The sequence below is a fragment of the Flavobacterium sp. C3NV genome (assembly GCF_046825355.2).
Classification (GTDB): domain Bacteria; phylum Bacteroidota; class Bacteroidia; order Flavobacteriales; family Flavobacteriaceae; genus Flavobacterium.
The window spans coordinates 57,672-115,342 of record NZ_JBKQBJ020000005.1 but is presented as its reverse complement, the minus strand read 5'-3'; the positions used below and the strand labels follow the sequence as shown (position 1 = coordinate 115,342).

General features: G+C 33.7%; 58 protein-coding genes (2 of these 58 cut by a window edge). 38 read left to right on the top strand and 20 right to left on the bottom strand.

Features of this window, described 5'->3' with window-relative positions; translation table 11 throughout:
- Positions 1-528, bottom strand: the 5' portion of a protein-coding gene (locus tag ACIDC4_RS09165) for an NAD(P)/FAD-dependent oxidoreductase (protein ID WP_412042781.1). 723 nt of this gene lie to the left of the window's left edge; the window shows 528 of its 1,251 coding nt (coding positions 1-528); the start codon lies at positions 526-528; its stop codon lies off the left edge, out of view.
- Between the two features lie 101 nt (positions 529-629).
- Here ACIDC4_RS09165 and flxA point away from each other — a divergent pair, with 101 nt between their 5' ends.
- From flxA to dusB, 37 genes are all read left to right on the top strand, one after another.
- Entirely contained in the window at positions 630-2,150 is a 1,521-nt protein-coding gene (flxA, locus tag ACIDC4_RS09160) for a flexirubin biosynthesis tyrosine ammonia-lyase FlxA (protein ID WP_065451712.1), read from the top strand.
- Positions 2,151-2,188: 38 nt separating this feature from the next.
- The gene (locus ACIDC4_RS09155) at positions 2,189-3,400 is read left to right on the top strand and encodes a WG repeat-containing protein (RefSeq protein WP_412042782.1); all 1,212 of its coding nucleotides are present in this window, start codon (positions 2,189-2,191) and stop codon (positions 3,398-3,400) included.
- 85 nt (positions 3,401-3,485) lie between these two features.
- On the top strand, positions 3,486-4,217 hold the full coding sequence (gene flxB, locus ACIDC4_RS09150; RefSeq protein WP_412042783.1) for a flexirubin biosynthesis SDR family reductase FlxB: 732 nt from the start codon (positions 3,486-3,488) through the stop codon (positions 4,215-4,217).
- A gap of 158 nt (positions 4,218-4,375) precedes the next feature.
- Positions 4,376-5,611, top strand: a complete 1,236-nt coding sequence (locus ACIDC4_RS09145) for a beta-ketoacyl-[acyl-carrier-protein] synthase family protein (protein ID WP_412042784.1) — start codon at positions 4,376-4,378, stop codon at positions 5,609-5,611.
- Positions 5,604-5,858, top strand: a complete 255-nt coding sequence (locus ACIDC4_RS09140; protein ID WP_065451716.1) for an acyl carrier protein — start codon at positions 5,604-5,606, stop codon at positions 5,856-5,858. The genes ACIDC4_RS09145 and ACIDC4_RS09140 overlap by 8 nt, the downstream gene beginning before the upstream one ends.
- Positions 5,858-6,742 (top strand): lysophospholipid acyltransferase family protein, encoded by an 885-nt coding sequence (locus ACIDC4_RS09135; RefSeq protein ID WP_412042785.1) that lies wholly within the window; start codon positions 5,858-5,860, stop codon positions 6,740-6,742. Before ACIDC4_RS09140 ends, ACIDC4_RS09135 begins: the two co-directional genes overlap by 1 nt.
- A 261-nt stretch (positions 6,743-7,003) precedes the next feature.
- Complete coding sequence (locus ACIDC4_RS09130; RefSeq protein WP_412042786.1) at positions 7,004-8,644, top strand: phytoene desaturase family protein; 1,641 nt, start codon at positions 7,004-7,006, stop codon at positions 8,642-8,644.
- Positions 8,645-8,688: 44 nt separating this feature from the next.
- The gene (locus ACIDC4_RS09125) at positions 8,689-9,591 is read left to right on the top strand and encodes an NADPH-dependent FMN reductase family protein (protein WP_412042787.1); all 903 of its coding nucleotides are present in this window, start codon (positions 8,689-8,691) and stop codon (positions 9,589-9,591) included.
- A gap of 16 nt (positions 9,592-9,607) precedes the next feature.
- The gene (darB, locus tag ACIDC4_RS09120) at positions 9,608-10,741 is read left to right on the top strand and encodes a dialkylresorcinol biosynthesis protein DarB (RefSeq protein ID WP_412042788.1); all 1,134 of its coding nucleotides are present in this window, start codon (positions 9,608-9,610) and stop codon (positions 10,739-10,741) included.
- On the top strand, positions 10,741-11,172 hold the full coding sequence (locus tag ACIDC4_RS09115) for a hotdog family protein (RefSeq protein WP_412042789.1): 432 nt from the start codon (positions 10,741-10,743) through the stop codon (positions 11,170-11,172). The genes darB and ACIDC4_RS09115 overlap by 1 nt, the downstream gene beginning before the upstream one ends.
- A gap of 8 nt (positions 11,173-11,180) precedes the next feature.
- Entirely contained in the window at positions 11,181-11,639 is a 459-nt protein-coding gene (locus ACIDC4_RS09110; RefSeq protein WP_065452011.1) for a hotdog family protein, read from the top strand.
- A 324-nt stretch (positions 11,640-11,963) separates the two neighbouring features.
- The gene (gene DarG / locus ACIDC4_RS09105) at positions 11,964-12,368 is read left to right on the top strand and encodes a flexirubin biosynthesis protein DarG (protein ID WP_412042790.1); all 405 of its coding nucleotides are present in this window, start codon (positions 11,964-11,966) and stop codon (positions 12,366-12,368) included.
- A complete protein-coding gene (darH, locus tag ACIDC4_RS09100) occupies positions 12,368-13,366 on the top strand; it encodes a BtrH-related acyltransferase DarH (protein WP_230034196.1) in 999 nt (332 codons plus the stop codon). The genes DarG and darH overlap by 1 nt, the downstream gene beginning before the upstream one ends.
- A 6-nt stretch (positions 13,367-13,372) precedes the next feature.
- Positions 13,373-14,125, top strand: a complete 753-nt coding sequence (locus ACIDC4_RS09095; protein WP_412042791.1) for an ABC transporter ATP-binding protein — start codon at positions 13,373-13,375, stop codon at positions 14,123-14,125.
- On the top strand, positions 14,115-15,404 hold the full coding sequence (locus ACIDC4_RS09090) for an ABC transporter permease (RefSeq protein ID WP_412042792.1): 1,290 nt from the start codon (positions 14,115-14,117) through the stop codon (positions 15,402-15,404). Before ACIDC4_RS09095 ends, ACIDC4_RS09090 begins: the two co-directional genes overlap by 11 nt.
- Complete coding sequence (locus ACIDC4_RS09085) at positions 15,379-15,828, top strand: acyl-CoA thioesterase (RefSeq protein WP_065451727.1); 450 nt, start codon at positions 15,379-15,381, stop codon at positions 15,826-15,828. Before ACIDC4_RS09090 ends, ACIDC4_RS09085 begins: the two co-directional genes overlap by 26 nt.
- A gap of 114 nt (positions 15,829-15,942) precedes the next feature.
- On the top strand, positions 15,943-17,082 hold the full coding sequence (locus ACIDC4_RS09080; RefSeq protein ID WP_412042793.1) for a beta-ketoacyl synthase N-terminal-like domain-containing protein: 1,140 nt from the start codon (positions 15,943-15,945) through the stop codon (positions 17,080-17,082).
- Between the two features lies 1 nt (position 17,083).
- The gene (locus ACIDC4_RS09075; RefSeq protein ID WP_412042794.1) at positions 17,084-18,088 is read left to right on the top strand and encodes a virulence RhuM family protein; all 1,005 of its coding nucleotides are present in this window, start codon (positions 17,084-17,086) and stop codon (positions 18,086-18,088) included.
- An 89-nt stretch (positions 18,089-18,177) separates the two neighbouring features.
- A complete protein-coding gene (locus ACIDC4_RS09070) occupies positions 18,178-18,759 on the top strand; it encodes a Fic/DOC family protein (RefSeq protein WP_412042795.1) in 582 nt (193 codons plus the stop codon).
- A gap of 180 nt (positions 18,760-18,939) precedes the next feature.
- Complete coding sequence (locus ACIDC4_RS09065; protein WP_412042796.1) at positions 18,940-19,554, top strand: beta-ketoacyl-[acyl-carrier-protein] synthase family protein; 615 nt, start codon at positions 18,940-18,942, stop codon at positions 19,552-19,554.
- A gap of 2 nt (positions 19,555-19,556) precedes the next feature.
- The gene (locus ACIDC4_RS09060) at positions 19,557-19,814 is read left to right on the top strand and encodes a phosphopantetheine-binding protein (protein WP_017496902.1); all 258 of its coding nucleotides are present in this window, start codon (positions 19,557-19,559) and stop codon (positions 19,812-19,814) included.
- Positions 19,815-19,943: 129 nt separating this feature from the next.
- Positions 19,944-21,140, top strand: a complete 1,197-nt coding sequence (locus tag ACIDC4_RS09055; protein WP_412042797.1) for a beta-ketoacyl-[acyl-carrier-protein] synthase family protein — start codon at positions 19,944-19,946, stop codon at positions 21,138-21,140.
- Entirely contained in the window at positions 21,140-22,201 is a 1,062-nt protein-coding gene (locus ACIDC4_RS09050; RefSeq protein ID WP_412042798.1) for a beta-ketoacyl synthase N-terminal-like domain-containing protein, read from the top strand. The genes ACIDC4_RS09055 and ACIDC4_RS09050 overlap by 1 nt, the downstream gene beginning before the upstream one ends.
- A 95-nt stretch (positions 22,202-22,296) precedes the next feature.
- Positions 22,297-22,983 carry a polysaccharide deacetylase family protein gene (locus tag ACIDC4_RS09045; protein ID WP_488381135.1) on the top strand — a complete coding sequence of 229 codons (687 nt, stop codon included), beginning with the start codon at positions 22,297-22,299 and terminating at the stop codon, positions 22,981-22,983.
- Between the two features lie 75 nt (positions 22,984-23,058).
- Positions 23,059-23,685: a flexirubin biosynthesis/transport protein LolA2 gene (lolA2, locus tag ACIDC4_RS09040; protein WP_412042800.1), complete on the top strand. Its 627-nt coding sequence runs from the start codon at positions 23,059-23,061 to the stop codon at positions 23,683-23,685.
- Positions 23,651-24,286: a flexirubin biosynthesis protein LolB2 gene (lolB2, locus tag ACIDC4_RS09035; RefSeq protein ID WP_412042801.1), complete on the top strand. Its 636-nt coding sequence runs from the start codon at positions 23,651-23,653 to the stop codon at positions 24,284-24,286. Before lolA2 ends, lolB2 begins: the two co-directional genes overlap by 35 nt.
- Before the next feature lie 38 nt (positions 24,287-24,324).
- Entirely contained in the window at positions 24,325-24,930 is a 606-nt protein-coding gene (locus ACIDC4_RS09030) for a porin family protein (RefSeq protein ID WP_230034172.1), read from the top strand.
- A complete protein-coding gene (locus ACIDC4_RS09025) occupies positions 24,931-25,545 on the top strand; it encodes an outer membrane beta-barrel protein (protein ID WP_412042802.1) in 615 nt (204 codons plus the stop codon).
- A gap of 12 nt (positions 25,546-25,557) precedes the next feature.
- Positions 25,558-25,929, top strand: a complete 372-nt coding sequence (locus ACIDC4_RS09020) for an ApeI family dehydratase (RefSeq protein WP_194615057.1) — start codon at positions 25,558-25,560, stop codon at positions 25,927-25,929.
- Positions 25,930-25,931: 2 nt separating this feature from the next.
- Positions 25,932-26,417, top strand: a complete 486-nt coding sequence (locus ACIDC4_RS09015; RefSeq protein ID WP_412042803.1) for a hypothetical protein — start codon at positions 25,932-25,934, stop codon at positions 26,415-26,417.
- 19 nt (positions 26,418-26,436) lie between these two features.
- Positions 26,437-27,624, top strand: coding sequence for a DUF2062 domain-containing protein (locus tag ACIDC4_RS09010; RefSeq protein ID WP_412042804.1), 1,188 nt, complete (start codon positions 26,437-26,439; stop codon positions 27,622-27,624).
- Between the two features lie 169 nt (positions 27,625-27,793).
- Entirely contained in the window at positions 27,794-31,474 is a 3,681-nt protein-coding gene (locus ACIDC4_RS09005) for an MMPL family transporter (RefSeq protein ID WP_412042805.1), read from the top strand.
- Between the two features lies 1 nt (position 31,475).
- Positions 31,476-32,996, top strand: coding sequence for a phytoene desaturase family protein (locus ACIDC4_RS09000; protein ID WP_412042806.1), 1,521 nt, complete (start codon positions 31,476-31,478; stop codon positions 32,994-32,996).
- Positions 32,997-33,094: 98 nt separating this feature from the next.
- The gene (gene fic / locus ACIDC4_RS08995; RefSeq protein WP_412042807.1) at positions 33,095-33,649 is read left to right on the top strand and encodes a protein adenylyltransferase Fic; all 555 of its coding nucleotides are present in this window, start codon (positions 33,095-33,097) and stop codon (positions 33,647-33,649) included.
- Between the two features lie 27 nt (positions 33,650-33,676).
- A complete protein-coding gene (locus ACIDC4_RS08990) occupies positions 33,677-35,347 on the top strand; it encodes a C45 family autoproteolytic acyltransferase/hydrolase (protein ID WP_412042808.1) in 1,671 nt (556 codons plus the stop codon).
- Positions 35,344-36,642, top strand: coding sequence for a flexirubin biosynthesis putative acyl-CoA ligase FlxY (gene flxY, locus ACIDC4_RS08985; protein ID WP_412042809.1), 1,299 nt, complete (start codon positions 35,344-35,346; stop codon positions 36,640-36,642). The genes ACIDC4_RS08990 and flxY overlap by 4 nt, the downstream gene beginning before the upstream one ends.
- A 267-nt stretch (positions 36,643-36,909) precedes the next feature.
- Complete coding sequence (dusB, locus tag ACIDC4_RS08980; protein WP_412042810.1) at positions 36,910-37,902, top strand: tRNA dihydrouridine synthase DusB; 993 nt, start codon at positions 36,910-36,912, stop codon at positions 37,900-37,902.
- Between the two features lie 87 nt (positions 37,903-37,989).
- Here the strand turns inward: dusB and ACIDC4_RS08975 are convergent, their stop codons facing one another.
- The 6 genes from ACIDC4_RS08975 to rbfA form a co-directional block, all read right to left on the bottom strand.
- Positions 37,990-38,268, bottom strand: a complete 279-nt coding sequence (locus ACIDC4_RS08975) for a Txe/YoeB family addiction module toxin (protein ID WP_230034159.1) — start codon at positions 38,266-38,268, stop codon at positions 37,990-37,992.
- An 8-nt stretch (positions 38,269-38,276) separates the two neighbouring features.
- A complete protein-coding gene (locus ACIDC4_RS08970; RefSeq protein ID WP_230034158.1) occupies positions 38,277-38,534 on the bottom strand; it encodes a type II toxin-antitoxin system Phd/YefM family antitoxin in 258 nt (85 codons plus the stop codon).
- A gap of 134 nt (positions 38,535-38,668) precedes the next feature.
- Entirely contained in the window at positions 38,669-39,277 is a 609-nt protein-coding gene (locus ACIDC4_RS08965; RefSeq protein WP_412042811.1) for an N-acetylmuramoyl-L-alanine amidase family protein, read from the bottom strand.
- A 62-nt stretch (positions 39,278-39,339) separates the two neighbouring features.
- The gene (locus ACIDC4_RS08960) at positions 39,340-40,767 is read right to left on the bottom strand and encodes an MATE family efflux transporter (protein ID WP_412042812.1); all 1,428 of its coding nucleotides are present in this window, start codon (positions 40,765-40,767) and stop codon (positions 39,340-39,342) included.
- 172 nt (positions 40,768-40,939) lie between these two features.
- Complete coding sequence (locus ACIDC4_RS08955; RefSeq protein WP_412042813.1) at positions 40,940-42,139, bottom strand: ABC transporter permease; 1,200 nt, start codon at positions 42,137-42,139, stop codon at positions 40,940-40,942.
- 1 nt (position 42,140) lies between these two features.
- Positions 42,141-42,533 carry a 30S ribosome-binding factor RbfA gene (gene rbfA, locus ACIDC4_RS08950; RefSeq protein WP_055097718.1) on the bottom strand — a complete coding sequence of 131 codons (393 nt, stop codon included), beginning with the start codon at positions 42,531-42,533 and terminating at the stop codon, positions 42,141-42,143.
- 239 nt (positions 42,534-42,772) lie between these two features.
- On the opposite strand from rbfA, the gene ACIDC4_RS08945 reads away from it, so the two are divergent.
- Positions 42,773-43,192, top strand: a complete 420-nt coding sequence (locus ACIDC4_RS08945; RefSeq protein WP_412042814.1) for a CBS domain-containing protein — start codon at positions 42,773-42,775, stop codon at positions 43,190-43,192.
- A 48-nt stretch (positions 43,193-43,240) separates the two neighbouring features.
- Here ACIDC4_RS08945 and ACIDC4_RS08940 read toward each other — a convergent pair whose 3' ends face one another.
- The 13 genes from ACIDC4_RS08940 to ACIDC4_RS08880 form a co-directional block, all read right to left on the bottom strand.
- The gene (locus tag ACIDC4_RS08940) at positions 43,241-44,524 is read right to left on the bottom strand and encodes a murein hydrolase activator EnvC family protein (protein ID WP_412042815.1); all 1,284 of its coding nucleotides are present in this window, start codon (positions 44,522-44,524) and stop codon (positions 43,241-43,243) included.
- 23 nt (positions 44,525-44,547) lie between these two features.
- Positions 44,548-45,330 carry a lipoprotein insertase outer membrane protein LolB1 gene (lolB1, locus tag ACIDC4_RS08935; protein WP_412042816.1) on the bottom strand — a complete coding sequence of 261 codons (783 nt, stop codon included), beginning with the start codon at positions 45,328-45,330 and terminating at the stop codon, positions 44,548-44,550.
- Positions 45,331-45,344: 14 nt separating this feature from the next.
- Complete coding sequence (locus ACIDC4_RS08930; protein WP_412042817.1) at positions 45,345-46,697, bottom strand: tetratricopeptide repeat protein; 1,353 nt, start codon at positions 46,695-46,697, stop codon at positions 45,345-45,347.
- Positions 46,698-46,913: 216 nt separating this feature from the next.
- Positions 46,914-47,930 carry a sugar phosphate nucleotidyltransferase gene (locus ACIDC4_RS08925; protein ID WP_412042818.1) on the bottom strand — a complete coding sequence of 339 codons (1,017 nt, stop codon included), beginning with the start codon at positions 47,928-47,930 and terminating at the stop codon, positions 46,914-46,916.
- Positions 47,931-48,362: 432 nt separating this feature from the next.
- On the bottom strand, positions 48,363-48,797 hold the full coding sequence (gene dut, locus ACIDC4_RS08920; protein ID WP_412042819.1) for a dUTP diphosphatase: 435 nt from the start codon (positions 48,795-48,797) through the stop codon (positions 48,363-48,365).
- Positions 48,798-48,847: 50 nt separating this feature from the next.
- Positions 48,848-50,308, bottom strand: coding sequence for a lipopolysaccharide biosynthesis protein (locus tag ACIDC4_RS08915; protein ID WP_412042820.1), 1,461 nt, complete (start codon positions 50,306-50,308; stop codon positions 48,848-48,850).
- A 94-nt stretch (positions 50,309-50,402) separates the two neighbouring features.
- Positions 50,403-50,849, bottom strand: a complete 447-nt coding sequence (locus tag ACIDC4_RS08910) for a GNAT family N-acetyltransferase (protein ID WP_412042821.1) — start codon at positions 50,847-50,849, stop codon at positions 50,403-50,405.
- Positions 50,850-51,501: 652 nt separating this feature from the next.
- Complete coding sequence (locus ACIDC4_RS08905; protein ID WP_412042822.1) at positions 51,502-53,022, bottom strand: AAA family ATPase; 1,521 nt, start codon at positions 53,020-53,022, stop codon at positions 51,502-51,504.
- An 11-nt stretch (positions 53,023-53,033) separates the two neighbouring features.
- Positions 53,034-53,864, bottom strand: coding sequence for an ATP-binding cassette domain-containing protein (locus ACIDC4_RS08900; RefSeq protein WP_412042823.1), 831 nt, complete (start codon positions 53,862-53,864; stop codon positions 53,034-53,036).
- A 2-nt stretch (positions 53,865-53,866) separates the two neighbouring features.
- Positions 53,867-54,637: an ABC transporter permease gene (locus tag ACIDC4_RS08895; protein ID WP_412042824.1), complete on the bottom strand. Its 771-nt coding sequence runs from the start codon at positions 54,635-54,637 to the stop codon at positions 53,867-53,869.
- A gap of 47 nt (positions 54,638-54,684) precedes the next feature.
- Positions 54,685-56,499, bottom strand: a complete 1,815-nt coding sequence (locus ACIDC4_RS08890) for an OmpA family protein (RefSeq protein WP_412042825.1) — start codon at positions 56,497-56,499, stop codon at positions 54,685-54,687.
- Positions 56,500-56,524: 25 nt separating this feature from the next.
- Positions 56,525-57,646, bottom strand: a complete 1,122-nt coding sequence (locus ACIDC4_RS08885) for a hypothetical protein (RefSeq protein ID WP_412042826.1) — start codon at positions 57,644-57,646, stop codon at positions 56,525-56,527.
- A 4-nt stretch (positions 57,647-57,650) separates the two neighbouring features.
- A protein-coding gene (locus tag ACIDC4_RS08880) for a hypothetical protein (RefSeq protein ID WP_412042827.1) crosses the window boundary here: on the bottom strand, positions 57,651-57,671 show its 3' portion. 651 nt of this gene lie beyond the right edge of the window; the window shows 21 of its 672 coding nt (coding positions 652-672); its start codon lies beyond the right edge, outside the window; it ends in the stop codon at positions 57,651-57,653.

The window sequence follows — 57,671 nt, the reverse complement described above, 5'->3', positions numbered from 1 at the left end:
CGTATCAAGATCTAAAAGTCTTGGTAAAACGCGTCCGTATCCGCTGGAATCGATAATAAAATTGGCATGAATTTCTTTTAGATTTCCATCCTTATCTTTTACGATGGTTTTAGATTTTTTTCCTTCAAAAGAAACCTCCAAAACTTCTGTTTCAAATTCCAGATCAATCCCTTTTCTAATCACTTCCTGCGCCATTGTATTGTCAAAATCAGCTCTTGGCACTTGCCAGGTCCAGTCCCAGCCTTCACCAAATTTTTTACTGAAATCAAAAACGCAAATTTCTTCTCCTCTTATAAAACGGGCACCTAATTTTTTCTCAAAATTCATTGCATCGAGACTTTCAAAAAGTTCAGCCTCTGCAAAATGATCCATTACTCTAGGTATAAGGCTTTCGCCAACGACCAGTCTTGGAAACTTTGTTTTTTCAACAACTTTTATCTTAACATTGTTTTTATGAAGATAAGATGCTGACACACATCCAGAAGGTCCCGCACCAATCACCAAAACATCTACAAACTCCTTTATCATATTAAAAATATTATCAATTATTAGCCTACATTTGCCATCATCAAAATAACTACATTTATTTTGATAAATAAAATTAAATTAGCACAATCAAAACCAGTTTAATGAATACAATTAATGAATATTTAAGTTTAGCAGAATTCGAATCCATTATTTTTGGAAATAATAAAGTTTCGATAAGCGATGCTGTTTTAAACCGAGTAAACGAAAGCTTCAATTTCCTGAAAGAATTTTCAGGGAACAAAGTAATATATGGCGTAAATACTGGTTTTGGACCAATGGCTCAATACCGTATTAAAGAGTCTGACCAAATTCAGTTACAATACAATTTAATCAGAAGCCACTCTTCAGGAACAGGAAAACCTTTGAGCCCGGTTTGTGCAAAAGCAGCAATTTTAGCCCGTTTAAATACTTTATCCTTAGGTAACTCCGGAGTTCATCCGTCAGTAATTCACTTAATGGCAGAATTGATCAACAGAGATATTACTCCTCTTATTTTTGAGCACGGTGGTGTTGGTGCGAGTGGAGATTTAGTACAATTATCACACTTGGCTTTAGTTTTAATAGGCGAAGGCGAAGTTTTTTATAAAGGAGACAGAAGACCAACTCCGGAAGTTTTCGAAATTGAAGGATTAAAACCTATTCAGGTAGAAATTAGAGAAGGTCTGGCTTTAATCAACGGAACATCTGTAATGACCGGAATTGGAGTTGTAAACGTTCACCACGCCAATAAATTATTAGACTGGTCATTAAAAGCTTCTTGCGCGATCAACGAATTGGTTCAGGCGTATGATGATCATTTTTCTGAAGAATTAAACCAAACAAAACGTCATAAAGGACAACAGGAAGTGGCGGCAAGAATGAGACAAAATCTTTCTGACAGTACTTTGATCCGTAAAAGAGAAGACCATTTATACTCAGGAGAAAATACCGAGGAAATTTTCAAGGAAAAAGTTCAGGAATATTATTCTTTAAGATGTGTTCCTCAAATTCTTGGACCGGTTTTAGAAACAATAAATAATGTTGCTTCTATTTTAGAAGACGAATTTAACTCGGCAAACGACAATCCTATTATAGATGTAAAAAACAAACACGTTTATCACGGAGGAAATTTCCACGGAGATTATATTTCGCTTGAAATGGATAAACTGAAAATTGTAATTACCAAATTAACGATGTTGGCAGAACGTCAGTTGAATTATTTATTGAATTCAAAAATCAACGAAATTCTTCCTCCATTCGTAAACTTAGGAACGTTAGGATTCAATTTCGGAATGCAGGGCGTTCAGTTTACTGCAACCTCAACAACTGCCGAAAGCCAAATGTTGTCTAACCCAATGTATGTGCACAGTATCCCGAACAATAACGACAATCAGGATATTGTAAGTATGGGAACGAATGCAGCGGTTATTACCTCAAAAGTAATCGAAAATTCATTCGAAGTTTTAGCGATCGAATTGATTACAATCGTTCAGGCAATTGATTATTTGGTACAAAAAGATCAAATTTCATCGGTAACCAAAAAATGGTATGATGATATTCGAAATATAATTCCTACATTTAAAGAAGATCAGGTCATGTACCCTTTTGTTCAGAAAGTAAAAGATTACCTGATCAACAGTTAAAACTTTATTTTACATTATTAATTGAACCTTAAAAAATCATGAAAAAACCACTTATTTTTTTATTCGTATTATTTATTCAATTTGTTAATAGTCAGGAATTGGCTTTAGTTAAAAAGAACGGTAAAATTGGATACATTTCTAAAGATGGAAACTTTAAAATTGAGCCTCAATACAAATCGGCAAAAAGCTTTTCTGAAGGTTTAGCTGCTGTTGAAGATAACGGAAAATGGGGATTCATCGATGCTAAAGGAACATGGGTAATTCCGGCAACTTTTAAAGACACTAAAGAATTTAACAGCGGAATTGCAGTAGTACAAAAAGATAAGGATTGGGTTTATATTAATACAAAAGGAGAAGTTCAGACCCCTCCGCCTACTGAAAAATTATTTGATTTTAGTGACGGCGTTGCTTTTATAAGACAAGGCAAAAAAGTTGGATTAATCAATTCAAAAATGACCGTTGTTCTGGAACCAAAATACGATCAGATCAAATCTTTCGAAAATGGTTATGCAAGAGTAGAGAACAATAAAAAATGGGGAATTATTAATACGTCTGGTAAAGAAGTGGTAGAACCCCTTTATGATGAAGTAGGGAATTATTTTAAAAACACAACCTGGGCAAGAAAAGATAAAACTTTTGGACTTGTAAGTTCCGGAAACTTTATTGCGGTAGATGGCGCTGACAAAATCTGGGATTTTGAAATTCAGGATTTAACGTATGCACGAAAAGGCGGTAAAATTGGTTTTATAGACATCAAAGGAAACTGGACTATTTTGCCTATTTACGACAAAGCAAAAGCGTTCTCTAAAAATTTGGCTCCGGTTTGTATCGGTTCTAAATGGGGATACATCAACCCAAAAGCTGAATTCGTTATCCCGCCAACATACAGCGATGCAGAAGTTTTTAGCTCAAACGGACTGGCTCCTGTAAAAGAAAAAAACTGGGGATTTATTAATGAATCAGGAAAATTGGTCATCCCAACTCAATACGGAATTACAGCAAATGGCTTTGTTATTGCTTTGTTTGTACAACAAGACAAAGGCTTTATTGATGGTATTGCAAGAGTAAAAAATGAAGGTAAATGGGGATTTCTTAGACCAGACGGAACTGTATTAAGCAACCAATGGTTTGAAAACGCTGAACTTTTTTCGAAATCAAAAGAAAGAAACAGCGTGAGTGAAGCTCCTGCAGAAAAGCCTAAGGCAGAAACGAAACCTGCTACAAAACCTGCAGCCAAAAAGAAGAAATAATAGCTATTAATCTATAAAATACGAATAGGGTATCGCGGGTAAAAAAGCGATACCCTATTTTGACCAAAAAAAATAAATTCTACATATGAAATGTGTATTAGTAACCGGCGGTTCAAGAGGAATTGGAAGTGCTATTTGTAAAAAATTAGCCGTTGAATCTAGTTATCATATTCTGATAAATTATCATTCGAACAAAACTGCTGCCGAAGAAACACTTCAGGAAATACAAAAATTAGGTGCAAGCGGAGAAATCTTAGGTTTTGATGTTTCTAATTATGAAGAAGTGCAAAAAACATTAACACAATGGCAGGAAGCAAATCCTGAAGCAATTGTAGAAGCGATTGTAAACAACGCCGGAATTACAAAAGATGGTCTTTTTATGTGGATGACTCCCGAAGACTGGAACGGCGTGGTAAACACAAGTGTGAACGGATTTTTTAATGTAACGCAATTTTTTATTCAAAAAATGTTGCGCAATAAATATGGCCGAATCGTAAATATGGTTTCGGTTTCGGGCGTGAAAGGAACGGCCGGACAAACCAATTATTCGGCTGCAAAAGGTGCAATTGTTGCTGCTACAAAAGCGTTAGCGCAGGAAGTTGCCAAACGAAATATTACTGTAAATGCTGTAGCTCCGGGTTTTATAAGAACCGATATGACAAGTCAGTTAGACGAAAAAGAATTATTAAAGCTAATTCCGGTAAATCGTTTTGGCGAAGCCGAAGAAGTCGCAGATTTGGTAAGCTTTTTGATTTCAAAAAAAGCAAGCTATATTACAGGAGAAATTATCAATATAAACGGAGGAATTTATTCTTAAAAATATTTCTTCCGCGTTTGCGAGATTTTTTTAAACGTCAAAAATTGCTCGCAAAGACGCAGAGTCGCAAAGTTTTATTAAAAACTAAAAAAAAGAATAAGCTTTGCGGCTTCGCGTCTTTGCGAGATTAAAAAAATTACAAAACACTTTGAAAGACGATGAATAAGAGAGTAGTAATTACTGGAATGGGAATTTATTCTTGTATCGGAACTTCTTTAGATGAAGTAAAAGAATCTTTATACAACGGAAAATCTGGTATTCAGTTTGATGCTGAAAGAAAAGAATTTGGTTTTCAATCTGCCCTTACGGGAATGGTTCCAAAAGCTGATCTGAAAAACTTATTGACCCGAAGACAACGTATGAGCATTGGTGAAGAAACCGAGTATGCTTATATGGCCACAATCGAAGCATTGAAAAATGCCAATATTGATGACGCTTTTTTTGACAATCGCGAAGTAGGTATTATGTACGGAAATGATAGCGTTTCAAAAGCTATTATTGAAGCTACAGATATTGTGAGAGAGAAAAAAGACACTGCTTTAATAGGTTCCGGAGCTATTTTTAAATCGATGAATTCTACAGTAACGATGAATTTATCTACGATTTTTAAACTGCGCGGGATCAATCTTACCATAAGTGCAGCCTGCGCAAGTGGATCACATTCTATTGGATTGGCTTATTTTTTAATAAAAAGCGGATTTCAGGATATTATTATTACCGGAGGAGCTCAGGAAATCAACAAATTTGCGATGAGCAGTTTTGATGGTTTAGGTGTTTTTTCGAACAGAGAAAATGAACCTGAAAAAGCTTCCCGCCCATTTGATGCTGACCGCGACGGATTAATTCCTAGTGGTGGCGGTGCAACTTTAATTCTCGAAAGTTACGATTCTGCAATAGCTCGTGGCGCTAATATTATCGCCGAAGTTGTGGGTTATGGTTTCTCCTCAAACGGCGGACACATCTCGACTCCCAATGTCGAAGGTCCATCTATAGCCATGCAACGAGCGCTTGACGACGCCCAACTGAAAGCAACCGACATTGATTATATAAATGCTCATGCGACCTCAACACCTGTTGGAGACGGCAACGAAGCTAAAGCTATCTTTGAAGTTTTTGGCGAGAAAAATCCGTATGTAAGTTCTACAAAATCAATGACAGGACATGAATGCTGGATGGCCGGAGCCAGCGAAGTAATTTATTCGATCTTAATGATGCAGCACGATTTCATTGCTCCAAACATCAATTTGGACAATCCTGATGAAGATGCAGCCAAATTAAATTTGGTCAAAACTACTTTAAACAAAAAATTTGACATATTTTTGTCCAATTCCTTCGGGTTCGGAGGAACCAACTCTGCGTTGGTGGTTAAAAAGTTTAAATTAAACGATGAATAAAGAAGAGATTATAGCAAAAATAAATGGTTTTTTAGTTGAGGAGTTTGAAGTAGATAATGATGATATTGAACCAGATGCTAATTTAAAAGATACACTTGGGTTAGATAGTTTGGACTATGTTGATTTAGTCGTTTCGATCGAAGCCAACTTTGGTGTAAAACTGGTTGAAGTTGATTTTGTCGGGATTGATTCTTTCCAAAGTTTTTATGATCTTATCGAAAACAAATTAAAAGCCAAAACTGCTTAATGAGCAAATGGGATGGCAAATCAAAAGGAACTGTTTTAGGGTATCGAATATTCGTTTTTCTTATAAAAAAAGCGGGTGTTAAAGCTGCTTATGTTTTACTTTATTTTGTTGCTTCGTACTATTTTTTATTTCTAAAAAAAAGTAACAAAGCCATTTCTTATTATTTTAAAGAAAGGCTTGGGTATTCCTGGTTCAAATCTAAAAAAATGGTTTTCAAAAGTTATTACACTTTTGGGCAAACGATTATTGATAAAATTTCCATTTCGGCAGGAATGCGAAACAAATTTACCTATGAATTTGACGGAATTGAAATTCTGAAAAACCTTCTGGCAGAAAAAAAAGGAGGCGTTTTAATCAGCGCCCATATTGGAAATTTTGAAATTGCTGAACATTTTCTTGGCGATATCGACATCGATTTTCAAATCAATCTGGTTACTACAGATCTCGAACATTCAGCTATTAAGAATTATCTCGAAAGCGTTACCCAAAAACCTACCGTTAAGTTTATCATTATCAGAGATGACTTGTCTCATATTTTTGAGATCAATGCGGCACTTTCAAAAAACGAATTGGTTTGTTTTACAGGCGATCGTTATTTTGAAGGCACGAAATCACTTTCTGAAAAAATACTTGGCGAGGAAGCCAACTTTCCGGCTGGCCCATTTTTAATTGCTTCAAGATTAAAGGTGCCTGTAGTTTTTGTATACGTAATGAAAGAACCCAACCTGCATTATCACTTGTATGCACGTGAAGCTGTAGTCAAACACAGAGACGAAAAAGGATTATTGAAAGCGTATATAGAAAGCGTAGAATCTATGCTCGCAAAATATCCTTTGCAATGGTTCAACTACTTTGATTTTTGGAATCAATTGAAAAACAATTAAAGGGGATTTAACCGCAAAGTTCGCAAGGTTTTTATACATATCGGTTTCATAAAAAAAACAAAGTTCGCAAAGCTTTGTACTGATTTAGCTTTGCGAACTTTGTGTTTTCTAAACATAGCATTCGATAAAAACCTTGCGAACTTTGCGGTTAAATCATAAGTCACAGAAAATCTAATATTTTTTTACCAATTACAGCCCAACGAATTACAATTATCTGATTAAATGTCGTTCTTTTATACTTTACAATTCTTAAAGTAAAGTATGCAGGAATTTGACACAATAATTATTGGTTCCGGAGTTGGCGGATTATCAACTGCGATATGTCTTGCTAGAGCCGGACAAAAAGTTTTGGTACTCGAACAACATTATGTTCCCGGAGGCTGGAGTCATAGTTTTACTTTAAAAGGTCAGCGTTTTAGTCCGGGCGTACATTATGTCGGCCAGCTTGAAGAAGGACAATCGACCAACGAATTATATCGAGGCTTGGGAATTGCCAATGACATGGTTTTCTTTAGAATGAACAAAAACGCTTACGAACATTGTTTGATTGGAAACGAAACTTTCGATTTGCCCGCAGGAGCCGAAAACCTAAAGAAAACACTTTCTAATCATTTTCCGCACGAAGAAAAAAACATCAACGAATATCTTTCACTGGTTCAGAAAGTGAGTTACGAATTGCAACTGATTCCAACACTCAAAGGTTTTTGGCAAAACATTACCGTTCCGTTTCGAACCAAACATTTTGGCAAATTTGCCCTCTTTCCTTTAAAAAAAGTAATTGGCTGGCATGTAAAAGATCCTAAACTAAAAGCAGTCCTGAATATTCAGTGTGGCGATCACGGGCTTCCGCCAAGTCGGGCTTGTTTTCCTGTACATTGTTCTGTAATGAGTCATTATTTTGATGGCGGATTTTATCCCATGGGCGGTGGCGGCGGAATTGTAAAAGCCATGACAAACGGCGTAAAAAGACATAACGGAGAAATCCGCGTAAAACAAAACGTTCGCAAAATCATTATCGAAAATAAAAAAGCAACAGGCGTTCAGCTTGAAAATGGTGAAGAAATATTCTCTAAAAACATTGTTTCAAACGCAGATCCTTCTATAACTTATCTCAATTTAATTGATAAAGAACATCTCAGCAAATCTCTTCTTAAAAAATTAGATAAGACAAAGTATTCCGTTACTTCTTTAATTTTATTCCTTACGCTTGACATCGATGTTACTTTATACAATATCGATTCGGGAAATTTCTGGATGATGAAAGACGAAAATGACGATGCTAATTTTGAAGATTTAATGAGCAGCAATATAGATTCAGGAGATTCATTTCCTTCGGTCTTTATCAGTTGTACAACGCTCAAAGATCCGGCAAGTTTTAATGGGCGTTATCATAATTTTGAAATTGTAACGTATGTGAATTACGATCACTTAAAAGATTTTAATGGTTTAGACGATTATCACAATGAAGAGTATAAAATTTTTAAAGAAAAAATCATCAATAAACTGATGAACAATCTCGAAAAAATAATCCCAAATGCGAAACAACATATTATTCAGGCCGAATTAGGAACTCCAAAAACCAATGAATTTTATATCAATTCGACAAAAGGAAATGTTTACGGAACCGAAAAAACATTAAATCAGGTGGGTCCTTTTTCATATAAAAACAAAACCGAAATCAAAAATCTGTTTCTTTGTGGCGCTTGTACCCTATCTCACGGTGTTGCAGGAGCGACTTATTCCGGTCTTGCCGCTGCGGCTGCAATTTTAGGATGTACTTCTGATGATTTATTAATTGAAGATGAAAACCAAAAAATAAGAATCTATGATGCAGAAGATTCTGCTACATGGCCAGATTGGGTTCATACCAAACGATCCGATAAAATAAGGAAATTCGTTTAAAAAAAATACTTATTTTTGCGGAACCACCAAAGCCATCCAACCAAATGAAAAATGTTCTTGTTATTTATTATTCACAATCTGGACAATTAGAAGAAATAGCACGAAACATTGCAAAGCCTTTTCTAAATTCAGAAGAAATAAATGTAACGTTTCACGAAATACAATTAGAAAAACCTTTCCCCTTTCCTTGGGATAAGGATTCTTTTTTTGATGCTTTTCCGGAATCTTTTCTTCAAATTCCAACTCAATTAAAACCAGTTTCGGAGGAAATTTTAAATACAAAATTCGATTTGGTATTGTTTCATTATCAGGTTTGGTATTTGTCGCCATCGATTCCGATCAATTCTTTTTTGAAAAGTGATGATGCCAAAAAGATACTCAACAATACACCTGTTGTTACCATAAGCGGTTCCCGTAATATGTGGATTATGGCGCAGGAAAAAATCAAAACTTTACTAAAAGAAGCCAATGCAAAATTGGTAGGAAACGTAGCGTTGGTAGATCGCGTTGGAAATTTAATCAGTGTAATTACAATTGTAGAATGGATGTTCTCCGGAGTGAAGAAAAAACATTGGGGAATTTTACCTCTGCCGGGAGTTTCTGATAAGGATATTCAGGAGTCTGATAAATTTGGAGAAGTTATTGTTTCGGCATTAAACGAAAATAATTTTGAAGATTTACAACCAAAATTACTTGCAAACGGCGCTGTAAAAATCAGTCCGTATCTTGTTACTGTTGACAAAACCGCGAATAAAATTTTCGATAAATGGTCGAATCTAATTTATAAACATCAAAAAAACAGAAAACAGCTTCTTAAAGTATTTAATGTTTATTTATTCCTCGCAATATGGTTAATCTCACCAATAGTATATATCTTGCACCTTATTACCTACCCTTTTAAGTTAAAAACCATAAAAAAAGAAACTCGATATTATCAAGGAGTTTAGAAGACGAAATTAGATTATGTTTGAAGTATATATTACCAAGGCCGCAAAGTATTTGCCAAATGAAGCTGTTTCTAATGATGAAATGGAAGACTATTTAGGACTCATTAATGATGCCGCTTCTAAAGCAAGACGCATTATTTTGCGCAATAATAAAATTACAAGTCGTTATTACGCCATAGATAAAACAGGGAAAAGCACGCATAACAATGCCGAATTGACCCGAAATGCTGTTGTACAATTATTTGATGAAAACTTTACAGCTCAGGATCTTGAAGTACTTTCATGCGGAACCTCAACACCTGATGTTTTCCTGCCTTCGCATGCCGCAATGGTTCACGGATTATTAAAAAATAAATCGGTAGAATTAAATTCATCAACTGGTGTTTGTTGCGCCGGTATGAATTCGTTAAAATTTGGTTTTCTTTCGATACGATCAGGAAATTCTAAAAATGCTATTTGTACAGGATCAGAAAAAGTGTCATCATGGTTAAATGCTCAAATGTACAATCACGAAGCAGCAAACCTAAAAAGCCTTGAAGAACAACCTATTATTGCTTTCAAAAAAGATTTCCTACGTTGGATGCTGTCTGACGGAGCCGGCGCTTTTTTATTAGAAAATAAACCAAGAGGGCCAATTTCTCTAAAAATCGAATGGATGGAAGCTTTTTCCTATGCGTACGAATTAGAAACCTGCATGTATGCCGGTGGAGATAAATTAGAAAATGGCGAAATTAAATCATGGAGCGATTATCCTCCGGAACAATGGTTGAACGAATCGGTTTTTGCCATTAAACAAGATGTAAAATTATTGGATGAATTTATACTTTCTAAAGGAGCTGAAAGTATGAGCGATGCCATGTCTAAAAATAATATTGGTTCAGACCAGGTCGATTATTTTATTCCTCACGTTTCTTCTAACTTTTTTGTCGAAGGGTTAAAGAAAGGATTGACGGAAAAAGGAATCGGAATGGAGGATGAAAAATGGTTCATGAACCTTTCAAGAGTTGGTAATGTAGGTTCTGCCTCTATTTATCTGGCTTTGGAAGAATTGATGAATTCAGGAAATTTAAAAACAGGAGATCGTATTCTTCTGTCTGTTCCTGAAAGTGGAAGATTCTCGTTTGCATATGCTTATTTAACCGTTTGCTAATGGAGACGACATTACTTTTAGAAAAAGAAGCTGTCGAAAATTTACTGCCGCAAAAGTTTCCTTTTGTGATGGTCGATAAAATGTATTCGTATACCGAAACCTCCTTAATTGCCGGTTTAGAAATTAAAAACGATAATATATTTTTTGACAAGGATACTTTTCTTGAAGCAGGTTTAATCGAACATATGGCACAATCTGTGGCTTTGCATACAGGTTATCAATTTTTCTTGAAAAACGAAACAGCGCCAACAGGATATATTGGTTCTATTAAGGAAATTGAGATTAAAAAGTTGCCAAAAATTAATGATAAGATTCAATCTACCATCACTATTTTGCAGGAATTTGCAGGAATTACTTTGGTAGATGTGGTAACGTATTTGAATAATGAAGAAATTGCTAACGGACAAATGAAAACTGTTTTAGCGAAATGATAGCAGCAATGAAAACCGGAGTTGATATACAAAATTACTTACCGCACCGAGCGCCAATGCTTATGGTGGATTTAATTTTGGATATAGATGCCAACTTTGTAGAAACCACATTCCTGATAAAAGAGGATAATGTTTTTATCGATAATAACGTTTTTATCGAAGCGGGCTTAATCGAAAATACCGCACAAACCTGTTCGTCTATTGTAGGTAAAAAGTATTTTTTTGACGAAGACGGTACCGAAAATGAAAACGTAAATGTATTGGGTTTTATCAGTGCGATAAAAAACCTTAAAATACATTTGCTCCCAAAAGTGGGTGATACGATTATTACCAAAGCAACTTTGGTTTCAAAATTCGAAGGCGACGATTATACATTATGTACAATGCGCTGCGCAAGTATATGGGGACATAAATTACTTTTAGAATGCGAAATTAATTTGTTCATTCAGAAGATAGTTTCAGTGTAAATGAATAGTAAGAAGATCATTTTACACCTATTAATCCGGATTGGGATTTTAGTTCTTATGGTTGGATCGGTTTTTTTAATTTGGTATCTTACCGTTGATCGTCATTCACATTGTCATGGAGATGACCACAAACATTTTGATACTGGTTTAGGATTCTTTATTATGGAATTTATGGCAGTCCTGTTTTTTTATTTTGGACTTGTAATAGAAATGATATATTTATTTGTGAAGAAAAAACAAAATTTAGCCTTTGCAAATCTGGGGTTTTTAATAATTAGTTTATGTATCGCATTAGCTTTATATATCTAATAAATTAATAATGAAATGGAAAAAGAAAAAGTACCACAAGATAAAAGCAACTTAACAAAAAACAACGTTAAAGAGCTTTTGTACGCAACCGATGAAAACGGAAATTACACTACAACTCTAAGTACTGGCTGGGAACCCAAAACCATCGCACTTTCAAATTCAATAGACGAAATAAACGAGCGAATCGCCGAAGCAAAAATGCAGGTCGAAATTGGCGAAGCAAGCCCAATAGTTTATTATATGGAAATCAATAAAATGGATCTTACTATTTTATCCAGTTATGTTGGAATGTGGAAATGGCGCGTAAAAAGACATTTTAAACCTACTGTTTTTGCCACATTAAGCGAATCGATCCTAAAAAAATATGCCGATGCTTTTGAGATTTCGGTAGCCGAATTAAAAAATATTAAAACAGACTAATGCAAATCAATTTTACACATCATCAATCTGCTCATTGTGAGAACGGAGTAGCTTCGAATTTGTTAAAAAACAACGGACTGAACATCAGCGAACCGATGGTTTTTGGTATTGGCTCTGGACTTTTTTTCGTGTATTTGCCTTTTATAAAAGTAAATCACGCACCTGCAATTAGCTATAGAACTTTGCCCGGACAAATTTTTAATAAACTGGCCAATCGTTTAAATTTAAAAATAAAAAGACAAAAATTTTCTTCTCCGGCAAATGCAAATAAAGCCTTGGATGAAAATTTAAAAAATAACATTCCAACCGGATTACAAGTTGGCGTGTATCATTTGAGTTATTTTCCTGATGAATACCGCTTTCATTTCAACGCACACAATTTAGTCGTTTACGGAAAAACCGAAACCGATTATTTGGTCAGCGATCCTGTTATGGAAACCGTTACGACTTTAACGCATGACGAATTAGACAAAGTGCGTTTTGCCAAAGGTGCTTTTGCTCCAAGAGGACAAATGTATTATCCTATTCAGATCCCGAAAGAAGTTGATTTAAAAAGTGCGATCATCAAAGGAATCAAAAATACCTGTCGCGATATGTTGGCACCAATGCCTATTATTGGTGTACGCGGAATAAAATTCGTATCGAAACAAATCCGTAAATGGCCTGTAAAACACGGCACCAAAAAAGCCAATCACTATCTGGCACAAATGGTTCGTATGCAGGAAGAAATAGGAACCGGCGGCGGAGGTTTTAGATTTATTTACGCTGCTTTTTTACAAGAAGCTTCGGTTATTTTAGCAAATGAAGAATTGAAAGTTCTTTCGAAAGAAATGACCTTGATTGGAGATTCATGGCGTGATTTTGCTGTAGAAGCTTCCAGAATTTACAAAAACCGAAGTGCCAAAGAAGATGCTTACAATGCCATTGCCGATGAACTTTTGAGCATTGCCAACAGAGAAGAAATCTTTTTCAAAAAACTAAAAAAAGCCATTAGCTAATATATTTTGCAACCAATTATAAAAATAGAATCCCTTTCGAAAAAGTACAAAGATGCAGACCAGTATTCTTTGAACAACGTTTCGCTGGATATCAACGAAGGACAGATTTTTGGATTATTGGGCCCAAATGGCGCCGGAAAAACCACTTTAATCTCCATGCTTTGTGGATTGATAAAACCAACCTCAGGACATTTTACGATTGATGGGCTGAACTACACGAATCATTCTTCAAAAATCAAAAAAATTATTGGTGTTGTTCCGCAAGAATATGCTTTATACCCCACTTTGACCGCGAGAGAAAATCTACATTATTTTGGAAGTATGTACGGTTTAAAAGGTGCTTACTTAAAAGATAAAGTTGTTGAAACTTTAGATCTTTTGGGCTTGTTAAAATTCGCCGACAAACGTATCGAAACTTTTTCAGGCGGAATGAAACGAAGAGTTAATTTGATTGCCGGAATTCTGCACAAGCCTAAAGTTTTATTTCTGGACGAACCAACCGTTGGTGTTGATGTTCAGTCTAAAAATGCCATTATAGATTATTTAAAAGTTCTAAACCAAAACGGAACTACGATTATATATACGTCGCATCATTTGGCTGAAGCCGAAGATTTTTGTACCAATATTGCCATTCTGGACCGAGGCAGAATTTATGCTCAGGGAACACCATCAAGTTTAATTGATGCTACAACTGAAGCACGCAATCTCGAGGAAGTTTTTATTTCATTAACCGGTAAAGATTTTAGAGATGGTCAATAAAATTTGGATGTCGGTCGTAAAAGAATTTTTGCTGCTTAAACGCGATTTAGGCGGATTGATTATTTTGTTTATCATGCCGTTGGTGCTTGTGATCACGGTAACTTTAATTCAGGACAGTACTTTTAAAACCATTAGCGATAATAAAATTCCGATTTTATTGGTCGATAAAGACAATGGTTCTGTGTCTAAAACTGTTTTTGACAATCTTGAAAAAAGCAATTTGTTTAGCGTTGTCACGCAAATCGACAACAAGCCCATTACCGAAGAAGTTGCCAAAGAAGCTGTTTATAAAGGAAAATTTCAGTTGGCAATTGTAATTCCGAAAGATTTAAGCGTTGATTTACAAGCCAAAATCGATCAGAATGTTCAGAACATCATCAGTAAAATGGGCTTAACCGAAACCGATAGTACCGCACAGGCTGAAAAACCCAAAGTAATCAGGGAAAAAGAAGTGAAATTGTATTTTGATCCTGCGGTTCAGATGAGTTTCAAAAATGCCGTAATGAGTTCGATTGATAAGATGATTTCTCAAATCGAAAGCAAATCAATTTACACCACTTTCGAAAACCAATTAGGAGAAGGAACTACAGAATTTGAGCAAAAAAGTTTCATTACTTTCAAAGAAATAATTCCAAAAATAAACAACAAAGAAGTCCGTCCCAACTCGGTACAACACAACGTTCCGGCCTGGACACTTTTTGCGATATTTTTTATCGTGATTCCGTTGTCTATTAATATAGTAAAAGAAAAATCGCAAGGAACATTCGTTCGGTTATTGACCAATCCGGTTTCTAATTTAGTCGTGATAATTGGTAAAACCATTACTTATTCAGCCATTTGTATGATTCAGTTTTATATGATGGTGGCCGTGGCAGTGTTTTTATTTCCGCATATTGGTTTGCCTTCCTTAAATATCGAAGGGCATTTATTTTTAATGAGTGTCGTGGCTTTATTTTCAGGTTTCGCCGCCATAGGTTTCGGAATTTTATTAGGAACCGTAGCCAACACACAAGAACAATCAGCTCCTTTTGGCGCAACAAGTGTACTTATTCTCGCTGCCGTTGGTGGGGTTTGGGTGCCTGTTTTTGCTATGCCAACGATCATGCAATATATCGCAAAATCGTCACCCATGAACTGGGGATTAGAAGCTTTCTATGATGTATTATTGCGCAACGTTTCTTTCCTCGAAATCATCCCAAAAATAAGTTTGTTATTTTTGTTCTTTATTATCACAACATCCATTGCCTTATTTTATGACAAAAAGAAAAGAACAGTATAACGAAGCCACTGAACTAACCGTTTCTCACGAAATCAGAATTCGTTTTAACGAAACTGATCCGCTTGGAATCGTTTGGCACGGAAACTATATCACCTATTTTGAAGATGGACGAGAAGCGTTTGGCCGCCAACACGGACTTACCTATTTAGATATTGGCAATACAGGATACACCACCCCAATTGTAAAATCGAAATGTGAGCATAAATTGTCTTTACGCTACGGCGATGTCGTAACCATAGAAACAACGGTTGTAGATACTCCCGCTGCCAAAATGATCTATCGTTTTAGAATTATAGATGCAAAAGGCGAAGTGGCCTGTACAGGAGAAACCGTTCAGGTTTTTCTAGATGGCGACGGAAATTTGATGCTGACAAATCCTCCTTTCTATGAAGAATGGAAACGAAAAGTGGGGTTATTAAAATAAAAGACAAACACGAATTACATGAATTTTCACGAATTAAAAATTAATAAAAATCCGCGTTAATCCGTTTAATCCGTACAATGTGTGACCCATTTAGCAGCCAAAAATTAAGATAAAATGATAAGAGAAGTATATATCAACGAAACGAATTGTATCACGCCTTTAGGTTTTGATGTTGCATCAAACATCGAAGCGATTGTTCGCGGCGATTCCGGTATTCAATTGCACCAGGATATTGCTTTAATGCCAATTCAATTTTATGCTTCTATTATTCCTGATGAAAAAATAAAAAGTGCTTTTGAAAAAATAAGTATTGACACAAAATATTCTCGTTTAGAGAAAATGATGATTTTGGCTTTAGAGCCAATTATCAAAAAATCAGGAATCGAATTAAATTCGAAAACTGCTTTTATACTTTCTACTACAAAAGGAAATGTTACGGCATTAAAAAATGATTCAGAGGAAAGTTTCAATAGTGCACATTTAGATGTTTTAGCAAAAAATGTTGCTGATTTCTTCAAGTTCCAAACACAACCAATTGTCGTTTCAAACGCTTGTGTTTCCGGAATTTTAGCAGTTTCAGTTGCTAAAAGAATGATTCAGTCTGAGTTGTATGATACTGTTTTTGTTGTAGCCGGAGATGAAGTTTCAGAATTTGTTTTGTCCGGTTTTAATTCTTTTCAGGCGATGAGCGAATTGCCTTGTAAACCGTATTCTAAAAACAGAACCGGAGTAAGTTTAGGCGAAGCAACAGCTGCTGTTTTAATTTCGGCGGAAGCCAAAAACGCAAAAATAAAAGTGATTGGAGATAGTTCGATAAACGACGCCAACCATATTTCGGGTCCTTCAAGAACGGGTGAAGGTTTGTTTAGAAGTATTCAGAATGCTTTGAAAGAGGCCCAAATTGAAGTGGACAAAATCGACTATATTTCAGCTCACGGAACAGCAACTCCGTTCAACGACGAAATGGAAGCCATTGCATTAAATCGTTTGGGTTTACAAAACGTTCCTATAAATAGTTTAAAAGGATTTTACGGTCATACTTTAGGCGCATCGGGATTATTAGAAACCGTAATTGGGATCGAATCAGTAAATCAAAATATGCTTTTTGAATCGAAGGGTTTTGATGAAATGGGGGTTAGTGAATCTATAAATGTTATTGAGAAAAATCATGAAGCTAATATTGAATATTTTTTGAAGACGGCTTCTGGATTTGGAGGTTGTAATACGGCTGTGGTTTTTGAAAAGATGAAATGAAATGGAAAATAACGAAACTAAATTTCTAATTTACGACAATCCTAATGGAAAAGTAAGAGTTGATGTAATTGTAGAAGACGAAACTATATGGCTCACACAAAAAGCTATGAGCGAATTGTTTGATACAACTCATCAGAATATTTCTTTACATTTAAAAAATATTTTTGAATCTGAAGAATTACAAGAAAATTCAACTCTCAAGGAAATCTTGCAAGTTCAACAAGAAGGTAATCGTAAGGTAACGAGAAACCAAAAGTTTTATAATCTTGATGCTATTATTTCTGTTGGTTACAGAGTAAACTCAACAAAAGCAACCCAGTTTAGAATATGGGCAACTCAAGCTTTAAAAGAATATATAATAAAAGGCTTTGTTTTAGATGATGACCGTTTAAAACAAGGACAAACTGTTTTCGGCAAAGATTACTTTAAAGAATTATTACGCAGAGTTCGTTCTATCCGAACCAGCGAACGTAGAATTTACCAACAAGTAAGTGACATTTTTGCAGAATGCAGTATCGATTATGATAAAAATTCAGAAGTAACGAAGAATTTTTATGCTATGGTTCAAAATAAATTTCACTTTGCTATAACTGGAAATACTGCTGCAGAAATTATCCATAAAAATGCAGATAAAAAGAAAGACAACATGGGGCTTAGCAGCTGGAAAAATGCTCCCGACGGAAGAATATTAAAATCGGATGTAATTGTTGCTAAAAATTATTTACAAGAAAAAGAAATAAGCCAACTTGAGAGAACCGTTACAGGTTACTTTGATTATATTGAAGGTTTGATCGAACGTGAAAATACTTTTACAATGGAGCAATTAGCTACAAGTGTAAATAAATTTCTTTCATTCAATGAATATAAAATTTTAGAAGGAAAAGGCAAAATATCAAAAATTCAAGCTGATAAAAAAGCCATTAAAGAATATGATGAGTTTAATAAGACTCAAAAGATAATTTCAGATTTTGATAAGGAAATTAAAAAAATAGGAAAGAAAAAATGAAAACAAACAAGTCTTTCTTAACAGGTTTTGATGAAAATGGCATAAGTGAGACTTGTAATACACCGGTGATTTTAAAAAGATGAAATGAAATGGAAAATCAAACTAATTGGACACCGTTCCCAGACGATAATTTACTTGGCTTAACAGATAAAGATCAAATCAATGAGTTTGAAGCGTCCGGAATTGCAAAAGCCGAGCTTTACACTTTTGAATTAGAAACTGATGTTGAGATTTCAACATCTCTTGTATTGGAAATTCATAAAATTGCATTTGAAGAACTTTACGATTGGGCGGGAAAATGGAGAATCACAGAAGTTTCTGTTGGACAACTAATCCCTCCAAAACCTGTAATGATTCTACAAGCCATGTACCAATTTTTGGATAATCTAAATTTTAAGATTTCAATTTCTAAAAGTATTGATGATCATATTGATTGCTTAGTTTATGCTCATTATGAATTTATAAAAATTCATCCTTTTAATAATGGTAATGGGAGAACGGGAAGGATTTTAATGAATATTATTGCTTTAAAATTTGGATATCAACCTTTAGAATTATACTATAGAGAAGGAGAAAGTAGGAAATTTTATATCAATGCAATGAAGGCTGCTGACAATGGAAATTATAAATTAATAACCCAATTAATTAGTGAAGAACTGGTTTCCTTTTAATTCTTTCTCTTTTAAAATGGCCTCGACAATTTTAACAACTTTACTCTTCGAAACCTGTTGGTCTTCTAAAGACATTGTAGAAAATACAGTATCCGTAAGTACTTTTGACAAAAAGCTTTTCTGTTTTAACTGTGGATATTTTTCGTAGAATTTCATAACTTGACAAAGTTACAAAAAATAATGACTCAAAAAACTCACATACAATCCTACATCACCATCCAAAACAACGAAATTGTTTTGAACGGAACTTCTGTATTCAAAATTGAACAAACGGATTTTGGTGATTTTTCTAAACAAGCGTACCGCAACTTTGACATTCAATATCCAAAGTTTTTCAAAATGGATGCTTTGAGCAAACTGGCTTTTTTAGGATCAGAATTGCTTTTGAGTCCGATAACTTCAACGGAAAAAGAAAACAATATCGCTTTGGTTTTGGCCAATAAATCATCAAGTTTAGATACAGATGTTAAGTATCAGGAATCTATTTCGGATAAAGAAAATTACTTTCCGAGTCCGGCGGTTTTTGTTTATACGCTGCCCAATATTTGTTTAGGCGAAATAAGTATCCGTCATCAGCTTAAAAGTGAGAATTCTTTCTTTATATTTGATGCTTTCAATACTGAATTTCTGTTTAACTATTCAGGGATTCTGTTAAACACAAATAAAGCTGATACGGTTCTGTGTGGCTGGGTAGAATTTTTTAATGACAATTACAAAGCCTTTCTTTGCACCATTAGTAAAGAAGAAAACGAAAAATATAAAAACGAAAATATCAATACATTATATAATAAATAATCATGGAAGCATTAAAAGAAGAATTAAAAAATAAAATCATTACTACTCTTAACCTTGAAGATATCGCAATCGAAGATATTGCTGATAACGATCCTTTGTTTGGAGACGGTTTAGGTTTAGACTCGATTGATGCGCTTGAATTGATCGTGATTTTAGATAAAGATTACGGAATTAAATTGGTAGACCCAAAAGAAGGAAAAACCATTTTTCAGTCGATCGAAACTATGGCAGCTTATATTAGCGCGAACAGAACAAAATAATTTTAGATTTTAGATTCCAATAGGAAACCTAAAATCTAACATGTTTTAAAATCCGTCAACTTTGTCAAAGTTTGAAACTTTGACAAAGTTCTAAGAATCTACAATCTAAAATCATAAATCTAAAATTAGATGAAAGGTGTTGCAATAACCGGAATGGGAATTATCTCTTCGATTGGAAATTCAGTCGGGGAAAATTATATTTCACTGATCGAAAATAAAATTGGCATTTCTCGTATCACAAATATTTCGACAGTTCATGCGGATGTTATTAAAGTGGGCGAAATCAAAAAAACCAATGAAGAGTTGATTGCTGAATTGGGATTAGACAGCGATAATAACTTTTCGAGAACGGCAATGATTGGTACTTTGGCAGCAAAACAAGCTGTTGAAAATGCCGGAATTACTTCGATAAACGAATTCAGAACCGGACTTATTTCGGCTACAAGTGTGGGCGGAATGGACATGACTGAAAGACATTATTACGATTATTTCAAACATCCTGAACTGGTTAAATATATTGCTTGTCATGATGGCGGCGATGTTGCAGAGAAAATTGCCGAAGAACTAGGTTTAAAAGGCATCGTTACCACTATTAGTACCGCTTGTTCATCTGCAGCAAACGCAATTATGTTGGGTGCAAGATTGATAAAAACCGGAAAATTAGATCGCGTAATTGTAGGCGGAGCCGATGGTTTGGCAAAATTTACGATTAACGGATTTAAGACTTTGATGATTTTATCAGACGATTTCAATAAACCTTTCGACAACGAACGAAAAGGATTAAACCTTGGTGAAGCCGCCGCTTATTTGGTTTTAGAATCAGATGAAGTTGTGACGAAACAAAACAAAAAAGTTCTGGCAAGAGTTTCAGGTTACGGAAATGCAAATGATGCTTTTCACCAAACTGCTTCTTCAGAAAATGGAGATGGTGCTTATTTGGCGATGAAAAAAGCTTTTGAAGTTTCAGGTTTAAAACCTTCTGAAATTGATTATATCAACGTACACGGAACAGCAACTCCCAACAACGATTTGTCTGAAGGAAGAGCTATAAAAAGAATTTATCAGGACGAAAAAATTCCGGATTTTAGTTCTACAAAACCTTTTACCGGACATACTTTGGCGGCAGCCGCTGCGATTGAAGCGGTTTACAGTGTTTTGGCGATTCAGAATAATGTGGTTTATCCAAATTTGAATTTCGAAAATCAGATGGAAGAATTTGATTTAACGCCACAGACTACTTTAAAAAATAAAACTATCGAACACGTTTTGTCTAACTCTTTTGGGTTTGGAGGAAATTGTTCAACCCTTATATTTTCAAAAAGCTAATGAAAAAAACATATATAAATGGAGTAGGCTGTATTTCGACTCAAAAAACATTTGATACTGTTTTTTTAGAAGAAGCTATTGTCAATCATGACGAAAATGTACTGGCAATCGTTCCGCCGGTTTATAAAGACTACATTTCGCCTGCCGCAAGCAGAAGAATGGCAAAAGGCGTGAAAAACGGAATCGTTGCTTCGGCCTTAGCGATGAAAGATGCCAATGTTGAAAAAGTTGATGCCATCATTACCGGAACCGGTTTAGGATGCATCGAAGATTCTGAAAAATTCCTGAAAAGTATCCTGGATAATAACGAAGAATTTTTAACACCAACTTCTTTTATTCAATCGACTCATAATACTGTTGGCGCGCAAATCGCTTTGTTGCAGCAATGTAAAGGTTATAATTTTACGTATGTAAATGGCGCTGTTTCTTTTGAGTCGGCACTTTTAGATGCTAAAATGCAAATTGAAGAAGAGGAAGCACAATCTGTTTTAGTGGGCGGAGTCGATGAAAATGGCGAATATACAACCGCACTTTTTAAATTATCCGGACGTATAAAACCAGACAATCAACAACCTTATAGCCTTTTAGATTCTGATACCAGCGGAGCAGTTTATGGCGAAGGTGCCAGTTTTTTTGTTTTAGAAAATGAACGAAAAGAAACGACTTATGCCGAGGTTCTGGATATTGCCATTGTAAATACGCTGGAAGAAAACGAAATTGAAGCCGAAATTAAATCTTTCCTGAAATCGAATAATTTAGAGATTTCAGACATTGATGCTTTAATTTTAGGTTTTGACGGAAATGTAGATTTCGAAAATTATTATAGAAATCTTACCGAAAATGCTTTCGCAGAAACGCCCGTTTTGTATTACAAACATTTGTGCGGAGAATACGATACAGCTTCGGCTTTTGCTTTTTGGATGGCAGCAAAAATTATTAAAACGCAGGAAATTCCTGAAATCATCAAAGTAAATTCGGTTGAAAAACCACTTTACAAGACCATTTTATTGTACAACCAATTAAACGGAAAAAACCACAGTTTTACGTTAATCACAAAATGATAACGCACAAAAACATATCAATATTTTTTGTCTTTTTATTGCTTTTATTATTTCTTCTGAATTTTTATGCAGCAATAAACATATGGTGGTTTGTTGTGGTTATTTTAATTTGGCTGGGAATAAATGCTATTGGTTCTGCCCGAATTTCATCTAATTATCACGTAAAATCGTTCTGCAATAATCCGTTAGAAACCGAGAAAAAAATTGCCATTACGTTTGATGACGGACCAGGTATTTTCACATTAGAAGTTTTAGAACTTTTGAAAAAATACGATGTAAAAGCGACTTTCTTTTGCATCGGGAAAAATATCGAAGCACATCCTGAAATCCTCCAACAAATTATTGCTGACGGACATTTGGTTGGAAATCATTCCTACTCTCATTCTAAATTTTTTGATTTTTATAATGCTAGAAAGATTCGGGAAGAAATTGAGAAAACTGATCTTCTTTTAGAAAAATACACATCCAAAAAAATAAACTTTTTTCGTCCGCCTTACGGAGTTACAACACCTTCGATCAGAAGAGCTTTAGAAAAAACCGGACATAAAGTAATTGGCTGGAATATTCGATCGCTTGATGGCGGAACAAAAAATAAGGAATTGATTTTCAATCGCATTATAAAACGTGTTTCTCCCGGCGGAATTGTACTTTTGCACGACACGGCATCACACTCGGTTTTAGTATTGGAACAGTTTTTGCAATTTTTAAAGCAAAACAATTATAAAGTGATTTCGACCGAAGAACTTTTGAATCTTAAGGCTTATGAAATTGCCCAACAATAGAACAGGAATTCATCCAGTTAGACCTAACAGGTTTTAAAAACCTGTTAGGTCTTGCTAAACAACTTTTAACAATCTATGAAAACTAAAATAGCACTACTAATTCTATTTATTTCAGGCAATTTGTTTGCTCAGGAACAAAAAATGACTGCTGCAGAAATTGCTTCTTTTAAGGAAGATGTAAATGTAGTTTCGAAAAAAATCAAAACCTTAAGTACTGATTTCGTCCAATACAAACATTTGGATTTTTTATCGAAAGACATTGAAACTTCGGGTAAAATGATTTTTAAAGAACCTGGTCTTTTGCAATGGCAATACAAAAAGCCATACAATTATAGTATTGTTTTTAAAAACGGGAAAATCCTAATCAATGATGAAGGCAAGAAAAGTGCAGTTGACATTGGCAACAGCAAAATCTTTGGCCGCATCAATAAATTAATCGTGGGCAGCGTAAGCGGAAATATGTTTGATGACAAAGAATTTACGATTTCGTACTTTAAATTAAAAGGTCAGAATCTGGCGAAATTTGTTCCGAAAGATGCTACGCTGAAAAAATACATCAAGCAAATCGAATTGACTTTTGATAAAGAAGAAGCAACCGTTGTTCAGGTAAAATTATTAGAATCATCTGAAGATTATACCCGAATTGTACTTAAAAACAAAGTGATCAATGCAAAAATCGACGATTCAGTTTTTAATAATTAATTGCTTTCTGGCAATTGTTTTAGTTTCGTGTGGCTCGGTCACCAAAAATTATACGCCTAAAAAATTAGACAAAACGTCTTACGAAGTTCCCTATTTTTCAGATTCAAAAACCGATTATGTTTATAAAACAAATATCACGGTTTACGGAAATGAGATCAGCGGAATTTTTATTGCAAAAAAAATAAATGATACGACACACAGAATTGTTTTCACAACTGAATTTGGTAACAAATTATTAGATTTCGAAATCTCTGGTAACAGTTTCAAAGTCAACTCGATTGTTTCAGAATTAGATCGAAAAATTCTCATCAATACTTTAAAAGAAGATTTTAGATTATTGCTAAAAAAAGAATATCTGATTCAGGAACAATTTGAAAATGAATCGGATGATATTTATAAATCGAAAGACGGGAAACGCGACAATTATCTTTTTATATCAAAAAAAAATCATCGATTAGAGAAAGTCGTTCATTCGTCTCAAACAAAAGAAAAATTTACACTGACATTTACTTCAGAAAACAATATTTTTGCCGAAAAGATTCAGATTATTCATCAGAATATTAAATTGAAAATTGAACTGAATTATTTTAAATCAGAATAAAAAATTTAAACTATTCATAAACTTTAAATCAAATCAAAATGAAAAAATTAGCCGTAATTGCTTTTATTTTATTTATCGGAATTCAATCTCCTCAAGCACAAGTAAAAGTTAGTCCGGGACTTCGAGGCGGTTTAAATTTATCAACATTAACTAATATTGATGATAATAGCTCTAAAGCAGACTTTTATGTTGGTGGATTATTGAACATTAAATTTAATAAATATTTCTCGTTACAGCCTGAGATAACGTATTCAAGACAAGGCGATGAAGGAAGAGAATATTTTGGAAACGGCTATAATTATCGTTCTGTAAATTATGAATTAAACTATTTAACACTTGGTGCGGTTGCAAAATTTAACATTGGTGGTAAAGGTTTTCACATTTTAGGAGGTCCGTCTTTAGATTTAAAAATTTCTGATAATTATATCAATAGCAATCCCGAAGGTTTTGACTTTGCCATTGTTGGAGGTGTTGGCTATACATTGCCAAACGGATTAACATTTGAAGCAAGATTAAAACAAGGTTTAGTTGACATTTATGGGTACGACGGAGTTGAGTATGACGATAATGGTTATCGCTATAATGATCTTATCCTGAATCAGGTTTTCCAGATTGGTATTAGTTATACTTTTAAAGTAAAATAAATGTACACAAAGAAATTAGCGCTTGTCGTATTCCTTTTTTTGGCAGTCATAAACACACAAGCTCAAGTAACTTTTAAGCCTGGTTTAAGAGCTGGATTGTCTCTTTCTACCATATCAGAAATGCATGCTAACTACAGACCTGATTTTTATGTTGGCGGTTTTGGAGAAATAAATTTCACGAAACGTTATGCATTACAGCCCGAAATAAATTACATCAGACAAGGATCTAATAATGTTGCCCGTAATTTTATTGATCAGGATTCGCAAACAGAAAGAACCGTTTATCAGGATTTACAAATGAGTTATTTGTCGATTGGCCTGCTTAACAAATTAAAATTTAATCAGTTTGAGATACAATTTGGGCCTGCCTTAGATGTTCTTTTAAGCGACAATTTAGCTTTTAGAAAAACATATAATGATCTTTCGTTTGTTACAGGTGTTGCTTATAAAATGCCATCTGGTCTTAGTTTTGAATTTCGATTTAAAAAAGGCCTTTTGGATGTTTTAGACAGCGATTACTATCATAACAATTCTAATAGCCATTATTTATTTGGTGATTATAATACTAATGTCAATTTTCAAATAGGGATTTCTTACTCTTTTGAAACGAAATAAAAAAATACAAATATGGTTTTAAAAGACTTTTATAAAGTGCTTTCGGAGGAAAAAACAGGAGATGCTAAATTTAATATTCGTATATTAGTTAATGCCAATCATGAGGTTTTTAAAGGTCATTTTCCAGGAAACCCAATTATGCCGGGCGTTTGCATGATTCAGATAATTAAAGAACTTACAGAATCGATTACCAAAAGTACTTTGATGATTCAGACGCTTACGAATGTAAAATTTATGGCATTGATCAATCCGGAAACGAATCCGGAATTGCGTTTAGAACTTGATATAACTACCACAGAGGATGATTTGGTAAAGGTGAAAAACACCACATATTTTAATGATACCGTTGCTTTAAAATTAAGCAATGCGTATAAAAAACTATAATTATGAAATTACTATTGTCAATACTCTTATGGATAAATTTTGCAGGAAATCCCGATTTAGCCTCCATTCGAAAGGTATATCCTGACGTTGCAAAATCAGAAGCAAACGCTAAGGAATTTACAGAAAAACTTTCCGGAATTTCGAACAGCGATGAGAAAATTTTAGTGGCTTACAAAGCGGCTTCAATTTTGGTCGATTCTAAATTCGAAAACTTAATAGGAAGCAAAATTTCCCGTTTTAAAGAAGGTGCAAAACTTCTTGAAGCTACTTTAAAAAGTGATCCCAACAACATCGAAATCAGAATGATTCGATTGAGTATTCAGGAAGATGTTCCTGGAATTACAGGTTATAAAAAGAACATCAAAGAAGATAAAAAATTTATTACGGAACATTACGCTGAACAAAGTGGTGTTTTAAAGGAATACCTAAAAAACTTTGTTTTGCAATCGAAAAGTTTCTCTGAAAAAGAGAAGCAATTTGTAAAGTAGGTCAAGAAAAAAATCCCAAATGCAACCAACTTTTTCTCAGCAGGAATTACTAAATTCGACCAATTTTTGTGTTATTGTGCCCACGTACAATAATCATAAAACGTTGAAAAAAGTACTGGATTCTATTTTAGATTTTACTTCTAATATTATTATCGTCAATGACGGTTCTACAGATACAACAAACGAAATTTTAAAACAGTATTCGGAGCTTACTCAAATTCATCATCCTCGAAATATAGGAAAAGGAAGAGCGCTCCGAAATGGTTTTAGAAAAGCAATTGAAATGCATTTCGAATATGCCATTACGATCGATTCTGATGGACAGCATTTTGCATCAGATATTCCCAATTTTATTGCAGCCATTCAAAAAGAACCAAATTCTTTATTGATTGGAAGCCGTAATATGACACAGGAAAATGTACCGAAGAAAAGTAGTTTTGGTAATAAATTTTCGAATTTCTGGTTCAAGTTCGAAACCGGAATTGCTCTTGAAGATACACAATCCGGATTTAGATTATATCCGTTAAAGCTCATTCCGAAACAATTTTACACCAATAAATTTGAGTTCGAAATTGAAGTCATTGTACGATCTGCGTGGAAAGGAATCGTGGTAAAAAATATTCCAATTCAGATTTTGTATGATCCCGCAGAACGTGTTTCGCATTTTCGACCTTTCAAAGATTTTACCCGAATTAGTATTCTAAATACTGTTTTGGTTCTCAACGCGTTGTTGTACATCAAACCGAGAGATTTTTTTAGAAGAGCAAAAAAAAAAGGTTTTAAAAAATTCTTTCTCGAAGATATCTTAGAAAGTTCTGATTCTAATTTCAAAAAATCAGCGGCAATTGCTTTGGGTATTTTTATCGGGATTTCTCCTTTTTGGGGATTTCAAACTGTTTTGCTTTTTACTTTCGCAGCTTTGTTCAGGCTCAATAAAGTCATAGCTTATCTGGCTTCGAATGTAAGTTTTCCGCCGTTTATTCCTTTTGTTATTTACGGTTCTCTAAAAATGGGAAGTTACTTTGTTTCGAATGATGCGCCACTAATTTTAGACAGTTCGGTTACACTCGATGATATTCAAAAAAATGCCACGCAATATATCGTGGGAAGTCTTATTTTAGCATCCGTTTTGGCGCTGACTTTTGGCTTAATAAGTTATTTACTTTTAACAGCTTTTAGTTCTAACAATAATAAAAAAATTACGTAAAAGTTTGCCACAGATTAAAAGATTAAACTGATTTTAAATCCCGAGTCAGTTCGCCACGAATTTCACGAATTAATTTGTGCTAATTTGTGAAATTTGCGGCTAAAAAAAATCATTTTAATCCTTTATCCCGATAGCTATCGGGAGTGGCAACAAAAATTAAAAAATAACCATGCATCAATACTTCTACGCCATTCACTTGTTTGTAAACCGACGAAAAAAATTATCGGTGGTATTGGCTATTTTGATGCTTTTGGTATTTGGATTTTTTGCTTCCCGAATTAAGTTTGAGGAGGACATTACCAAACTTATCCCAACAAACAATAAGGCAGATGTTACGGCAAAAGTCTTGAAACAACTCAACTTTGCTGACAAAATCACCGTTATTTTTAAATTGGATAAAAACGGAACGGAAGAAGATTTAAAAGAAATGGCTACTATTTTTTCAGATAGTGTTGCCAAATCCTGCAAACCTTACGTTACCGGAATTCAGGGAAAAATTGATGAAGAAAACATTCAGGAAACCATCGATTTTGTCTACAATAATTTACCGCTTTTTCTGGAGAATAAAGATTATGCGACGATTCAGAACAAGCTTCAAAAAGACAGTATTGCGGCGACGGTTCAGGGAAATTACAAATCGATAATTTCTCCATCCGGATTTGTAACCAAAGATTTTATTCTGCAAGATCCCTTGGGCATTTCTTTTATCGCTTTAAAAAAATTACAACAATTAAATATTGGCGACGATTTTACACTCAACAATGGTTTTGTCATGACCAAAGACAAAAAGAAATTGTTGCTTTTTATTACCTCAAATCTTCCGTCGAGCGAAACGGAAAAGAATACGATTTTTGCCGAAAAACTAAAATCAATTCAGGATAATTTAAATACAAAATTCAAAGGCAAAACCTCGATTAGTTATTTTGGTTCGGCTTTGATTGCGGTTGCCAATGCCAATCAAATCAAAAGCGATATCATCTTAACGACAACAATCGCGATGATTACGCTGATGCTGATCTTGATTTTGTTTTATCGAAAAGTGTTGATTCCGCTGATCATTTTTCTTCCAACAGTTTTTGGCGCTTTGTTTGCCGTAGCCTTTTTATATTTTGTGAAAGAGCAAATCTCCGCCATTTCTCTCGGAATTGGATCTATTTTATTAGGAATCACAATCGATTATTCGATACACATTCTAACTCATTACAAACATAACAGCGACGTAAAAACGTTATACAAAGATATTACAATGCCGGTTATTATGAGCAGTTCTACAACTGCTGTTGCATTTTTATGTTTGCTTTTTGTAAAGTCAGATGCGTTGAATGACCTCGGGATTTTTGCCGCCGTAATTGTCATGGTAACGGGTATTTTCTCTCTTTTGATTGTTCCGCATTTATATAAACCGAAAGAAAATAATTTCGAACATAAGAAAAATGTCATCGATAAACTGGCGCATTTCTCTTTTCACAACAATAAATATCTGATTGGATTTTGTGTTCTAATTACCATTATTTGCTGTTTTACCTATAATAATGTGGGCTTCAATAACGATTTATCACAATTGAATTTTGTTCCGAAGGAAATAAAAGCAGCCGAAAAAGATCTGGAAGAAAGCACGAGCTTAACCTCCAAAACCATTTATGTGGCTTCGTACGGGAAAAGTATGGAGGAAGTTTTACAAAACAACTCTCAGCTTTTTGCCGATTTATCGAAGGAAAAACAAACGAACAAAATATTGAATTTCAGTTCCGTTGGCGGCATTATGCTTTCGCAAAAGGAGCAGCAACAGAAAATCGAAAAATGGAATTCGTTTTGGGACAACAATAAAAAACAACTTTTAGAATCTGAATTGATTGCCGAAGGTTCAAAACTAGGTTTTAAACCAACCACTTATTCTGCTTTTTTTGATCATTTAAATTTTAATTTCAAACCTATTTCAGCTTCAGAATATCTGAAAATTCAGGCTTTACAACTAAAAGAATTTGTAACCGAAAAAAATGGATTTTTCACGATTTCTACTTTGGTAAAAGTAACGCCTGAACAACGAGATGCTTTTGTAAAATCGGCTTCCGCCAAAAATAATCTCATTGCAATTGATCGTCAGCAAATGAACGAAACGTTTTTCAGTACCTTAAAAACCGACTTTAATTCGTTGGTTAATTATTCGTTTGTTGCTGTAATACTGATTTTATTTTTCTTTTTCCGCAGAGTCGAATTGGTTATTGTAAGTTGTATCCCAATTGCTTTAACCGGAATTGTGACGGCGGGAATTATGGGCATCTTTGGCATCCAAATGAACATTTTTAGTATGATTGTTTGTACGCTGATTTTTGGGCACGGTGTCGATTTTAGTATTTTCATGACAAGCGCACTTCAAAAAGAATATACCAACGGAAAAAATGAAATTGCGATTTACAGAACTTCGATAATCCTGGCGGTTATCACGACTATTTTAGGAATTGGCGCCATGATTTTTGCACGTCATCCGGCGTTGCGCTCTATCTCATCGGTTTCTTTAATTGGGGTTTTTGCCGCACTGATTATTACGTTTATTTTCTACCCGATTCTTTTTAAACTCTTTATATCCAATCGTGCGAAAAAAGGAAATCCTCCTTTTGTATTACGCACTTTTATACACGGTATTATTTCGTTTACGTATTACGGACTTGGCGGTATTTTGATGTCTCTTTTCAGCATCACCATTATGCCAATTCTTCCTATAAAGGAAAAAACGAAAATGAAAGCATTTCGTTTTTGCATTTCAAGATTCATGAATTCGGTATTGTATTCAAATCCGTTTTTGCATAAAAAAGTCATTAATAAGTTTAATGAAAACTTCGAAAAACCAGCAATAATTATTGCCAATCACTCGTCGTTTATCGATATTCTGGCAATGGGAATGTTGAGTCCAAAAATTATATTTCTGGTAAACGACTGGGTTTACAATTCTCCTATTTTTGGCGGAACAGTTAGAAAAGCAGGTTTTTATCCGGTTTCTGAAGGTCTTGAAGGCGGCGTTGAACATTTGCGCCAAAAAGTAAAAGAAGGATATTCGCTTATGATTTTCCCGGAAGGAACACGTTCTATAAGCAATCAGATCAATCGTTTTCATAAAGGTGCTTTTTATTTGGCAGAAGAATTTAATCTGGATATTATTCCTGTTTTAATTCATGGTGCTTCAGAAGCGATTCCAAAAGGCGATTTTGTCATTCATCACAGTCATGTTACGCTATCTATTTTAGAAAGAATTTCACCTGATAATCTTTCTTTTGGGAAAAATTATGCCGAAAGAACGAAACTATTAAGTGCTTATTTTAAAGAACAATTTCATAAAGTGCGTCAGGAATTAGAAGGTCCCGATTATTTCAAAAAAATGGTCATTCACAGTTATGATTACAAAGAAATTGAAATCACCAACAGTGTCAATAGCGATTTAAAACATAATTTAGAAACCTATTATCGTCTCAACAAGCACCTTTTGGCGAAAGCCAAAATATTGCACTTAGCCAATGATTACGGACAACTAGACGTTTTATTGACCTTGCAGGAACCACAGCGAAAAGTAGTTTCTTTTATTGCTGATGAAGAAAAACTAGCAGTAGCCAAAACAAATTATTTCCTTAAAAAGAGAAAAATCTCTTATTTGGATCATCTCGAATTGTCTTTAGAAAATCAATACGATGCTGTTTTAATTTCTGATGAAAATTATAAAGAGGATCTGGAGAAAATCATTTCTACCACTTCTTGTGTTATTTTAATTAATAGTTCCCGTTTAAAAAACACTTTAATTAACTTTGGTTTTCAATCAGTTGCAGAAGAAAATTCTATAATCGTATTAAAGAAAAATTAGCATGAAAGAGCAATACGATGTAGTAATTGTAGGCAGCGGTTTAGGCGGATTGGTCTCGGCAATTATTCTGGCAAAAGAAGGATACAGCGTTTGTGTGCTTGAAAAAAACAATCAATACGGCGGAAATCTGCAAACTTTTGTACGTGATAAAACTATTTTTGATACCGGAATTCATTATATAGGAGGTTTGCAAGAAGGACAAAATCTATACAAATATTTTAAGTATTTGGGAATCATGGATCATCTTAATCTGAAAAAATTAGATGAAAATGGTTTTGATATTATTTCTTTTGAAGATGATGAAAACGAATATCCGCATGCACAGGGTTATGATAATTTCGCCAATCAGTTAGTGAAATTTTTCCCTGATGAAAAAGCCAATATTGAAGAATATTGCAAAAAAATAAAAGATATTTGTGAATGTTTTCCCCTTTATAATTTAGAATGGGAAGGCAAATACGATAATGAAATTTTAGGGCTTAACGCCAAAGAAACGATCGAGGAATGTACCCAGAATGAAAAATTAAAAGCGGTTTTATCGGGTTCTAATTTTTTGTATGCGGGTATTGCTGACAAATCGCCTTTTTATGTTCATGCGCTTTCTGTAAACTCCTATATTCAGAGTTCGTGGCGCTGCATCAATGGCGGAAGTCAGATTACAAAGCAGCTTTTGAAACAGCTTAAAAAATACGGTGGAGAATTTTATAAATACAAAGAAGTTACGAAATTTAATGTAGAAAACAACAGGGTTACTTTCGTAGAAATGAAAGACGGAACTCAGGTTTCAGGTTCTTATTTCATCTCGAACATTGAACCCAAAACTACTTTGAAACTGGCTGGCGAAGAAAACTTTAGAAAATCATTTTACAGCAGGGTTCAAAGTCTTGAAGGCGTTATTTCGGCTTTCAGTTTATACATTGTTTTTAAACCTGAAACCTTTAAATACATCAATCACAATCATTATCATTTCAAAAAAAGTTCCGAAGTCTGGACCGCTCATGACTATGACGAAAACTCCTGGCCAAAAGCTTTTATGGCTTCTATGAATGCCTCAAAAAAACAGGAAGAATGGGCCGAAGGGATGACGTTTATCACCTACATGAAATACGACGATGTCGCGCCCTGGATGGAAACTTTTAACACAACGGTTGATAAAAATGACCGCGGAGAAAGTTATGAAGAATTTAAATCCAGAAAAGCAGCTAAATTTTTGGACGAAATCGAGATAAAATTCCCCGGTATCAGAGATTGTATTCGATCTGTTCACACTTCTACTCCACTTTCTTATCGGGATTATATAGGTGGTGACAACGGAAATATGTACGGATATGTTAAAGATTCGAATAATCCGATGAAAACCCTCATTCCGTCAAAAACCAAGCTGGATAATTTATATCTTACGGGCCAAAGTATTAATATGCATGGAGTTCTTGGCGTAACGATTGGCGCGGTTGTAACCTGCTCAGAAATTCTTGGAAAAGAATATTTAGTAACTAAAATTAATGAAGCATCTGATATGTAATTCATCAGAACATGACTCCGAAACGAAAACTTTAAATTCAGAATTTTAGGAATTAAATTGTAATTTTGATTTCGACTTAAATTTGGTACAAAATCTCTATGAAAAATATTGACAAGAACAGTTTAGAAAATGCCTATCGATTATTTGAATCGAATGATATAGACAAAATAGAAGTAGGTACAACCAAAGGTCTTAAGGCAATTCACCATTATTTATTTCATCCTTTATATGATTTTGCCGGCGAAATAAGAAAACTCAATATTTCAAAAGGCGGTTTTAGATTTGCAAATGCATTATATCTTAATGAAATTCTAGTGAAGATTGAGCAAATGCCAGAAAACACTTTTGAAGAAATTATTGCTAAATATGTTGAGATGAATATTGCTCATCCTTTTATGGAAGGTAATGGCAGATCTATGAGAATATGGCTGGATATGATTCTAAAAAAGCAACTCAATAAAGTTGTCAACTGGCAATTCGTTGACAAAACTCTTTATTTACAGTCAATGGAAAGAAGTCCTATTAACGATTTGGAATTAAGAACTTTATTAAAGGAAAATCTAACTGACGAAGTTAACAATAGAGAAGTTATTTTTAAAGGAATCGAACAATCATATTACTATGAAGGTTATGAGAAAGGTAGCAATGAATGAGTTCATTATTCTTGGATAGGTATAAATATGAAAAGCCGGATTAATTTATTTTTTTTCGTTGTTTTTTTGTTGATGTTGGCGTCTTGCGGAACATCAAAATCTATGCATCATCTTCCTGAAACTTCTCAATACAATGCTGCAAAACCAGTTGTAATAAAACAATCTGACAGTGTTTTTGCATCAGGAAAAAATTCACTTTTAAAAAATAAACAAGGTCTTTGGGAATTATACGTTGAAGGCGATCCTCTTGAAATTGGTCTTAATACCGGAGCTTTATCTGATTCTCTTTTAAAAAATCAGGAACATATTTTTTTCTCTAAAATAAAGGATATTGTTCCTTCAAAATTTCAGCAGCGACTTCTTCGAAATTTTCTAAAATGGTACAACAGGAAATTATATACGAATGTTCCTGAAGAATATCAAACCGAGATTTTTGGTGTTTCGCAATATACCTCGCATGACTTTGACAACATTGCACCACAATATCAGCGCAGTTTGTATTTGCATGCCGCGCATGATATCGGTCACGCATTGCAGGATTTAGCTTTGGTTGGCTGCTCCTCTTTTGCTGCCTGGGGAGAAAAATCTGAAGATGGAAATTTAATTCTTGGTCGTAATTTTGATTTTTATGTGAATGACGCTTTCGCGGAAAATAAAATCGTAGCGTTTATAAACCCGAAAGAGGGTCACCAATTTATGATGGTTACCTGGCCTGGAATGGTTGGTGCCGTTTCCGGAATGAATATCGAAGGTTTAACCGTTACAATAAATGCTTCGAAATCTAAAATTCCGTTGATTGCCAAAACACCGATTTCGATCCTGACACGTGAAATTTTACAACACGCCAAAAACATTGACGAAGCGATTGCGATTGCCAAAAAAAGGGAAGTATTTGTTTCAGAATCTATTATGGTGGGAAGTGCAAATGACAACAAAGCTATTTTGATTGAAGTTTCGCCCAAAAAAATGGATGTTTACGATGTTCCAAATAGTGATCAGCTATTTTGTGCGAATCATTTTCAGGGAGAAGATTTAAAAAACGAAAAACGAAATCAGTTGCAAATTGCCAACAGTCATTCAGAATATCGTTTTGAAAGAATGCAGGAACTTTTTGCAGAAAACCCGAAAATCAATCCTAAAATTGCTTCTGAAATTCTACGAAATAAAGACGGCTTAAAGAATATTCCTTTGGGTTATGGCAACGAAAAAGCCCTGAATCAGTTGATGGCGCATCATGGTGTTATTTTCAAACCAAAAGAAAAACTGGTTTGGGTATCGGCAAATCCGTATCAATTGGGAGAATTTGTTTGTTATAATCTGGATTCTGTTTTTAAAGAAAAAAAAATGAATCCTGTCGTTTATTCTTTTCAACAAAAAAACTTAGACATTCCTAAAGATCCATTTCTGGAAACCATTCAATACAAAAACTATCAGAAATTTAGAATTGAAGACGATAAAATAGATTTATATCTCAAAAATAAAGACGTTATTAGTCCTGAATTTATTCAACAATATCAATCCCTAAACCCTGATTATTGGGTTGTGTATTACAAAGCAGGGTTGTACTTTTATCAAAAAAAAGAATATAAGCTTTCTCAGACTTATTTTGAAAAAGCATTAACCAAAGAAATTACAACAGTTCCTGATAAAACAGCAATTGAAAAATATTTAAAAAAAATCAAAAGAAAATTACAATGATTCCATTAATAGAAAAAGATTCTTTAGAAGAAATTAAAAATTTTCAAGAGCAGAAATTAGCCGAACTTTTACAATATATCAGTCAAAATTCTCCTTTTTACAAACGTCTTTTTGCAGGACAAAATATTGATATTTCGAAGGTTAAAACACTCGAAGATTTACAATATTTACCTGTTACGACAAAAGAAAATCTACAAGAATACAACGATGATTTTTTGTGTGTTCCTCAAAACAAAATCATCGATTATGCATCGACTTCAGGGACTTTAGGAGATCCGGTAACTTTTGGCTTAACCGATTCTGACTTAGACCGACTGGCTTATAATGAAGCCATTTCGTTTGCCTGCGCCGGAATTGCAGAGGGCGATGTGGTACAATTAATGACTACAATCGACAGAAAATTTATGGCTGGACTGGCTTATTTTCTGGGATTACGAAAATTAAAAGTGGGTGTTATTCGTGTTGGCGCGGGAATTCCGGAATTGCAATGGGATTCTATTTTAAAATATAAACCTTCTTATTTAATTACCGTTCCATCATTTTTATTAAAATTAATTGAATATGCCGAAGCGCACGGAATTGACTATAATAATTCGAGCATAAAAGGGGCAATTTGCATTGGAGAATCGCTAAGAAATCAGGATTTTTCGATGAACATTTTGTCCAATAAAATCACTGAAAAGTGGAATATTAAGTTATTCTCAACTTATGCTTCGACAGAAATGAGCACTGCTTTTACAGAATGTGAACATGGCGTTGGCGGTCATCATCATCCGGAATTGATTATCGTTGAAGTTCTCGACGAAAATAATATTCCTGTAAAAGACGGAGAAATTGGCGAATTGACTTTTACCACGTTAGGGATTGAAGCCATGCCTTTATTGCGTTTTAAAACCGGAGATATTGTACAGTTACACAACAGTCCTTGCGCTTGCGGAAGAAATACGTTGCGTGTTGGACCTGTGGTTGGACGTAAAAAACAAATGATCAAATACAAAGGCACAACGCTTTATCCGCCAGCTATGAACGATGTTTTGAGTGGTTTCGACAATATCGAAAATCATATTATTGAGATCTCTACCAACGATTTGGGAACTGATGAAATCCTGATAAAAATCGCTGCAAAAAATCAATCTGCTGAATTTTTACAGGAAATAAAAGATCACTTCAGAGCCAAATTAAGAGTAACCCCAAAAATAGAATTCGCCTCAAAAGAAACTTTAAATCCTTTGGTTTTTAACCCAATGAGTCGAAAACCTATTCGATTTTTTGATTACAGGAAAACTACCATATAATTTTTTTCACCATATAAGTTAAAATTTGTGGTAATTGTACGTTTTATTAAATGAACATATAAGTTCATATTGTGGCTATGTATTATATGATTTTATTAAACAAACCTATATGACTTATTTTTCATCATCATAAAGTTTTTATTAATCTCATTTTATTTAAATGAACTTATATAACTTATATGGTTTAATTTCAACCCTTTGAACCTCACTATGAATGTTTTGCTGTGAATTAAACTAAATGTTGTAATTTTGCACAAAATATTGAAGATGGTCAAGATTGGCAACATAGAATTACCCGAATTTCCTTTATTACTCGCACCGATGGAAGATGTTAGTGATCCGCCGTTTCGCAGATTATGCAAAACGCACGGTGCTGACATGATGTATTCTGAATTTATTTCATCAGAAGGATTAATTCGCGATGCTATCAAAAGCAGAATGAAGCTGGATATTTTTGATTACGAACGTCCGGTTGGAATTCAGATTTTTGGTGGTGATGAAGAAGCAATGGCGCTTTCGTCTAAAATTGTTTCTACGGTAAAACCTGATTTAGTGGATATTAATTTTGGATGTCCGGTAAAAAAAGTAGTTTGTAAAGGTGCAGGAGCCGGAGTTCTAAAAGATGTAGATTTGATGGTTCGTTTGACAAAAGCGGTTATCAGAAGTACTGATTTACCTGTAACGGTAAAAACACGTTTAGGCTGGGATGATAACTCGATCAACATTGATGAAGTTGCTGAAAGACTTCAGGATATTGGTGTTCAGGCTTTGACGATTCACGCCAGAACCCGCGCACAAATGTATAAAGGCCACGCCGACTGGTCGCACATTGCACGTGTAAAAAATAATCCTAAAATTACAATGCCTATTTTTGGAAATGGCGATATCGACAGTCCTGAAAAAGCATTAAAATATAAAAACGAATACGGTATTGACGGGATCATGATTGGTCGTGCGGCAATTGGTTATCCGTGGATTTTTAACGAAATCAAACATTATTTTAAAACGGGTGAGCACTTACCTGCTCCAACTGTTGCGGATCGTGTAGAAGCCGCCAGAAACCACCTTATGTGGTCAATGGAATGGAAAGGTGAACGTTTAGGGATTGTTGAAATGCGTCGTCATTATACCAATTATTTTAAAGGAATTCATTCGTTTAAAGAATACAAACAAAAACTGGTTACAACTGATGAACCTGAAAATCTTTTTGCAATTATGAAAGAAATTGAACAGGTTTATGCGGGATATGAATTTGTTTAAAAACATATATAATATTTGTCAAATTTTAAAACTTTGGCAAAGATCTAAAATGCAAAAGACCTTCAAAAATTTGAAGGTCTTTTGCATTTATTTATCATCATAATGAAATCGACATTGCAGGATGATACATTTTTGATCAATGCCTTTTGTTCCTGAAACTTTATAAACTAATCGATGTTCGCCGTTAATTCGTCTTGACCAAAAACTTTTTAAATCATGACGTAAAGGTTCTGGCTTTCCAATACCTTTAAATGGATTTTCCCGTATTGACTTTATTAATTCTTTTATTTTTATCGCTGTGTCAGTGTCGTTTTCAATCCAATATTCAAATTCTTCCCAACCATTCTTAGTAAAACAAATATCCATACTATCAGTTACAATTCGTCTATATTATATGATATAAGTTTTCCTTTTTCTAATTGTTCAATAGATTCACTAAGCCTATTTCTATTTGCTTTAGTTGATAATAAATGTTGTGTTTCTAATATTGAATTGTATTCTTTCATAGAAATTATTACAACTGCATCTTCCTCTGTATTTCTTGGAACAACAATTATTTCTGATGATTCAGATACTTCATCAAAATAATTTTTTATATTTTTTCTTAGAGTAGAAATAGTAATAGCTTTCATAGTTGTTGTACTTTAAGTTGTACATACAAAAGTACAATATTTAGCTTTAAATAAATATCTTTGTATAAGATTTAACTTTGAAATAAAAAAGACCTTCAAAATTTTGAAGGTCTTTCGTTTTTATATAAGTTTTTTTACTTTACAGATTCTAAAATTTTTGAAGCAATTTCATTTTGACCTTTTGCGCTAGTTATATAATTTCTGTCTTTTTCATTAGACAAAAACCCTATTTCTAAAGTCATTATAGGACAGTTAGCGTTTTTTAATAAATAAAAAGGTGCTTCAGTAGTATTTCTTTTTACAAGATTTCCGGTCGCTGCTATTTTATCAATTATTATTTCAGCAATCGCTTTCGACTTATCTTTAAATATTTCATTCGCAGGAACATATGCCTGAACTCCATTAGCCATCATATTTGAATTAGAGTTGACATGTAATGAAATTACCAGATCTGGTTTTAGGTTGTTAATTATGGAAACTCTTTCTTTTAATTCCATACTAATATCACCGTCACGAATTAAAACAATTTCAACATCAGCACTATTGTTTTGTTCTTTTATTCTTTTTGCGATTGTTTCAGTGATGGCTTTTTCTTCGAAACCGTAAAGATCCGCACCAACATCATAACCACCGTGTCCGGCATCAATTACAATTGTTTTTTTACCTTCTAAAGGTTTGAAAGCTACAACTGCAAACAATGCAAGAAATGTCAAGAATCCTAAAAATTTAGTTTTGGTTTTCATAATGCTATATTTTGGTTATTAATCTTTAACGCAGAAATATAAGAAATAGTACACAAAACAACCTAAACCTCAATACGTTTCCACTTCCCTCTTTTGTAAAAGAAAATACTCGCTAATGTTATAGCAGTTTCTGCAACCGGAATCGCGATGAAAACACCTGTTGGCCCCATATTAAAATGTTTTGCCAGTACATAAGCAAGTGGAATTTGAAACAACCAAAACCCAAAGAAATTAATTCCTGTTGGTGTCCAGGTATCTCCTGCTCCGTTGAAAGTGTTGATTAAAACCATTCCTATTCCGTAAAAGATAAATCCGATGCTCATGATTTGTAAGGCTTCTACAGCTATTGTTTTTACCAATTCGTCATTGGTGAAAAACGAAATAATATACTTTCCGAAACATAATGTAATCACCATGATTGTTGCCATAAAAATAACATTATATCTGGCCGTTGTATAAACTGATTTTTCGGCACGATCGATTTGTTTGGCGCCTAAATTTTGTCCTACCAAAGTTGCAGCGGCATTACTTAATCCCCAAGCCGGAAGAATAAAAAACATCATAATTCTAAGTGCTGTTTGATATCCTGCTGATCCGTGATCACCTCCGGTTGTGGCTACTAATTGCGCCAGAAAAATCCAGCTGCAAGACGCAATAACAAACTGCAAAACTCCCGGAGCAGCAATTTTTACCAATGCTTTTATCTGATCAAAATCTGGAATGAAGTATGAAATTTTAATTTTCAAAGCACCATTTCCAAAAAACAAATGATACACCTGATATAGTACTCCAATGCTTCTTCCTAAAGTGGTCGCAATTGCGGCACCCGTTAATCCAAAAGCGGGAACCGGACCAAAACCGTTAATTAATATTGGACATAAAATAATATTGCAAATATTGGCTAACCAAAGACTTTTCATGGCAATTGCCGCATTTCCGGCTCCACGAAATATTCCGTTAATCAGGAATAAAAGCATAATACATAAGCTTCCGCCAATCATAATTTGTGTAAAAATGTAACCATGTTCTGCTGCATCTTCTGATGCGCCCATGAGAATCAAAATTTCTTTGGCATAAATAACGCCCAGAATACTAATTATGGTGTTAATTACAAATGCCACTATAATCGCCTGCATTCCTGCCTTTGCTGCAGCAACAGGATCTTTTTCGCCAATACGTCGTGCTACAACTGCTGTTGCCGCCATACTCATCCCAATTGCGACTGAATATATAATAGCAAGTACCGATTCTGTTAAACCAACAGTTTGAATGGCAAAACTACTGTGCTCTAAATGTCCGACGAAATAGAGATCGACCAAGGCAAAAACAGATTCCATCATCATTTCTAAAACCATCGGAATGGCCAATAGAATAACGGCTTTTTTGATGCTGCCTACGGTATAATCAAAAGATTCATCTCCTTTGATTGCTTGTTTTAATGTGGTGAAAACTTTAGAAAATAAACTTTTCTGTATTGTTGTTTCTGTCATGATATGTTAGGATAAATGATAATATTAGTCCGGATGCAATGATCTGAACTGAAGAAAAATAAACGTAAGTATCCTAATTATTCAAGAAAATAAAATAGGATTAGGCAGAAACAATCATAAACTGTAGTTTTTTAAGAGGATAAATATAAGTAATATTTTTTAGTAGGAAATACTAATCCAATAACTTTTTGCTTACACGGCTGCTGGCAATTAAAGAAGCCACAAAACCAAGTGATACAATTGTTGCCATCACTATAAGTACGTTTTCAAGATTGAAAACTACGGGATATGCCAAGGTTGGCGTGATCATAATGAGTTCGTATTGTTGTTGCAACAGTACTAAAATGATACCGAGAACAAGGCCAATTATACCTCCAAAAATACTTAGCAAAGTTCCCTGAAGCAGGAATATTTTTCGCAGACTATTGATTTCTGTTCCCAGATTAAAAAGGGTTTTAAGGTTTCCTTTCTTCTCTAAAATCATCATAATCAATGCGCCAACTAAATTAAAAAGTGCCACAATAATCACCAGAGTAAAAATCAGGTAAACCACTATATTCTCTGTATTCAGCATTTTATACAAAGACTCGTTCAGTTGTGCCCTGTTTTTTATGGTAATTTTATTATTGAAAATAGTATTCAGTTTAGCACTGATCGCATTTTCATTTGCACCTTCTTTCAGATTAAATTCGATTCCTGAAATTTGATTCGGCTTGTACATTAATAATTCCTGTGCCAAACCCAAATCTGCAAAAACATATTTTGAATCTAAATCTTCACTAATCGAATAAATCCCAACTGGCAAAACATCTGTTTTATTAAATGCTTCTTCGGGATTTTCGATTGCTCCTTTTCCTGGTTTTGGTGCAAATATTTGAAGAGGATTTTCGAAATCAAGAATTCCCATCGAAAAATCCTGAGCAATTCCGTAACCAATAACAACCTGATAAGTGTCTGGTTTGAGCCAATCTCCGTTAAAGAGTTTTTTTTTGATATCGTTAACTACGGGATAGTTTCGATCGACACCTTTTAGGTAAGTAACCTGCTGCTTGTCTTTAAATAAAAACAAAACACGTTCTTCGATAATTTTGGTATACAAAACAACTCCGTCAATCTTTTTAATTTGATTTTCCTGGTCTGGCGTAATCAAAAACGATTTTCCGTAAGTACTGGTAATTTTAAGATCGGGATCTATCTCGTTTGTAAACGAAAGGCTAAAAACTTTTAAACCGCTAAAAACAGATAAAACCACAAACAAAGCCATTGTGCCAACAATAATTCCCATGCTGGCAATGCGATTAATAATATTGATAGCATTGTTTTTACTTCTGCTAAAAATATAACGTTTGGCTATGTAAAGGGGGAAATTCAATTTATGATTTTCTTCTTTTTTCTAAAAGATCACGATTTTCAATTGGGTTTTCTCTGTTTGATAAAGCATTATCGATTTTTTCGATATAATCAAGAGAGTCATCAATAAAGAATACCAAGTTTGGTACACGACGCAATTGCAAACGAACACGTTGTGATAAATCGTGCTTAATTAGAGTTGAATTTGATTTTATACCTTCTAAAGTTTCTTTGGCTTTGTCCTGAGGAAAAATGCTTAAATACACTGTTGCCACAGATAAATCTGAAGTAACACTAACTTTGGATACCGAAATTACCAAATTACTAATTCCGTTTTTTCTCACTTCACCTTGCAAAATATCAACCAAATCTTTCTGGATGACACCGCCTATTTTTTTCTGTCTATTTGTTTCCATAGTGCAAAAATACTATTTTAAATTTCAATCGATACAATTTCAAATGAACAATAGAATGATTTTTATCTTCTAATGTGTTTTATCCTTTATAAAGTTACAATTTCGATTGTCATTTTCAATAAAAACATAAAAAATGCGGTCTTTAAAATTCAACTTAACTATATCTCAAAGGTGACAAAAATCATATTATTTATGAGAAAAATGAGACATATTTGATGTAACCTTAAAACATATTAATTATGAAAAAAAGAGAACCAATTAGTCACATCATGACTAAAAGTGTCGTTACTGTAAACGAAAATGACGGCCTTAGAAAAGTAGTTGAAAAATTAAAAAAACACAATATTCGTCACATCCCGATTGTTCGAAGCAAAGAGGTAGTTGGAATTATTAGCCGAACAGATATTAACAGATTAACTTTTGGAGCTTTGTTCGAAGGGCAAGAGGGTGCTGATGAAGCCATTCTGGATATGTTGACCATTGCTCAGGTCATGACATCAAAACCAAAAACAATATCATCTGATACCAATATAAAGGATTCGGCAGAAATTTTTGTGAAAGAAGAATTTCACGCTCTTCCGGTGGTAGATAACGGAGAGCTTAAAGGTATCGTTACTACAACTGATATTTTAAGGTATTTTTTAGAACAATATGATTAACCAAAAAACCAACCCACGAAAAAGGGAGCTAATTTAGCTCCCTTTTTTTTATCTGTTTTGCAACCATCCCTCAGGATTGTTATTTGATGTATTTTGAATAATCAAAAACTTAATAATTGTTTTTCCGGTGTCTCCACTTGTTCTTACTTTTCCAAGAACTTGTTTCACTTTTACTTTATCACCTTGCTCAACAGATACCGAACTTAGGTTTTGATATACTGTAAAGTAATCTCCATGCTGAATAAAAACAGCTCTGTTTACGGGCGACAAGGCGATAACTTTTGATACTACTCCTTCAAATACAGCACGTGCACTTGCTCCTTGTTCTGTTGTAATCTCTACTCCGGAATTATGAACTGTAAGTGTTGGATATAAGGGATGTGGCTGATCTCCGTAACCAAGAGATATAAATCCTTTTTCTACCGGCCAAGGCAGTTTCCCTCTATTGGCTTTAAAATCGGCAGCCAGGATTTTACCTTCCGGTGTTAATGTAATTCTATCAGATGAATAAGTTTTAGGTGATGAAGCTTCTGCTTTCTCTGCTTCACTGGCTTTACCTTCTGCAATTCTTTTACGTCTTTCTTCTTCGGCTCTTTTATTCGCTAATCTAATTTGTTCACGAATAAGCTCCTTAATTTTAGCATCGATTTTTCTCGATTCTTGTTGTTTCGCTCTTGTATCGGCAATAATTTTACTTTTATCTTTTTTGATTGAGTTAACTAATTTTTGCTGTTCTTGCTTTTCAACTTCTAAGCTTTGTTTCTCTTTTTGATTTTCGGCAATAATTTTTTTCTTAACCTGTCTTTGTCCATCCAATTTAGCATTGTAATCAACTAACTGCGCGGTTTTTGATTGAATTTCTAAACCTTGATTTTTTCTAAAATTGGTATATTGTTTTAAATATTGTGCTCTTTTATACGCTTGCAAAAAGCTTTCTGATGACAAAATAAACATGGCCCGGCTTTGCTCAGATCGACTTTTATATGATTTTAAAATCATTTTTGCATAATCTGCTTTTAATACCTCAAGTTCTTTTTTTAATTTATTAACCTTAACCTGATTAATATACATATCATTACTTAAAAGTTTTTCTTGTTTTGCTGTAGTATTAATCAGTTTCTCTTTAAGTTTAATTTTATTCGCCTGAATCAAAAAAACATTTACTGCTGATTTTTCTTTTTTCTTTACAGACTGCAACATTTTTTCGTTGTCTCTAATTTCCTGTTGAATCTGAGCTTTACGCTGTTCAAGTTTTTCTTGTTGCGAATCATCTTGCGCCCACATAAATGTAGTGGCACATATAAAAATTAGGCTTAGGAGAAATTTTGGCATGTTTGTGTTTTCTTTTTGCAAATTTACTTAATTATAACTTTTTTATAACCACTTGGTACGCTATATGGAAAAGAAAGTTCTTCATTAAATGAAATATTATTGTAATTCAAATTAATATTGGTTTTCCCTTTTGGCTGAATTGCATTAATTTCGATACTCGTTGGAAGTGTTCCCTGATTAAAAACTTTGCTGTCACCATACGAAATTTGTAACATTCTGTTTTCTGCAGGCTGCGAAATCTCTTCTTTTTGCACCAAATATTTCTCTGCATCCAGATAGAAAGCTTTCTTTATATTAGTTTCTTTTAGATCTTCTAATTTAAAAAGGTTGTCTACAATTGTTTGGGTATATTTTCCTTTTCTTAAATCATCAAGTGCTTCTCCTACTAATAAATTCTGCACTTTGCTATAATCCAATTCAGTTCCCAGCCATTTGCTTAAACTGGTAAAATCGCCTTCGTAATAGGTACTGTTTATTTTTTCGTAATAACTTACTGTAGTTGGTGTTATCAAAGCTTTTGCCATTGTAATTCCTAAAAAACGAACACTTACCAGGATCTGTTTGTCTTTTTCGATTCTAATGTCGGCTGTAACATTTTGACTTTGTTTTTCGTCAGCATATCTCGCGCTGGCTTTTATGTATAAAGTCGAAAAATCTAACTTATTATCGTAATGTTTCTCAACTGCTTTTTTGTCTTCTTTTGTAATAACTTCAGCATTGCCGTTATTATTTTGTACTGCAACTGCCTTTGATTTACAAGAAACCATAAAAGCGGTCAACAATACTAGTGCTATATATTTTTTCATCTGAATTTAGTCTTTTACTTTTTTTTCTTTAATAACTCATTTGCCTTCAAAAAGTATTCCTCTTTTTTCTTAGCATCTCCCAGACCATTGTATGCTTCTCCTAATTGAATATTAAAATTTGCTTCGAGCGCTTTATCATCAACAACATAATCGAGTCCCATTTCTAAAACGGTTTTTGCGTTTTTAAATTGTTTTAACTGATTGTTTCCTAAACCAGCATAATAATAAAATTGAGGCTGACTAGGATATACATCAATCATATTCATCGCTCTTTTTGTCATGGGTTCAAATTGTTTTGCCTGCGCATAAGCTTCAAGCAATAACAAATTGGATTCGCGATCTGTATCTGAATTTGATTTTAAATCTTTCTCATAATACTTAATTGCATTCTCAAACTGACCTTTGCTATGATAAAATTTCCCTACCTCTTTTGCAACATCAATTTCTTTATCATTATCAAAATAGGCAATTGCTTTCTCTAAATCAGGAGCATATTGCGGATTTTTATTCACATAGATCAAAAATTCATTTAAGGTACGATGCTTAATTTTTGAATCAATTTTTGAACTTGATAAAATTACATTCATCGCCTTAATGGCTTTATCTGACTGGTTTGCATCTATATAAACTTTAAACAAACTCACTTGCGCCCACTCCGATGTTGGGATTTCTTTTGCCAATTGCTTTGCAACTTCTAATGCTTTATCAGTTTCTTCAGCTTTTGAATATAAGAAAATCAGATTGATATAATTCGCTTCTTCTTTTGGACTCTTTTTTATCTGATCGATCAAATTTGTGATTTCGGCATTTTGATATTTCCCCTGAGATAAAATTTGCATTTTATAACGGTCACGATCTTCTGATTTTCCGAATTTATCATTCATTTCATTGATCGTTACAAGTGCTTTGTCAAACTGATTGGTAATCATGTACAACGAAATCAAATCATCTTTGTATTCTTCATCAAAAACAGCAATTTTCTGAATGGTTTCAATAGCCAAAGGATAATTTTTCGTTTCGTAGCTTACATCATAAATTCCTAACCAGTACCATTTATTTTTTGGATCTAATTGTGTTGCTTTTTCAAACGAATCCTGTGCGTTTCGATAATCTTTTAATGATAGATAATTTTTGCCTAATTCAAAATAAGCTACAGCATCATTGGGTTTTAGCTTTACACATTTATCTAGTGATGCTATTGCTTTATCATAATTTTCAATTCCTTTTTGTTTTAATGATTCATAAAAAGCATCCTGATATTCATCGGTTGCCATAGCAATATCCTCCGGTTCTGTTTGTGCCATAACCGAAACTGGATTGCCAAGCAAAACGAAAAATAAAATGACTATAACTCCTTTTTGTATCATCTCTATAATTTAATCTTTAAACAAAAACGAATCTTTTTGAGCCTACCGAATACAAATACTATAAATTAAGTTTCAACCCGAATTTCACTAATTTGCACCAATTTTTATGGCTTAATTTAGTTTTTGAAATTAATTTCACAAACTAAATTAGTGTCAATTAATGAAATTCGTGTTGATTTTGTAATTGTATCAAATGGCACCTCTTTAAACTTATATTTATTCTAAAACCGAATAATCACCAATGCTAATGCTGGTAAACTTACCATCATAAACAACGTGATTTCCTATCATAGCATTGTCTAAGTTAGCGTTTTTTATTTGAGAATAAGTTTGAACCAGACTATTTTTGATCGAACTATCGATAACATGACATCCTTTTCCTATTGAAACATTTGGTCCAACGGTTGCGTTTTTCAACACTACATTTTCGCCAATATAACAAGGAGGAATAATGGTTGAGTTTTCTAACTGTACATCATAATCTACCAAATGTTCTCCGTCATTGTGCAAAAATCCTAACATTCTTGAATTGGTTTCAACCGTAACATCTTTGTTTCCGCAATCCATCCATTCGTCAACACTTCCGGTTTTAAAAACTTTACCATTAGCCATCATTGCCTTAATCCCATCGTTGATTTGGTATTCTCCACCATTCTGGATATTGTTATCCAAAACTCCCTGAAGTTCTTTTTTCAAATCTCCAACTTCTTTAAAATAGTAGATTCCGATAACGGCTAAGTCGCTTACGAATTCTTTTGGTTTTTCTACCAATTCTATAATTTCGTTATTCTGATTCAGTTTTACAACACCAAATGCTTCCGGCTGATCTACTTGTTTTACCCAAATTACAGCATCTGCAGCAGGATCTAGTTCGAAATCTGCTCTGATTAAGGTATCTGCGTAAGCGATAACTGCAGGCCCGGACAAAGATTCTTTTGCACACATAATGGCATGACCAGTCCCTAACGGTAAATCCTGACGATAGATAGAAGCTTTTGCTCCTAAACTCCCGGCCAATTCTTCTAAACTTGCTACAAGATCATCTCCAAAAAAAGCAGGATCTCCTAAAATAAAAGCCACTTCTTCGATAGGTTCTTTTAAAATTTCAGCAATGTCTTCGACTAAACGATGAACAATAGATTTACCTGCAACAGGAATTAATGGTTTTGGAACAGTTAAAGTATGTGGCCTAAGTCTTGATCCTCTACCTGCCATTGGAACGATTATTTTCATTTTGTCTTTTTATTTTATTCGAAGATTTTAAAAAATCCTCTTAGTTTGGTTCTTAATTTTAACCGCAAAGGTTATTTGTTTTGTTTTAAAGTACAGAAACTGATTAAAGTGAGTGCAACTGAAAACTATTTAACCGCAAAATTCGCAAAAGGTTATTCGCAAAGATCGCCAGGTTATTCATTTCATTTTTAAGGTCGCAAAGTACAGAAACTGATTACTGTGATTGCAACTGAAAACTATTTAACCGCAAAGTTCGCAATCCCGATAGTTATCGGGGATTCGCGAAGTTCGCCAGGTTTATTCATTTCATTTTTAAGGTCGCAAAGTACAGAAACTGATTACTGTGACTGCGACTGAAAACTATTTTAAACGCAAAGTTCGCAAAGTACAAAAACTGATTAATGTGACTGTGACTGAAAACTGCGACTTAAACTACTTCACTCCGGTACTTCCAAATCCGCCTCCGCCTCTTGATGTTTCAGAAAGTTCTGCAACTTCAATCCATTCGGCTCTTTCGTGTTTGGCAATAATTAATTGTGCAATTCGTTCTCCGTTTTCGATTACGAATGCTTCATTAGATAAATTTACTAAAATTACACCTATTTCACCTCTATAATCTGCATCAACCGTTCCAGGAGAATTTAAAACTGTAACTCCTTTTTTGGCTGCTAATCCGCTTCTTGGTCGAACCTGTGCTTCGTAACCTATTGGTAATTCAATAAAAAGTCCCGTTTTTACAATGGTTCTTTCTAATGGTTTTAATGTTATAGACTCTGTTAAATTGGCACGTAAATCCATTCCTGCCGAAGCAATTGTTTCGTAGTTTGGTAAAGCGTGCTGTGATTTATTGATAATTTGTATTTTCATTTTTTATTTTAAAATATTAAAAATCGAATCGAATGTATTAAAACTCAATTCTACTTTCTATTCATAATTCCTTTGATGGTGTCTTTTTCGTTATGATAAACAAAATACATGAATGCTAATAATAACGGAACTCCAATAAAATAATTTTCTCTAAATCCGTAAAAAGAAATAGCCGAAAATACAATTGAAATTCCCAAATAAGCTCCAATTTTGTTCATATCATAAGGAATTGGATAATATTTGTTTCCTAATACGTAGGAAATCAACATCATGCTTCCGTAAGCTGAAATCGTGGCAATTGCTGAACCATAGTAGCTGTATTTTGGAATTAAAAAATAATTTAAAACCAATGTTACAATCGCTCCAACAATCGAGATGTATGCTCCAATTTTTGTTTTATCAGTCAGTTTATACCAAACCGATAAGTTGTTGTAAATTCCTAAGAAGAAGTTTGCTAAAATAATTAAAGGAACTACTTTCATTGCTTCCCAATAGGACTTATTGTCTAGTAAAAGATATTTTAAAACATCGGCAAAAACAATTACTCCTAATAAAATTAAGGAACCCAGAATAACAAAATATTTTGTGATTACGGCATAAGTTTGAGGCGCATTGGCATTTTTAGCATGACTAAAAAAGAAAGGCTCGATCCCTAATCTAAAAGCGGTTGCAAACAAAACCATAAACAGACCTAATTTGTAACAAGCTGAATAGGCTCCAACTTCTGATTTCGCTAAATTTTCAGGTAATAAATATCCTAAAAGAATTTTATCGAAATGTTCGTTAACAGCAAATGCAAGTCCGGCAACCAGAATTGGCAAACCGTATTTCATCATTTTTTTCCAAAGTACCGGATCGAATTTTCTTCCAAGCGAAAGATAATTTGGTGACAATACAATGAATGTAGCTAAACTTGCCAGTAAATTTGCAATGAAAATATAGGCAATCTGGAAATTCTCAACATATAAATTGTCCCAAACTGAGTTAGGATTTGCTGCAGCAAGTTTAGGCAAGTATATTAAAAAGAAGATATTCAGTAATAAATTGATGATTACGTTTCCTATTTTAATTGCTGCATAAACCATTGGTCTCTGATTGGCTCTAAGTTTAGAAAACGGTATTAAAACCAAAGCATCCAGAACTAAAATCCAAACGGTATAGGTAATATATTGTACATCGACTTCGGCAAGACTTGCTAATGTATTTCTAAAAATTAAAGCCGCAAATAAGAAAAGAATCGAGGACCAAAATATTGATATTGTAGAAGTTGCGATTACATTTTTCTTATCATCCTCGGCACTATAGAATCTAAAAAATGCAGTTTCCATTCCGTAAGAAAGAACCACATTAAAGAAAACCATCCATGACAAAACGATCGAAACCTCGCCATATTCTGCAGTTGGTAAAATACCAGTGTACAATCTTACCAATAAAAAACTTAGCATTCTTGGTAATACAGTCGCTAGTCCGTAAATAGCAGTTTGTTTGAACAGATTTTTATATAATCCCAAAATAATTTTATAATAAAGTTTGTAAAACAAAAATAACCAATTCTTTGGTTTATTATTGCTTTTGTAGGTTCAATAAAAAAAATGGTGTGTAATTTTATTGTGTTAATTTTTTTTCGTCTAATATTTTAACAAAATGAAAACCTTTTGGTCCGTAGCCCTGATTGTAGTAAAAGCGATGAGCGGCGAAATTTCCGGTAAAAGCATCTAAAACTATAGAACTACAATCCAGCTCTAAAGCTTTTTTTTCGATATAATCTGTTAATAATTTTCCTATTCCTTTAGAACGATGATCCGGATTTACAACAAAATTATCTATTTCGAGATATTTACCTGTCCATAATTTAGTAGCCGACCAACAACCCGTAATTCCAAGACAGTTATCTCCCTCAAAAACAGCGATCTGAATATAATTATGAGGTACCATTTCAGATAGGTAAGCCTCATATTTTTCAATCGATAAATTAGGATAAAGAAATCGCATGGTTTCTATTTGGTCAACCATTGCCTGTATGGTAGTAAGCTCTTTTACTTGTAATTTCATTGTAATAAAAATAGACATCAAAAATACTCAATTTTCTATTGCCTGTTATAAGACTTTATAACTGTATGTGTGAAATTTATAATAAAGTTAAAAAATTGTATAAATAATTCGAAGTACTTCTATATTAACTTTGTATCAAAGGAATGAGCAAAGCTAAAATACAACCTTTCAAAAAAAGCAAAGCATTGGGACTAATAAAGCTAGTTTGTTCCCACAAAAGACAAAGCAAAGGGATTGATTCTGCTGAAATGTAACCCTCAAAAAAACAGAGCATTGGGACTGATAAAGCTAGTTTGTTCCCATAAAAGACAAAGCAAAGGGATTGATTCTGCTGAAATGTAACCCTCAAAAAAACAGAGCATTGGGACTAATAAAGCTAGTTTGTTCCCATAAAAGACAAAGCAAAAGGGAGTGATTCTGCTGATATGTAACCCTTAAAAAAACAGAGCATTGGGACTGATAAAGCTAGTTTGTTCCCATGAAAGACAAAGCACTACAGAGGTGATAAATCTGTCAATAATTTTATAAAATGGTAACTGATTCTCGGTTTTGATTGAATTGAGAATCACCATTTTATAAGTTTAAAAATTAGAAAAACTAAAACTACTATATAAATAAAAAGACTCAACAAGTGATTGTCGGGTCTTTTTTGCTATTCCTCTATTTTTCCAAAATTAACGTTTTGCTGCGTCTCTTTCGGCTCAGGAATATCTTCTTCATTGAGTTGTTTGAGAGTCTTGCTACTAATTTTTTTTAATTTCACAATTCTATTTGCCTGATTTTGAATACACTTTTCAAATAAATTGCGAACTACTCTTGCATTGCCAAAACCTTCATCCTTACTGGCATACAGTAATTCAAAGGTATCTGTAAGTTTTTCTTTGGCTTCATCAGAAAGTATAAAATCTGATTTATTACAAAATGATTCAAAAATTTGAAGTAATTCACCTGGATTAAAATGGTCGAAATAGAAATATCTATTAAAACGAGAACGTAATCCGGGATTTGAATCTATAAAATTTTTCATTGGCTCTGTATATCCAGCGACCACAACAGCCAAATCTTCCCGACAATCTTCCATTCTCTTCAGTAATGTATTTACTGCCTCGGCCCCATAATCATTACCAAATGCATTTTGGGTTAACGAATAAGCTTCGTCAATGAATAAAACACCTCCAATACTTTCTCTAACAGCATTCTCCACTTTTGTTGCAGTTTGTCCTACATAACCTGCTACTAATCCCTCTCTGTCTGTTTCATACATTTGCCCTTTTGATAAAAATCCTAAATGCTTAAAAATTCTGCTTAAAAGTCTGGCTACTGATGTTTTTCCGGTTCCCGGCGGACCCGAAAAAACGGTATGTAAAGTTATTTCAACATTCTTTAATCCTTGTTGAGAGCGTTTTTTTTGTACTTCAAGTAAGTTGATAAGTTCAAAAACATCCTTTTTTACTTCGGCTAAACCAATTAATTCATTTAATTCTTTAAGGACTTTTTCCAGCGAATCTTCTTCAGGAATATTGTTTGTTTGTTTTTTATCCGTATTTGATTTGTTTAAATTCAAACCTAAATAATTGCTGAAAGCTATCGTATTTTCAAACATTTTATCGAATGCAAAATGAATAAAATTTTGATATTTAATTAAAATATCTTCTGTTTTACTATTCTTTTTTTCAGACAGTACTTCTGGTAACAAATACTGTTTTTGCTCTGCATTTGAAGTTTTTATTTTATTTCCTTCTTTTATTTTTAAAAGATGATTTTTAAAATCGGCTGTAAAAACCAATTGATTCAATTCGTTTATAGAACTTTCATCGGCAAAATGTTTATTGCGCAAAGCATCATAATAATACGCCAGAACAAATTGTGCTTTTTCACTTTTTATCTCCCTTTCTCTATCATAAATATCAATAATGTCCGAAAGAAAAAAATGTTCTGCCTTAAACAATAATCCATTAGAAAAAACGGGATTTACACGTTCATTGATCCTTTTAATAAAATCATTATCCTGATTTAATAAACTACAAATTTCAATGATACTTGTTGTCTCTTTATGTAAATCTGCAATAAATGAAGCCGTAAAAACGGCTTCATTAGGGTTTACATTTGTTTCTAAATATTTTTTTAAAGATAGAAACGAATCTTCTATAATCGATATCGGATTTTTTTTCATTTCATAATACTTTAAGAAATCATCATTTGATGGATAATTTCTTTTGATAATTTTAGATGATCTTCACAATAATCTTTCCAGGCCAATCCCATTTCTCTTAGATCATATTTAGCGACAATGGTTCCATATTGTTGCTGTTTACCATCAATGGTTGGATATCCAATAACATATATTACCTGAGCTAATTCAAGAGCGAGTTCAATATCGTGTGTAGAAAAAATGACGGTATTAAATTCAGATGAATTACCTAGCAATTCAAAAGCTTTCTTTACCTCTTCAATATTTCCAACGTCCAAACCTGAAAATGGTTCATCTAATACAATAAATTGGTCTGATGAAAATAATTGTTCAATAATGGCTGTTCTTTGTCTTTGTCCTCCAGAAAGTTCATTTGGATATTTATCTGCACAATTCTCTAGTCCCCATTCTTTTAAGTATACTTTTATTTTATTCTCCTTCTCAATACTTGACAGAGTTGATTTTCTCAAAGAAAACTTAAGGGCTTCGCTGACCGTTTTATGTCTAAACAAAGTATATTTTTGATCTACAAAACCTATATCGCCCTCACTTACTGATTTAGCTGTATTAGGTTCCGGGTTTTCGAAATCTTTAATTAAAATTTTTCCTGAAGTTGTAGAAACCAGCCCGGTAAGTGCCTTAAAAAAAGTCGATTTTCCTCTTCCTGATCGGCCAACAAAGGCCAAAACTTGTCCTGTACAATCATTATCTTCTCTCACTACATCTTTTTCGACGATATTTATATCTTTAATAATAATATTGTCATCGTATGCAACGCTAAGATTTTCAACATATAATAATGTTTCTTTAAATTCGTGTTTCATAATTATATTTTTGAATATCTAAAAATTGCTTTTCTTAAAAAATTTATACCTGCGTCTAAGCTTAAGCCTATTAATAAAATAATTATCTGCAGCGCAATGATTCGTCCTGTATTCATAAACTTATCTGAATTCTTGATTAAAAAACCGAGTCCTCCCGAAGCGGCAACAATAGATTCTACAGTAACGAGCATCATCCAGGTTATAGCAAGATTTTGTCTGATTACATCCATAACATAATCTAATTTTCCTAGAATTATAACTTGCCAAAGTACCTCCCATCTTGTACATTTTAGCATTTTAGCATGATCAAATTCTTCTTCAGGAATATCTTTGACAACGGCAATTAATGACGTAGTTAAAAATGTGGTTAGAAAAATTACTAAAATCCAGACTTGCATATTTCTTGCATCATGAATCACCATTGTAATATAAAATGAAAGACCTGTAAAAGGTAGAAATCTAAATTTTGTTACGAATTCAGAAACTGGCTTTAATAACGGAATTGGCCATAAATAGGCAAATACTAATGAAATTAATGTTGCCAGAAAAATAGAAAGGAAACATAATTTTAATGAATTAAAAACATGCACTACCAGCCCATCTTTATACAATTCTGTAAACCCCGTTAAAACCTGAACCGGAGACGGGAAAAGGTGTTTTTCGCCAGAAGTTGTTACAAACCAGGTAACAATCAATAGCAATAACCAAACTAATAAAATAATAGTTTTATTGAGTTTTGATGTTTTTTCAAAAGGAATAAGATATTTTATCATATTTATAGAAGAAGGCCATCATAAGACAGCCTTCTATATTTAAATTATTATTTCAAAAACGTAATCACCACACGTCTGTTTAGTGCTTTTCCGGAAGCAGTATTATTGTCTGCAACTGGATCATTTTGCCCTTTTCCGTCAACCATTTGAAAACGATTTTCAGGAATTCCTTTTTGTTTCAAATAATTTACAACAGCCTGAGCCCTGCTTTTTGATAAAACCAAATTAGAATCAGCATTTCCAACATTATCAGTGTGCCCTACAACAGTAATTTTAGTGTTTTCTGCCTGTACCAAAAGATTATAAATTTTCTCTACTTCTTTACTGGATGAGTTCGAAATTTCGGCACTTCCTGTATTAAAGTTAATCTTCCATTCTCCAGAAGCTATAACCTGAGTTGCCTGATTACTGTAATCTGCTTTATCTGCCGAAGTTGACTCGATATCATTTATATTTTTTAAGAAAAATAGATTTACTGCCTCATCATAAGGAACTACTGCTCCTACATTTTCATTAAATCCAAACGGATTCAATTCAGTTAAATATCCGGAAACCTGATTGTAAACTGATTTATATCTGTTCACTCCATCCGTTAAACCAAAATATTGCATTACATCTGCATAATTAAAAACTTTTGAACCTCCCATATTATAAGTCAGTCCATTTTTTGTTTCTTGCTGACCTTTGAACATTTTATACCAATATTCAGGAGTCTCCATCTGATAAGTATCAGCAACAGCCTTTGATGCTCTTACTTTCCAGTCTTCGTAATTTTTCATCTGGTTAGATGCAGTCAACGAAGATTTCAGAATATTAGAAACAATTTCAGGATTTTTTTCTGCCCATTCCTTTACTCCAATAACAACTGTTGGCATTTGATTGTTAAACTCTTTTGTAGAAACGATATCAACAAATCCGGAAAGTTTATCAAAAACAGTTTTATCACCGGGAGTCCATGTAGCACAACCGTCTATTTTTTTGTTTACCGTTTTTCCGGTTAATTTTCCATTTACAACTTCCTTAAGACTTACTGTCCAGCCTGTTGTTTGAGATTTAATTAATTCTTCTGCTGATTTAATATAATCATCATTTTCAGATGGATAAATATTCACCGCGTCTGCATCATAGGTAGCCGGATCCGGGTTAACTTTCAAACCGTTGGCAAAGCAATAATTTACTGTTGTAACCCAGTCACCATCTCCAAGAACTGCTGAAATTACTGAACCTTTCATGGATTTTGGATCTGATTTCCAATTTGGCGGACCTATCAATTTATCTTCACCATTACTCATTCCAACAACCCCCATAACTTGTACGTGATATTTATCTTTTCCGTATTTTTCGTTTAATGACTTTTGCATAGAACTGATATAAAAAGGCGCTCCATCACCCATCATCATAATAGCGAAAGCACTTTTGTTGGAAGATGGATATGTTTGCCCTCTATCAAATTCTTCGATAAATTTCATTTGCATATTACGTAACTCTGAAAGCCAGTCCTGACGAATTATTTCAAGATTAACTCCGTTTTTTTCCATCAAAGAACCTTTGGTTGTTTTTGGACCACCATTAGAAACAATAATTCCAGATTGAGCATTCCAGGCATAAGCTGCAATTCTAACTAATGGTTTTCCTGTAACTTCTGACGAAACGTCTGTAGACGGAAGTGCTATTTTTTCAGCATTTGTTACGTTATTGACATCCATTTGGTTAAGATCAATTCCGCTCAATTGCTTTGAAACTGCCGTTTTAATACCCGGAGATAAATAATAAACTCCACCCAAAATAGCACCAATTGCAGCCACTACAATCAATAATTCAGAAAACGTAGTTAACTTTTGTGTTCTTAAAATTTTTCCCATTATATATTTAAATTAAATTCTCTTATTAAAAAATATCTCCAAAACCGCCACTTGATAATTTATCTTCTTTGGTCATTTTATAATTAGGCCCTGAGTATTTTGTTGAATCCGGTATTGTATTATTTCCTGTTTTAATTTGATCGGCAAGTGAATCTAATCTTGAATACAGTTCATCGTTATCAACAGAATATTTAGATGTCAGAGCATCAATGTCAATTAAGTTTTCAGATGTTTTAGCAATATCCTGAGCAATGGTAGAAGTCACTACTTCTAAAGCGTACTCTAATTCCCAATCTTTAGTAAACATCATCGCACTTTTTGCACTCTCTGTTGCTTCTTTAGCATTTCTGGCAAATTCGTACTCCTTTTGAAGCATTTTAACGGTAGCATCAAAATCAGCAATTTTAATATCTATAGCTGTTCCGGCCAAAGTCAGCTTTCGATCCATTTTACCAAGAACATTTGCACGAACACCATATTTTTGGATAAAACTTTTACTTTGCTCGTATTGAGTTGAAATTCTCTGTGAATCACTCAATTTTTTTGCTAATTCACTCTGTAATGCAACATACTCATCTGTATCTTTTGCAGCTACACCGTTAATCTTAACCATTTCATCCATGGCTGATTTTAACCTTTCTGACTGACGTTGTAAACTCAATACATCATCCTGAAAAGATTTGGCTTCTTTTTCAGATTTATTGGCTTCAATCTCCATTTCATTTTTTAGCCCTTTTAACTTCGCCTTTGTGTTTTTAAAAACTTCGCGGTTTTTAATCATCTTTTGCTTTTGTTCTTCTAACTCATTAAAAGGATCACTTTGAATTAATGCTTTGTGAATATTTTTTGTAGCAAAACGAAGCGCTTTCATAATTACGGGAGCCATCATAACTAAAAAAACCAAAAAAACACCTGTGGCTGATAATGCAATAGCCTGACCAAGCATTGTAAACAATGGCGGAATTATATAAGTCCAGATCAGGTAACCTCCAACACCAAGTAAACCAAGCGCTAAGGCCAGAAATAATGATTTTTCACTACTTTTAAGCGCACCCGTTTTTAAGGCAATTTCTCCTTTTGACTCATCAAAATGTTTTAAAATTGGTAATGATAAAAGTGTACTTTTTTCTTGTTCGTACTTATCCATATTTTTATAAGTATTGATTTATACC

Bases quoted from the DNA above. Each gene is read 5' to 3' on its own strand.
- flxA (WP_065451712.1), top strand. From the start codon at position 630: ATGAATACAATTAATGAATATTTAAGTTTAGCAGAATTCGAATCCATT.
- ACIDC4_RS09155 (WP_412042782.1), top strand. From the start codon at position 2,189: ATGAAAAAACCACTTATTTTTTTATTCGTATTATTTATTCAATTTGTT.
- flxB (WP_412042783.1), top strand. From the start codon at position 3,486: ATGAAATGTGTATTAGTAACCGGCGGTTCAAGAGGAATTGGAAGTGCT.
- ACIDC4_RS09145 (WP_412042784.1), top strand. From the start codon at position 4,376: ATGAATAAGAGAGTAGTAATTACTGGAATGGGAATTTATTCTTGTATC.
- ACIDC4_RS09140 (WP_065451716.1), top strand. From the start codon at position 5,604: ATGAATAAAGAAGAGATTATAGCAAAAATAAATGGTTTTTTAGTTGAG.
- ACIDC4_RS09135 (WP_412042785.1), top strand. From the start codon at position 5,858: ATGAGCAAATGGGATGGCAAATCAAAAGGAACTGTTTTAGGGTATCGA.
- ACIDC4_RS09130 (WP_412042786.1), top strand. From the start codon at position 7,004: ATGCAGGAATTTGACACAATAATTATTGGTTCCGGAGTTGGCGGATTA.
- ACIDC4_RS09125 (WP_412042787.1), top strand. From the start codon at position 8,689: ATGAAAAATGTTCTTGTTATTTATTATTCACAATCTGGACAATTAGAA.
- darB (WP_412042788.1), top strand. From the start codon at position 9,608: ATGTTTGAAGTATATATTACCAAGGCCGCAAAGTATTTGCCAAATGAA.
- ACIDC4_RS09115 (WP_412042789.1), top strand. From the start codon at position 10,741: ATGGAGACGACATTACTTTTAGAAAAAGAAGCTGTCGAAAATTTACTG.
- ACIDC4_RS09110 (WP_065452011.1), top strand. From the start codon at position 11,181: ATGAAAACCGGAGTTGATATACAAAATTACTTACCGCACCGAGCGCCA.
- DarG (WP_412042790.1), top strand. From the start codon at position 11,964: ATGGAAAAAGAAAAAGTACCACAAGATAAAAGCAACTTAACAAAAAAC.
- darH (WP_230034196.1), top strand. From the start codon at position 12,368: ATGCAAATCAATTTTACACATCATCAATCTGCTCATTGTGAGAACGGA.
- ACIDC4_RS09090 (WP_412042792.1), top strand. From the start codon at position 14,115: ATGGTCAATAAAATTTGGATGTCGGTCGTAAAAGAATTTTTGCTGCTT.
- ACIDC4_RS09085 (WP_065451727.1), top strand. From the start codon at position 15,379: ATGACAAAAAGAAAAGAACAGTATAACGAAGCCACTGAACTAACCGTT.
- ACIDC4_RS09080 (WP_412042793.1), top strand. From the start codon at position 15,943: ATGATAAGAGAAGTATATATCAACGAAACGAATTGTATCACGCCTTTA.
- ACIDC4_RS09075 (WP_412042794.1), top strand. From the start codon at position 17,084: ATGGAAAATAACGAAACTAAATTTCTAATTTACGACAATCCTAATGGA.
- ACIDC4_RS09070 (WP_412042795.1), top strand. From the start codon at position 18,178: ATGGAAAATCAAACTAATTGGACACCGTTCCCAGACGATAATTTACTT.
- ACIDC4_RS09065 (WP_412042796.1), top strand. From the start codon at position 18,940: ATGACTCAAAAAACTCACATACAATCCTACATCACCATCCAAAACAAC.
- ACIDC4_RS09060 (WP_017496902.1), top strand. From the start codon at position 19,557: ATGGAAGCATTAAAAGAAGAATTAAAAAATAAAATCATTACTACTCTT.
- ACIDC4_RS09055 (WP_412042797.1), top strand. From the start codon at position 19,944: ATGAAAGGTGTTGCAATAACCGGAATGGGAATTATCTCTTCGATTGGA.
- ACIDC4_RS09050 (WP_412042798.1), top strand. From the start codon at position 21,140: ATGAAAAAAACATATATAAATGGAGTAGGCTGTATTTCGACTCAAAAA.
- lolA2 (WP_412042800.1), top strand. From the start codon at position 23,059: ATGAAAACTAAAATAGCACTACTAATTCTATTTATTTCAGGCAATTTG.
- lolB2 (WP_412042801.1), top strand. From the start codon at position 23,651: ATGCAAAAATCGACGATTCAGTTTTTAATAATTAATTGCTTTCTGGCA.
- ACIDC4_RS09030 (WP_230034172.1), top strand. From the start codon at position 24,325: ATGAAAAAATTAGCCGTAATTGCTTTTATTTTATTTATCGGAATTCAA.
- ACIDC4_RS09025 (WP_412042802.1), top strand. From the start codon at position 24,931: ATGTACACAAAGAAATTAGCGCTTGTCGTATTCCTTTTTTTGGCAGTC.
- ACIDC4_RS09020 (WP_194615057.1), top strand. From the start codon at position 25,558: ATGGTTTTAAAAGACTTTTATAAAGTGCTTTCGGAGGAAAAAACAGGA.
- ACIDC4_RS09015 (WP_412042803.1), top strand. From the start codon at position 25,932: ATGAAATTACTATTGTCAATACTCTTATGGATAAATTTTGCAGGAAAT.
- ACIDC4_RS09010 (WP_412042804.1), top strand. From the start codon at position 26,437: ATGCAACCAACTTTTTCTCAGCAGGAATTACTAAATTCGACCAATTTT.
- ACIDC4_RS09005 (WP_412042805.1), top strand. From the start codon at position 27,794: ATGCATCAATACTTCTACGCCATTCACTTGTTTGTAAACCGACGAAAA.
- ACIDC4_RS09000 (WP_412042806.1), top strand. From the start codon at position 31,476: ATGAAAGAGCAATACGATGTAGTAATTGTAGGCAGCGGTTTAGGCGGA.
- fic (WP_412042807.1), top strand. From the start codon at position 33,095: ATGAAAAATATTGACAAGAACAGTTTAGAAAATGCCTATCGATTATTT.
- ACIDC4_RS08990 (WP_412042808.1), top strand. From the start codon at position 33,677: ATGAAAAGCCGGATTAATTTATTTTTTTTCGTTGTTTTTTTGTTGATG.
- flxY (WP_412042809.1), top strand. From the start codon at position 35,344: ATGATTCCATTAATAGAAAAAGATTCTTTAGAAGAAATTAAAAATTTT.
- dusB (WP_412042810.1), top strand. From the start codon at position 36,910: ATGGTCAAGATTGGCAACATAGAATTACCCGAATTTCCTTTATTACTC.
- ACIDC4_RS08975 (WP_230034159.1), bottom strand. From the start codon at position 38,268: ATGGATATTTGTTTTACTAAGAATGGTTGGGAAGAATTTGAATATTGG.
- ACIDC4_RS08970 (WP_230034158.1), bottom strand. From the start codon at position 38,534: ATGAAAGCTATTACTATTTCTACTCTAAGAAAAAATATAAAAAATTAT.
- ACIDC4_RS08965 (WP_412042811.1), bottom strand. From the start codon at position 39,277: ATGAAAACCAAAACTAAATTTTTAGGATTCTTGACATTTCTTGCATTG.
- ACIDC4_RS08960 (WP_412042812.1), bottom strand. From the start codon at position 40,767: ATGACAGAAACAACAATACAGAAAAGTTTATTTTCTAAAGTTTTCACC.
- rbfA (WP_055097718.1), bottom strand. From the start codon at position 42,533: ATGGAAACAAATAGACAGAAAAAAATAGGCGGTGTCATCCAGAAAGAT.
- ACIDC4_RS08945 (WP_412042814.1), top strand. From the start codon at position 42,773: ATGAAAAAAAGAGAACCAATTAGTCACATCATGACTAAAAGTGTCGTT.
- ACIDC4_RS08940 (WP_412042815.1), bottom strand. From the start codon at position 44,524: ATGCCAAAATTTCTCCTAAGCCTAATTTTTATATGTGCCACTACATTT.
- lolB1 (WP_412042816.1), bottom strand. From the start codon at position 45,330: ATGAAAAAATATATAGCACTAGTATTGTTGACCGCTTTTATGGTTTCT.
- ACIDC4_RS08930 (WP_412042817.1), bottom strand. From the start codon at position 46,697: ATGATACAAAAAGGAGTTATAGTCATTTTATTTTTCGTTTTGCTTGGC.
- ACIDC4_RS08925 (WP_412042818.1), bottom strand. From the start codon at position 47,930: ATGAAAATAATCGTTCCAATGGCAGGTAGAGGATCAAGACTTAGGCCA.
- dut (WP_412042819.1), bottom strand. From the start codon at position 48,797: ATGAAAATACAAATTATCAATAAATCACAGCACGCTTTACCAAACTAC.
- ACIDC4_RS08910 (WP_412042821.1), bottom strand. From the start codon at position 50,849: ATGAAATTACAAGTAAAAGAGCTTACTACCATACAGGCAATGGTTGAC.
- ACIDC4_RS08905 (WP_412042822.1), bottom strand. From the start codon at position 53,022: ATGAAAAAAAATCCGATATCGATTATAGAAGATTCGTTTCTATCTTTA.
- ACIDC4_RS08900 (WP_412042823.1), bottom strand. From the start codon at position 53,864: ATGAAACACGAATTTAAAGAAACATTATTATATGTTGAAAATCTTAGC.
- ACIDC4_RS08895 (WP_412042824.1), bottom strand. From the start codon at position 54,637: ATGATAAAATATCTTATTCCTTTTGAAAAAACATCAAAACTCAATAAA.
- ACIDC4_RS08890 (WP_412042825.1), bottom strand. From the start codon at position 56,499: ATGGGAAAAATTTTAAGAACACAAAAGTTAACTACGTTTTCTGAATTA.
- ACIDC4_RS08885 (WP_412042826.1), bottom strand. From the start codon at position 57,646: ATGGATAAGTACGAACAAGAAAAAAGTACACTTTTATCATTACCAATT.